At 51.5% G+C, this 43188-nt stretch carries 41 protein-coding genes, 1 other RNA gene and 1 pseudogene; 7 read left to right on the top strand and 36 right to left on the bottom strand.

The window, feature by feature from the left end:
- Nucleotides 1–105, top strand: a 105-nt coding sequence (locus tag JK211_RS16930; RefSeq protein ID WP_249213791.1) for a hypothetical protein, incomplete at its 5' end; no start/stop codon positions are given.
- Nucleotides 106–469: 364 nt separating this feature from the next.
- Here the strand turns inward: JK211_RS16930 and JK211_RS17120 are convergent.
- The 16 genes and pseudogenes from JK211_RS17120 to xerD form a co-directional block, all read right to left on the bottom strand.
- Nucleotides 470–901: an acyltransferase family protein gene (locus JK211_RS17120; RefSeq protein ID WP_212709120.1), complete on the bottom strand. Its 432-nt coding sequence runs from the start codon at nucleotides 899–901 to the stop codon at nucleotides 470–472.
- 20 nt (nucleotides 902–921) lie between these two features.
- Nucleotides 922–1977: a glycosyltransferase family 4 protein gene (locus JK211_RS13120; RefSeq protein ID WP_212709121.1), complete on the bottom strand. Its 1056-nt coding sequence runs from the start codon at nucleotides 1975–1977 to the stop codon at nucleotides 922–924.
- A complete protein-coding gene (locus tag JK211_RS13125; protein ID WP_212709122.1) occupies nucleotides 1974–3050 on the bottom strand; it encodes a glycoside hydrolase family 43 in 1077 nt (358 codons plus the stop codon). Before JK211_RS13125 ends, JK211_RS13120 begins: the two co-directional genes overlap by 4 nt.
- Nucleotides 3047–3874, bottom strand: a complete 828-nt coding sequence (locus JK211_RS13130; RefSeq protein ID WP_212709123.1) for a glycosyltransferase — start codon at nucleotides 3872–3874, stop codon at nucleotides 3047–3049. The genes JK211_RS13125 and JK211_RS13130 overlap by 4 nt, the downstream gene beginning before the upstream one ends.
- A complete protein-coding gene (locus JK211_RS13135) occupies nucleotides 3864–4724 on the bottom strand; it encodes a glycosyltransferase (RefSeq protein ID WP_212709124.1) in 861 nt (286 codons plus the stop codon). The genes JK211_RS13130 and JK211_RS13135 overlap by 11 nt, the downstream gene beginning before the upstream one ends.
- A gap of 4 nt (nucleotides 4725–4728) precedes the next feature.
- Complete coding sequence (locus JK211_RS13140) at nucleotides 4729–5598, bottom strand: EpsG family protein (RefSeq protein WP_371734640.1); 870 nt, start codon at nucleotides 5596–5598, stop codon at nucleotides 4729–4731.
- A 409-nt stretch (nucleotides 5599–6007) separates the two neighbouring features.
- Entirely contained in the window at nucleotides 6008–7438 is a 1431-nt protein-coding gene (gene wbaP, locus JK211_RS13145) for an undecaprenyl-phosphate galactose phosphotransferase WbaP (protein ID WP_212709125.1), read from the bottom strand.
- A gap of 104 nt (nucleotides 7439–7542) precedes the next feature.
- The gene (locus JK211_RS13150) at nucleotides 7543–9714 is read right to left on the bottom strand and encodes a polysaccharide biosynthesis tyrosine autokinase (protein ID WP_212709126.1); all 2172 of its coding nucleotides are present in this window, start codon (nucleotides 9712–9714) and stop codon (nucleotides 7543–7545) included.
- A gap of 15 nt (nucleotides 9715–9729) precedes the next feature.
- Nucleotides 9730–10164: a protein tyrosine phosphatase gene (locus JK211_RS13155; protein WP_212709127.1), complete on the bottom strand. Its 435-nt coding sequence runs from the start codon at nucleotides 10162–10164 to the stop codon at nucleotides 9730–9732.
- Nucleotides 10165–10166: 2 nt separating this feature from the next.
- The gene (locus JK211_RS13160) at nucleotides 10167–11303 is read right to left on the bottom strand and encodes a polysaccharide export protein (RefSeq protein ID WP_212709128.1); all 1137 of its coding nucleotides are present in this window, start codon (nucleotides 11301–11303) and stop codon (nucleotides 10167–10169) included.
- 114 nt (nucleotides 11304–11417) lie between these two features.
- Nucleotides 11418–12269 (bottom strand): annotated as a pseudogene (locus JK211_RS13165) (capsule assembly Wzi family protein); the annotation flags it as partial.
- A 60-nt stretch (nucleotides 12270–12329) separates the two neighbouring features.
- On the bottom strand, nucleotides 12330–13850 hold the full coding sequence (gene lysS / locus JK211_RS13170; protein WP_212709129.1) for a lysine--tRNA ligase: 1521 nt from the start codon (nucleotides 13848–13850) through the stop codon (nucleotides 12330–12332).
- 9 nt (nucleotides 13851–13859) lie between these two features.
- A protein-coding gene (prfB, locus tag JK211_RS13175; RefSeq protein WP_212709130.1) for a peptide chain release factor 2 occupies nucleotides 13860–14958 on the bottom strand; the annotation gives its coding sequence in 2 pieces (ribosomal slippage) (nucleotides 13860–14882 and nucleotides 14884–14958; 1098 coding nt in all).
- Between the two features lie 141 nt (nucleotides 14959–15099).
- Nucleotides 15100–16836, bottom strand: coding sequence for a single-stranded-DNA-specific exonuclease RecJ (gene recJ, locus JK211_RS13180; protein ID WP_212709131.1), 1737 nt, complete (start codon nucleotides 16834–16836; stop codon nucleotides 15100–15102).
- A gap of 3 nt (nucleotides 16837–16839) precedes the next feature.
- A complete protein-coding gene (dsbC, locus tag JK211_RS13185; protein ID WP_212709132.1) occupies nucleotides 16840–17544 on the bottom strand; it encodes a bifunctional protein-disulfide isomerase/oxidoreductase DsbC in 705 nt (234 codons plus the stop codon).
- Nucleotides 17545–17572: 28 nt separating this feature from the next.
- The gene (xerD, locus tag JK211_RS13190) at nucleotides 17573–18487 is read right to left on the bottom strand and encodes a site-specific tyrosine recombinase XerD (RefSeq protein WP_212709133.1); all 915 of its coding nucleotides are present in this window, start codon (nucleotides 18485–18487) and stop codon (nucleotides 17573–17575) included.
- A gap of 188 nt (nucleotides 18488–18675) precedes the next feature.
- Between xerD and fldB the strand changes: the two genes are divergently transcribed.
- A complete protein-coding gene (fldB, locus tag JK211_RS13195; RefSeq protein WP_212709134.1) occupies nucleotides 18676–19194 on the top strand; it encodes a flavodoxin FldB in 519 nt (172 codons plus the stop codon).
- Nucleotides 19195–19202: 8 nt separating this feature from the next.
- On the opposite strand, the gene JK211_RS13200 is transcribed toward fldB, so the two are convergent.
- Both JK211_RS13200 and sdhE read right to left on the bottom strand, forming a co-directional pair.
- Nucleotides 19203–19625, bottom strand: coding sequence for a protein YgfX (locus JK211_RS13200; protein ID WP_212709135.1), 423 nt, complete (start codon nucleotides 19623–19625; stop codon nucleotides 19203–19205).
- Entirely contained in the window at nucleotides 19597–19881 is a 285-nt protein-coding gene (sdhE, locus tag JK211_RS13205) for an FAD assembly factor SdhE (RefSeq protein WP_212709136.1), read from the bottom strand. The genes JK211_RS13200 and sdhE overlap by 29 nt, the downstream gene beginning before the upstream one ends.
- Nucleotides 19882–20188: 307 nt before the next feature.
- Here sdhE and ygfZ point away from each other — a divergent pair, with 307 nt between their 5' ends.
- The gene (ygfZ, locus tag JK211_RS13210) at nucleotides 20189–21169 is read left to right on the top strand and encodes a tRNA-modifying protein YgfZ (RefSeq protein WP_212709137.1); all 981 of its coding nucleotides are present in this window, start codon (nucleotides 20189–20191) and stop codon (nucleotides 21167–21169) included.
- 34 nt (nucleotides 21170–21203) lie between these two features.
- Here ygfZ and JK211_RS13215 read toward each other — a convergent pair whose 3' ends face one another.
- The 13 genes from JK211_RS13215 to JK211_RS13275 all read right to left on the bottom strand — a co-directional run bounded on the left by JK211_RS13215 (nucleotide 21204) and on the right by JK211_RS13275 (nucleotide 35444).
- Nucleotides 21204–21857 carry a hemolysin III family protein gene (locus JK211_RS13215; RefSeq protein WP_212709138.1) on the bottom strand — a complete coding sequence of 218 codons (654 nt, stop codon included), beginning with the start codon at nucleotides 21855–21857 and terminating at the stop codon, nucleotides 21204–21206.
- A 194-nt stretch (nucleotides 21858–22051) separates the two neighbouring features.
- Nucleotides 22052–22579 (bottom strand): GNAT family N-acetyltransferase, encoded by a 528-nt coding sequence (locus JK211_RS13220; RefSeq protein WP_371734642.1) that lies wholly within the window; start codon nucleotides 22577–22579, stop codon nucleotides 22052–22054.
- A 111-nt stretch (nucleotides 22580–22690) separates the two neighbouring features.
- Complete coding sequence (gene gcvP, locus JK211_RS13225; protein WP_212709140.1) at nucleotides 22691–25564, bottom strand: aminomethyl-transferring glycine dehydrogenase; 2874 nt, start codon at nucleotides 25562–25564, stop codon at nucleotides 22691–22693.
- Between the two features lie 104 nt (nucleotides 25565–25668).
- On the bottom strand, nucleotides 25669–26049 hold the full coding sequence (gcvH, locus tag JK211_RS13230) for a glycine cleavage system protein GcvH (RefSeq protein WP_212709141.1): 381 nt from the start codon (nucleotides 26047–26049) through the stop codon (nucleotides 25669–25671).
- Between the two features lie 24 nt (nucleotides 26050–26073).
- On the bottom strand, nucleotides 26074–27168 hold the full coding sequence (gcvT, locus tag JK211_RS13235; protein WP_212709142.1) for a glycine cleavage system aminomethyltransferase GcvT: 1095 nt from the start codon (nucleotides 27166–27168) through the stop codon (nucleotides 26074–26076).
- 311 nt (nucleotides 27169–27479) lie between these two features.
- A complete protein-coding gene (locus tag JK211_RS13240; RefSeq protein WP_212709143.1) occupies nucleotides 27480–28457 on the bottom strand; it encodes an ABC transporter substrate-binding protein in 978 nt (325 codons plus the stop codon).
- Nucleotides 28458–28506: 49 nt separating this feature from the next.
- Nucleotides 28507–29298, bottom strand: a complete 792-nt coding sequence (locus JK211_RS13245; RefSeq protein WP_212709144.1) for an ABC transporter permease — start codon at nucleotides 29296–29298, stop codon at nucleotides 28507–28509.
- Nucleotides 29291–30088, bottom strand: coding sequence for an ABC transporter ATP-binding protein (locus JK211_RS13250; protein ID WP_249213334.1), 798 nt, complete (start codon nucleotides 30086–30088; stop codon nucleotides 29291–29293). Before JK211_RS13250 ends, JK211_RS13245 begins: the two co-directional genes overlap by 8 nt.
- A 30-nt stretch (nucleotides 30089–30118) precedes the next feature.
- A complete protein-coding gene (gene pncA / locus JK211_RS13255; RefSeq protein ID WP_212709145.1) occupies nucleotides 30119–30775 on the bottom strand; it encodes a bifunctional nicotinamidase/pyrazinamidase in 657 nt (218 codons plus the stop codon).
- A gap of 299 nt (nucleotides 30776–31074) precedes the next feature.
- The gene (gene ubiI / locus JK211_RS13260; protein WP_212709146.1) at nucleotides 31075–32283 is read right to left on the bottom strand and encodes an FAD-dependent 2-octaprenylphenol hydroxylase; all 1209 of its coding nucleotides are present in this window, start codon (nucleotides 32281–32283) and stop codon (nucleotides 31075–31077) included.
- A gap of 13 nt (nucleotides 32284–32296) precedes the next feature.
- Nucleotides 32297–33475: a 2-octaprenyl-6-methoxyphenyl hydroxylase gene (gene ubiH, locus JK211_RS13265; protein ID WP_212709147.1), complete on the bottom strand. Its 1179-nt coding sequence runs from the start codon at nucleotides 33473–33475 to the stop codon at nucleotides 32297–32299.
- Between the two features lie 15 nt (nucleotides 33476–33490).
- Nucleotides 33491–34822: a Xaa-Pro aminopeptidase gene (gene pepP / locus JK211_RS13270; protein WP_212709148.1), complete on the bottom strand. Its 1332-nt coding sequence runs from the start codon at nucleotides 34820–34822 to the stop codon at nucleotides 33491–33493.
- Between the two features lie 43 nt (nucleotides 34823–34865).
- Nucleotides 34866–35444 carry a YecA family protein gene (locus JK211_RS13275; protein WP_212709149.1) on the bottom strand — a complete coding sequence of 193 codons (579 nt, stop codon included), beginning with the start codon at nucleotides 35442–35444 and terminating at the stop codon, nucleotides 34866–34868.
- Nucleotides 35445–35607: 163 nt separating this feature from the next.
- On the opposite strand from JK211_RS13275, the gene zapA reads away from it, so the two are divergent.
- The 3 genes from zapA to JK211_RS13290 all read left to right on the top strand — a co-directional run bounded on the left by zapA (nucleotide 35608) and on the right by JK211_RS13290 (nucleotide 37018).
- Nucleotides 35608–35937: a cell division protein ZapA gene (gene zapA, locus JK211_RS13280; RefSeq protein ID WP_212709150.1), complete on the top strand. Its 330-nt coding sequence runs from the start codon at nucleotides 35608–35610 to the stop codon at nucleotides 35935–35937.
- A gap of 39 nt (nucleotides 35938–35976) precedes the next feature.
- Nucleotides 35977–36161, top strand: a non-coding RNA gene (ssrS, locus tag JK211_RS13285) — 6S RNA.
- Between the two features lie 260 nt (nucleotides 36162–36421).
- On the top strand, nucleotides 36422–37018 hold the full coding sequence (locus tag JK211_RS13290) for a 5-formyltetrahydrofolate cyclo-ligase (RefSeq protein ID WP_212709151.1): 597 nt from the start codon (nucleotides 36422–36424) through the stop codon (nucleotides 37016–37018).
- Between the two features lie 56 nt (nucleotides 37019–37074).
- On the opposite strand, the gene serA is transcribed toward JK211_RS13290, so the two are convergent.
- Together serA and rpiA are read right to left on the bottom strand one after the other, a co-directional pair.
- Nucleotides 37075–38313 (bottom strand): phosphoglycerate dehydrogenase, encoded by a 1239-nt coding sequence (gene serA, locus JK211_RS13295; protein ID WP_212709152.1) that lies wholly within the window; start codon nucleotides 38311–38313, stop codon nucleotides 37075–37077.
- A gap of 237 nt (nucleotides 38314–38550) precedes the next feature.
- The gene (rpiA, locus tag JK211_RS13300; RefSeq protein WP_212709153.1) at nucleotides 38551–39216 is read right to left on the bottom strand and encodes a ribose-5-phosphate isomerase RpiA; all 666 of its coding nucleotides are present in this window, start codon (nucleotides 39214–39216) and stop codon (nucleotides 38551–38553) included.
- A gap of 191 nt (nucleotides 39217–39407) precedes the next feature.
- Between rpiA and JK211_RS13305 the strand changes: the two genes are divergently transcribed.
- Nucleotides 39408–40313, top strand: coding sequence for a LysR family transcriptional regulator ArgP (locus JK211_RS13305; protein WP_212709154.1), 906 nt, complete (start codon nucleotides 39408–39410; stop codon nucleotides 40311–40313).
- A 27-nt stretch (nucleotides 40314–40340) separates the two neighbouring features.
- Here the strand turns inward: JK211_RS13305 and JK211_RS13310 are convergent, their stop codons facing one another.
- The 3 genes from JK211_RS13310 to mscS form a co-directional block, all read right to left on the bottom strand.
- Nucleotides 40341–41078, bottom strand: coding sequence for an oxidative stress defense protein (locus JK211_RS13310; RefSeq protein ID WP_212709155.1), 738 nt, complete (start codon nucleotides 41076–41078; stop codon nucleotides 40341–40343).
- A gap of 94 nt (nucleotides 41079–41172) precedes the next feature.
- Nucleotides 41173–41802 carry a LysE family transporter gene (locus JK211_RS13315; protein WP_212709156.1) on the bottom strand — a complete coding sequence of 210 codons (630 nt, stop codon included), beginning with the start codon at nucleotides 41800–41802 and terminating at the stop codon, nucleotides 41173–41175.
- A 152-nt stretch (nucleotides 41803–41954) separates the two neighbouring features.
- Nucleotides 41955–42824: a small-conductance mechanosensitive channel MscS gene (gene mscS / locus JK211_RS13320; protein ID WP_212709157.1), complete on the bottom strand. Its 870-nt coding sequence runs from the start codon at nucleotides 42822–42824 to the stop codon at nucleotides 41955–41957.
- Nucleotides 42825–43188 lie beyond the last annotated feature (364 nt).

A 43188-nucleotide genomic window follows, 5' to 3' on the forward strand; every position in this document is an offset into this window, starting at 1 on the left:
AATCATCAGTGCCGTTCAATGTGGCAACTGTTAAAAAAAGTGCGCCATTTTATGGAAACCGTCAGCCCGTTTCCCGGTAGAAAACAGGGTCTGGCAAAAGTGTAGCGGTATTAGGCGCAGCTATTTAGCCATCTCATATAGAATCTACCATGGTTTATTTTACCCTCCATATTTAAAAAAAACAAAAACGACCCACCCAGGAGAAGAGATGATATAACATCAACATCATCTTTTTTCGTTATCAGAAAAATAGTTAAACACGAAAAAACAACAAACAAAACAGTATTGATATCACCATATAACTTACCTCTTAGATTATATACAACCATCCCTATTGCGAATATATACATATAATTAAAAAATGCTCTAAAAACTTCGATTGAGCTAAAATAAGAAACTATTGAAAGAGAGAAACAAACAAGCATAACAAATAAATATTTTTGATTGCTTTTTTTAAAAAACAATGTTGTTATAAAAAAACAAAATAAAATGTAAACTCTGGCCTTAATGTCCATCCTGGATTCAACAACATTGAAGAGTTAATCATAGGCCACAGGGTGTATGACCCAATAATTGATATATTAGGATAATGTGAATATTTAACCAAATCTGGCTTTATAATATAAATAACCAGTATTAATGTAGTGAAGAAATAATAAGGTGGGAGTATTCTTATTATCCTGTTTTTAAAAAAATCAAGAGGGTGTTTAGGTCTGACATCTTGAATATAGCACATTATGAACCCAGAAATAATGAAAAATAATGGAACACTCATTTTCCCAATTTCAAATTCAAATTCATTATAACCCAGAAGCATACCTTTACGCATAACATGATACAGAACAATACATATAGCAGCAAAAGCTCTGGCATATTGTATATTTATAATCTTATTGTTCACTTACTAACCTTCTTTTTATTTTAAATAAAAGAATTCCATTCGGATGTTATTTTATCCTCCGAATAGAAAATTCTATTCTTTAATGCATTCGTAGACATCTCATATCTAATATTTTCTGATGTCATGAGTTTAATCATTGAGTCAATATATTCACCTTCATTAAAACAATCTATTAAGAATCCATCGTCTCTTATTATTTCCTTAGGGCCTGTTTTACAGTCAAATGAAATAACAGGCAATCCAAAGTCCTTAGCCTCAATAAGAGTCATTGGAAGACCTTCATATAATGAAGTCATACACAAGAAAGATGCCTTTTTATACTCATCTATTATATCATTAACATTGCCAAGTAATATTACCTTACCTTCCAAATCATGATAACTTATCTGATTCTGTAAGTCTTCTTTCAACTCCCCATCTCCAGCTATTTTTAAAACCCAATGAGACTTTATCTCTTCGGGCAAAGAAGCCCACATTTTAATCAAAACTTTAAAGTTTTTTTGCTCAGTAAGTCTTCCAACAGCTAATACGCTTTTCTCCCTCGCATACATTAATTCAGAAATAGGTAAATTAACTTTTGAAAAAGGTGATGAATTCCTAACCGTACGTATTTCATTGACAAAAGGATTTTTTGTTTTAATATAATCTCTATCACTTTCTGTTAAAACTATAATTTTATCGGGAAAAGTATAAGAAATCATTTTCATTACCCTAAGTGGCAACGAAAATGATTCTATTGCCACATGGTCACAACTAATAATTTTTGATCTGCACCTAAAAATCTTTAGTAATGGATTAATCTCAAAGGATAGCCGCCCCATTGAAATAATAATAACACTATCGAAGTCTTCTTCTTTCAAAAAAGATATTATATTTATAATTTTAAAAAATCTATTTATTCCATTAGCGAACCTAACATTTTCAGTTTTTCTAAGATAACCATACCCCCCTCCTTCATTAATGCTGCATACTGTAATTTTATGCGTGGCAGACAATGAATCAATCAAGTTAGAAAGAACACGCTCAGTACCACCTTTATGACTTATATCATCAATTACAAAAGCTATTCTTTTCATTTTTTCACTCCGCAAACATCCCCTTTAACATACTCACTACTTTTACTGATGTATGGCTTGCTTCCATTCCATTTTATTTCAAAAAAACTATATTTACTTTCTGAAAGATCTTTATTTTTATTTTTATATTGCCAATTATCTCCTGCGTAAATTAACCTACCACTCCTATAGCATTTAAAAACAAAAGCAGGTTGTGTTCTAATTGATGTTTCAATTTCACTTTCACTACCATCAACTAGTGGACTCAAATAAGTTAGCTTCATGTTTCTCGTATCAACCTTGTATATATTTGAACGAGTAAAATTATAACCATGAATACCTGATAGTATCACATAAGCATTCTTGTTTTTATAAAATAAAACTGGGGCCTCATGTCTTTCCCCAATCAAATCCCTAACAAACCATGTTCCTTTTTTATTTAATGGATCATTTAGCTTTGCTATTTGGATGGAAAACCCTTCTTCAGAAGTATATATTATATAGTTATCATTGTTAAAATTAAAAACATTATAATCTCTTACCTCTTGCCCTGTAGGTATTGACTTTCGGTAAAGGTTATCTGCCTTTTTAATCCATTTATTATATTTGTCTACAGAATAATAATTCCCTGAGGATTCCAAATGAGCCGCAATTTGATAAAACATTAAGTTATTATAAGGACCATCAATATTTTCTGATGACGCCACACCTAAAAAACCAACTCCTTCATCAAATTTTCGGTGAGGTTGAAGATGAACAAATAAATAGTAAACATTAGACTTCCTATCAAATAGCACCTTAGGCCTTTCAACTTCAAAATCATTGGGATCTTTTGTCAAATCAATAGGATCTTTAAGTCTTTCCCATGTAACGAAGTCTGATGATTTGTAGAGTGTTATTTTTTGATTATTTTCAGTCCTTTCTTTATTATTATGTTTAGTCCTGTATTCACCAAAAAGATAATAAACACCACCACTAATAAAAATATCTCCACTATGTGAGTTTATCTCATTTAAACTAAATAATCTTTGTTCTGCTTTTCCTGTTAAAGAAAAGAAAAACAAAAATAAATACGCCTTCCAGGAAAATCTCATTTTATTTTATTTTTACCTCCCCGTTCAATTTCATAAATTTTACTCAAAATGATAATAGGTAGTAATCTCATAACGAATCTAATTACAAAATTAAAATATAAACTCCACCCTTGATCAATTCCAAGATTCTTTTTCAACTTATACAGCCCCACCTCACTTTTTAAATATTTACTGCCTTTCCTTTTTTCTATCATACTATTCCCAACTCTAACATCTAACAATGATTCATTTAAATTAGCAGTTAAAAAACCACCATGCAACAGTCTTAACCAGAGATTATAATCCTCCATATATAAATGATGCCTATACCCACCAACATTTTTAATTGATTCTTTTTTAAAAATAACACTCATATGATTAAAAGGATTTTTCATCTTTGAATAATTAATAATATCCTGATGGTACAAAGGTAATTTTTTTTCTCTTTTTAACTCACCATCAAATTCAGTAATAGAGGAACCAAGCAGAGATACATCTGGGTTTTTTAATAAAAAGCACATTTGCTTTTCAAACCTATCAGGCCTGCATATGTCATCTGTATCCATTCTTGCTACGTATGAGTATGAGCATATTTTTAAACCTAAATTCAACGCCTTCCCTAAGCCTACATTTTCCTCTAACCTTAGAATTTTTAATGGTATTTCTGTCTTTAGGTTTTCAACTATTGATTCCAGCTCAAAAGATAGGGGACCATCAAATACGATAACTATTTCATTAGGTAATAATGTCTGAGTAATTAAACTTTCCAAGCACTCATGTAAGTACTCTGGTTTTTCTTTAAAGTACAGTGATAATAGAACACTAAACTTAACATCAGCTTGCATTTTTTATATACTCTTTAATATTCCTGATAAGTAATAACACTTTGAAAAAACTAGGTTTTTTTAAAATCAAAAAAAATGATGTTATTAATATTCTTTCCCCATCCATTCCATAATTAAAAAAATGACTTCTTAAAATTGAACGTTCATAATTATTCAAATTATATTTATCTATAAATAGTGAATACGCTTTTTTTACCTTACTTTCTTTAGATAAACTTATCCTTGAATATCCATGACCTATATCTTGAATATAGTTATAGCCCTGAATCCTTATTCCTTTATTTTTCTCACTCCTTAAAATTCTATACCACAACTCCAGATCCTGCCAAGCTGGCATTCCATCATCAAAAAAATATTTCCTCATCATCTTTGTTTTACAAAAAACCTGATTACCTATAAAATTAAAATATAGTAAATCATCATCACAAACTTCATTTTTTGCAAATTTATTTATCCCTGCCGAGGTAATTTTACTACCATTTAACCATAAGCTGTCAGTATAAATAAAAGAATATTCATTTAATAACTCTTTATTTTCTAAAAAATTTTCTATCCTTCTACTCTCGAAATAATCATCATCATCACACCCTGTGATATACTCTGAGTTTGCAATTTTTATGGCATAATTTCTTGAGTAACATGCCCCCATACCTTTCCTATTCTTTATATATTTTACTCTACTATCCGTTAATAAAACACTTTCCATATACAGCGTTGTTTCATCATTTGAGTTGTCATCCACAACAATTATTTCAATATCTTTTACTGTTTGTTCCCTAATTGATTGCAAACATCTTTTTAATAACTCAATTCTATTACATGTTGTTATGTACACTGTAACTATTGGCATATTTCTACTCCGAAGCGACTCTATCTTTTATCCAATCACCATTCTCATCAATTTGATTCATTTGAATTTTAAAATCATAATCACTTTTCTCTATGTTTATTAAAAAAGGCATATAAAGCCCCTTCCACATTTCCCCGAAGAGTATAGGCCTTCTCTGCAAATAAATATTCTGAAACAAAAAATTAAACACAAGAATGAAGATAAAAATGTTAATCTGAATTTTTTTCACTCTAAAATTCATAACAATAAAGCAATTCAATAAAACAAAGAATGAACCATACGCTATTATATATCTATTGAATGCATTAAATGATATTGCAGTTAAACTGCAAATTACAAAATAAACTCCGATGAAATTTAAAAAACCAGTATCATCATTTTTTTTATTATACAGTTTATAGCACGGTATATACAAAAACAAAAGAATAAAATACCTCCAAACTGTTACTACAATGGCATTTCCCTTAGTATCTACATCAGCATTTGTACTAAAATCAATATAACCACTTTTAATATATTGTCCAAGATAACCTAATACCCCACTATTTATAATATCAAGTAATAAAAAAGAACCAAAAACAAATCCCATCAAGAAATAAAAAGGAACAAACCTATATTTCAATTTAACTATTCGGCTGGTGAATAATGCTATTATAGGTAAGGCTGCAGAAAAATGAAACATGACAGAAAGAAATAAAAAAATGACTGCGCTATTAAACCTCCCCCTAAACAGGTACAAAGTTAACCCTTTAGTAAATAAGGCAACTGCCATATAAAACCTTATCCCCAAAGCTCCGGCTAAAATATTTATAAAAAGAAATGATAACAGATAAGGGATTCTCTTCCCCCCCAAATAATATTTAGACTCTACCACATCTCTTGTACTTGATAAAAAAGATAATTAACCACACCAGCCTGAATAGCCGGAAAGAAATAAAATGGGATACTATGTTTTTTCATAAAAAGAGCAACAACATACATTAAAACATCAACATGTCCCGCAACTGCCTGTATATATGTCGTTTGAATATTGTAGGACAAATAATTCTCGATATATCTTCGATATAAATCCTGATATGGCGGTATAGTTAAAATTATAGAGAAAACAGAAATCGATATAGCCACATTCATTAACCTATAGTTTTCCCTTTTAATGTTCATGAACGAGAAAACAATAGATAATAATGGACATAGGAATGATAAAATAAGGCCAAATACACCAGATTTACTTAGCTTCACTAGCTCACCTTATAACTAATAAATTGCCAATAAGATTTAATGATTTAGTATGCCCCATCACGTTTCAGCACCACCCCGACAGTCTTAAATAAAATCGCAATATCATTCCACATTGACCAGTTTTTTACATACCAGGCATCAAAATAGACGCGGGTTTCATAATCCACATCACTGCGGCCGCTGACCTGCCAGAGTCCGGTCATACCAGGTTTACTCATCAGATAATAGTCGACCTGTTCATGATAACGCTCCAGTTCCTGCTGGATAATTGGCCGCGGCCCGACCAGGCTCATTTCGCCTTTCAGTACATTAAACAGCTGGGGTAATTCATCCATACTGGTGCGGCGCAGAATATCGCCGATACGGGTAATTCTCGGGTCGTTTTTCAGTTTAAAGGTGGCATCCCATTCGGCTTTTGCTTCAGGGTCGCTGGCCAGTAACTCTTCCAGCAGCTGTCCGGAGTTAACCGCCATAGAACGGAATTTCAGGCATTTAAACGGCTTGCCATGCTGGCCGATACGTTCATGACCATAGATTGCCGGCCCCCCGTCTTTTCTGACTTTACTGCGGATATACAGCAGTAACGGCGATAGCAGAATAATAATTGCCAGCGAGGCACAGATATCAAAACCGCGTTTCAGTGCCCGTGATGACCACTTTGCCAGGTTCTGATGGACACGGAAAATCATCACTTCATGGCTGAAAATAAATGACATATCGGTGCTGTCGAGGGGCATACCACGTAATGTCGGGATTACCGATACATAACGATAGCCTTTAATCATCATTTCCCGCAGCCAGCGATTACGCAGTTCGGCCTGTTGGCTTTCCACCGCCACAATAAACTGCTGACGCCGATCTACGCCATTGCCCAGCCAGCCGGGATTACAGTCTAATAACGGAATCCCCTGTAACTGTTGCTGCCCGGCCAGAGCCGGTTCGGTATTAATAAATCCGGTGACACGGAAACCAAGGTTTTTCTCGCTGGTAATCGCCTGGTAAGCGTCAATGGCATTTTTACCGCTGCCGATAATAATCGCGTCCCGCTGCCACAGGCCGGCTTTATCCAGCAGTTTTTTGGTCAGCATCCGCAGGGCGGGGACCAGTAGCAGCACCAGCAGCCAGGTCAGTACCCACAGGTAGCGGGAAAAATACCACTTGGCAAAAGCCACTATCGCTATTTCAAATACCGCAAAAATCAGCAGAGTGCGCAGGATCTCTTTCAGTTCAAACCAGAAGGTTTTACGGTAAAAGTAATGGCGTAACCGGACAGCAAACCAGCCAGTACAGCAGCAGGCCAGCATCCAGTGCAGACTGATCCAGCCTTCGGTCGGCACCTCAGGAATGCGGTCATGAAAATGGCTCAGGGTCAGCTGTAAAATGCCCATCGCAATATAAATCGCCAGGGTAAAGCCGATAAAATCTGACAGGATCAGCAGCCCGCTGACCCACAAATTTCGGGTTAAACGCGTCATGATTTCCTCACCATCTCCCGGTGCGGGGGGTGTTAATAAAGAGGTTGCGGAGGGAATGCCGGGGCACAGCTATGTGCCCCGCACTGAGTGTTAGAATAACGGAGTTATGATTGCTGTTTATCGTCGTAAGAATAGCCGTAGTGGCTGTAGCCGTAGCCGTAATAGCTGCTGGCTTTTTTCACCACCCCGTTCAGAATACAGCCTTTAATCGCTACCCCGCTCTGTTCAAAGCGGCGGATACTGACTTCAATCTCTTTGGCGGTGTTCTGTTCAAAACGGGCCACCAGCAGGGTGGTCCCCGCATAACGGCCAATCACTGCCGCATCGGTGACCGCCAGGACCGGCGGGGTATCCACCAGTACCAGGTCATAGTGTTCACCGGCCCAGTCCAGCAACTGCTGAAAACGCGGGTGCATTAACAGCTCCGCCGGGTTAGGCGGTATGGCGCCACGGGCAATAAAGTCAAAGCTGCCGTTAGCCACGTTTTTGACCGCCTGCGATACCGGTGATTTACCGGACAGAATATCCGATAAGCCATGGTCGGTGGTCTGGTTAAATATCTGGTGGGCATAGCCTTTACGCATATCACCGTCGATAAACAGTACCTTCTGGCCGCTCTGGGCAATGACCGCCGCCAGGTTGGTGGTAATAAAGGTTTTACCGGCATTGGGGCTGGCCCCGGAAATCATCAGCACGTTATTTCTGGCTTCCATCATGGCAAAGTGCAGACTGGTGCGCAGGCTGCGGATCGCTTCGATGGCCAGGTCTGCCGGGTTATCTTTCGCCAGGAAATGGATATTTTCTTTACGTTTATGTTTACCTTTCAGTGACCGTTTCGGCTGCTGGCGGGTCATCCACTCAGAAACCGGCACACTGGCATAGACATTAATCCCCAGCTCCTCCAGCTGCTCCGGCGATTCAATCCCGCGGCGCAAAAATACCTGTAACAACACCAGCCCGACAGAAATAAAAACACCCAGAATAATGCCGATTAAAACCACCAGAACTTTTTTCGGTTTTACCGGTTTTGGTTCGGTTACCGCATCGTCAATAATACGCACATTGCCGATAGCACTGTTTTTGGCAATATTCAGTTCCTGCTGGCGGTTAAGTAACTGCATATATACCGCCTGGCCTGATTCCACATCGCGGCTTAACTGCAGTACCTGCTGCTGGGTGGCCGGCATCGCCGAGACCTGTTTATTTAAACGGGCTTTTTCATCCTGCAGGGTTTTACGCTTTTCCAGCAGCGCCTTATAGGTCGGGTGGTCTTTGGTAAACAGCTGCGACACTTCCGCTTCACGGAAAGTCAGCTGGTTCAGCTGATTATCGACATTCACCACCTGGTCAAGGGTCGAACGGGCCTGCATGGTTAAATCAACCGAATCACTGCGTTTACGGTAGGCGCTCAGCTTATCTTCGGCCGTATCCAGCTCCGCCCGTACCTCAGGTAACTGGCGGGCCAGAAAGTCCAGGCTTTTACTGTCCTGCGCCGCCTGACGGGCAATGTTCTGTGCCAGGTAGTTATCACTGATGCTGCGTAAGGTCTGCCGGATCAGCGCCGGGTCACTGCCGCTCAGGGTCAGATTTAACATTCCCGTATCTTTACCCTGATCAACCGCCGAAAACGACTTTTGCAGATTATTTATTGCTTCCAGCCGGGTCAGATAATTAATGGTAAATTTTGTGCCCGGCGGGGCCTGCAGATCACTGATTAACAGGGATAAACCATTGGCTTCCAGCAACTGACCGATATGGCCCTGTAAATGATAGGGGCCACCGGATAACTGATAATGACCATTGTCACCCGCGGTAACCGTCAGGGCCGGTACTTTGCCGTCCTGTGCAGCCACATAAATACGGCCAACAGTCAGGGTGCCCGGCGGGTGGCCGGTTAACCGCGCCCAGCCGCGGCCAAATAGCGGAAAGTATTTTTCGCTGACCTGCGCCTGCAGGTTCAGGTCGTCGACGGTTTTACCCAGCACCATCCGTGACTGTAACAGAGCAATTTCCGGGGCTGATGCCGGCTGGCTGTCGGGCAGCATCTGGCTAAGACTGTTTAACAGGGTATTGCCCTGCTTCTGTTCCACCTGTACCAGCGCATCCGCCTGATAAACGGGGGTGGCAAACAGGGCATAGAGTATTGCCAGCACGGTAAAAACCGCAGTAATACTGATAATCAGTTTACGGTGGTCGATCAGTTCGCCAAGCAGGCGTCCCAGATCGATTTCATCAGAGTCCGGACTGGCCGGGGTATGTTTCGCTGTCGGTGACATGTTGACTTCCTAAGGTTAACCGCCCAGTTTCCCGGCCCAGCGCTGACAAGCCTGGTCCAGTAACTGATAGACAAATTCAAATGCTTCCATACTCTGCCGGTACGGATCGGGGATCTCTTTATTTTCCAGCCAGTGGCCGATTAACAGGGTTTTTCCGCGCGCTTCGGGGGCAATTCTGGTCACCTGTTCGATATGGTGTTTTTCCATTACCAGTATCAGGTCATACTGCCGCCCCAGCCGGCCGGTAAACTGGCGGGCTTTATGGCCCTGCAGCGATAACTGATGCTGTCCGGCAACAGCAATCGCTGAACTATCGGCTTCATGATCAACCAATGCGCCGACCCCCGCAGAGTCAATTGTTTTGTCCGGTAACGCCTGACGCAGCAGCCGTTCGCCAATCGGCGAACGGCAGATATTACCGGTACAGACCACCAGGATTGAATTAAACATAATTATTTCAGATTTCCGTAATAATTCGCTGTTTCGGTCATATTATAGATACCGGTAATGGTCGGTAATAACTGAGATACCACCCGGTTCCAGCGTACCAGCGGTGCGGTGGTCACATAGACAATATCGTAAGGCTGCAGCTGGAATTCGCTGGCCATGACCATCGTTGAGGCATCTTTGGCATTCAGCTGATAGATATTGGCAATCCGCCCCTGTTTATCTTTCGGGATCTTACGGATCACGAAAATCCCCGAGGCATCAGCATATTGCTGGTTAATCCCGTCAGAGCTGCCAAGGGCTTCGGCCAGGGTCATACCACTGCGGTCCATTTTCAGGGTGCTCTGTTTACCGACTTCGCCCATCACAAAGACTTTCTGGTCGTCGTTACGCGGCACAAACAAAATATCGCCCGGATAGAGTAACCGGTTTTCTAACAGATCCCCTTTCTGCATCAGGGCCTGCAGGGACAGCACAATGTCTTTACCGTTATGGGTCAGTACCACATGCCGCCAGTCCGCATCGGCCGATAATCCGCCGGCCGCATTAATCGCATCCATAATGGTTAACGGCACATTGGTAATCGCCTGCTGGCCGGAGCGGGTCACCTCACCGGTGACATAGGCTTTTTGGGAACGGAAAGCCGCCACACTGACATCCACCTGCGGGCTTTCGATATAGGTCGCCAGCCGGCGGGCAATTTCCACCCGTACCTGGTCGAGGGTTTTACCGGCCACATACACTTTACCGATATAAGGGTAGAAAATAGTGCCGTCGGCCCCGACCCAGTTACCGGTATCACTGGCACTGCGGTAGGTGCCGGCCGGGGTGGTCAGTTCCGGGTGGTCATAGACGGTGATCATTAATACATCGCCGCGGCCGATATGGTACTGGTAGCTGCTCAGCAGGCTGTCGAGCTGCGGGTTAGGCTGGGCCAGTATCGGTGCCGGACGCAGCTGGTCGATCAGGTCCGGGGTCATCGGGTAGACATTTACCAGTTTATCCCAGTCATAGTCACTGTCCGGCAGTTCCACCACATTTTTACGCAGGCTGTTCAGCCCCTGGCCGGGGATCATGGTACAACCGCTCAGCAGCCCCACCAGGGCTGCCGCGGCTGTCAGTTTCAGTACGGTTGTTTTCATCAATTTATTTCATCAGTTAAAAGTAGACACTGCTGACTGTTGCCCTTCCGCGGCGGATACTGCGGGCCTCCCTGCCCCGGCCGTCTGATACGGCCATACAACGTCAGTGATTAGTTACAGCTGAAACGGGATTTCCAGTGCCGCGCTGGCACCTAAATCGTTATTATCATTATGGCTGGCATCGGTATACCAGCTACTCAGATTCAGCCGTACCGATTTATAGACTGCGCCTCCCCAGCCCAGCTGTACCCCTTTCAGGGTATCCGCATGGGGGAAGGCACGGTTAATACGCTGATTTTCCGGGTTTACTCTGGCGTAGAACATACGCACACTCCAGCGCTGGTTATCTTCGGTGACCAGCTCGGTTTTCGCCGCCAGTAACCGGCCATCGCCCCCCAGGCTGTCGCCCAGCGGATAACCCTGCTGGTAGTAACCGTCTTTATAGATATGGTGGGTATAACTGTAGTTGGTGCGGCTCATATCAGTACGGGTATCATGGCCTTCCAGATACCAGTTAACCGCATTTTTCCCCAGGCTCTGATGCCCTTCGATCCCCAGCAGGTACATATTCGACGACGGCAGTTTACCGGCTTCGTCTTCCCCAATCAGCTGACCGTAGATACTGACCGGGATACCGAGGGTCGGTTCCAGTTTCAGCCGGGCATCAAACCCGGCCAGCTGGTTACCCGGCTCGTTAGGGTCATTGGCGGTGGTATTGTCATTACCGGCAAAACCGTCCCAGAAATTATTTAACGACTGAGGACGTCCTTCGCCGCCCCACTGCATTATCCGGCTGGCTCCCAGTTCCAGTGACTGCCACGGGGAAACACTGAGGCGCATACCGATAATCTTTGTATGGGGCACTGCCGTATACTGGGCTTCCTGGGCGGCAGAGATCTGGTACTGCCACGGGCCGACCCAGTTCAGCCACCAGATATCCGGGGCGGTCTGGCGGTCACGCTGTAAAAACGCCCGGCACTGGCCGGGCGTTAAAAGCTGACAAGATGACTGTCCGCTGACGCGGAATTATTTGCTTTCCGGACGCAGGGCCGGGAACAGGATCACATCACGGATGGTGTGGCTGTCGGTAAACAGCATTACCATCCGGTCAATACCGATACCCAGTCCGGCGGTTGGCGGCAGACCATGTTCCAGGGCGGTCACATAGTCTTCATCATAGAACATGGCTTCGTCATCACCGGCGTCTTTGGCATTAACCTGCTGCCGGAAACGTTCCGCCTGGTCTTCCGCGTCATTCAGCTCTGAGAAGCCGTTACCGATTTCCCGTCCGCCGATAAAGAACTCAAAACGGTCGGTGATTTCCGGGTTCTGGTCGTTACGGCGTGCCAGCGGCGAAACCTCGGCCGGATACTCGGTAATAAAGGCGGGCTGAATCAGCTGGCTTTCGGCGGTTTCTTCGAAAATTTCCGTCACCACACGGCCCAATCCCCAGCTTTTCTCAACCTTAATCCCCAGTGAACCGGCAATTGCCACCGCTTTATCAAAGTCATCCAGATCGCTGAGTTCGGTCTCCGGACGGTACTTTTTAATCGCTTCACGCATGGTCATGCGGGCAAACGGCTGACCAAAATCAAACACCTGATCACCGTAGGTGACTTTGGTATGGCCGAGTACTTTCTCTGCCAGGGTACGGAACAGGCTTTCGGTCAGTTCGATCAAATCGTTGTAGTCCGCATAGGCCATATAGAGTTCCATCATGGTGAACTCAGGGTTATGGCGCGGCGAAATACCTTCGTTACGGAAGTTACGGTTAATTTCGAAAACCCGATCAAAACCGCCCACCACCAGCCGTTTCAGGTACAGTTCCGGGGCAATACGCAGGTACATATCAATGTCCAGCGCATTATGATGGGTAATAAACGGACGCGCAGATGCGCCACCGGGGATCACCTGCATCATCGGGGTTTCCACTTCCATAAACTGACGATCCACCATAAACTGGCGGATCGCGGCCATGATTTTTGAACGTACCCGGAAGGTGTCCCGCGACTGCTGGTTAGCAATCAGATCCAGATAGCGCTGACGGTAACGGGTTTCCTGGTCCGCCAGGCCGTGGAATTTGTCCGGCAACGGGCGTAATGCTTTGGTCAGCAGACGCAGTTCTGTACAGTGGATCGACAGTTCGCCGGTTTTGGTTTTAAACAGTTTACCGCGCGCCCCGAGGATATCCCCGAGGTCCCACTTTTTAAACTGCTCGTTGTAGTAACCTTCCGCCAGGTCATCACGCGATACATATAACTGGATACGTCCGCCGGTATCCTGCAGGGTGACAAAGGAAGCTTTCCCCATGATACGGCGGGTCATCATTCTGCCGGCCACACTGACTTCGATTCCGGTGCTTTCCAGCTGTTCGCTGTCCTTATCATCAAACTGCTGGTGCAGCTGGTCAGACAGTGAATCACGACGGAAATCATTCGGAAATGCCACGCCGTTCTGGCGCAGGGCTGCCAGTTTCTCACGACGACTTTTCAGTTCGTTATTGAGATCCTGACTGGCATCCGTTTGCTGTGGTTGTTGTTCAGACATGGGGTTTCCTTATAAACCTGCTTTTAAACTTGCTTCAATAAACCGGTCCAGGTCGCCATCCAGCACTGCCTGGGTATTGCGTGTTTCCACGCCGGTACGCAGATCTTTAATCCGCGAATCATCCAGTACATAAGAACGGATCTGGCTGCCCCAACCGATATCGGATTTGTTATCTTCCAGCGCCTGTTTTTCGGCATTCTTTTTCTGCATTTCCAGCTCGTATAACTTGGCCTTCATCTGCTTCATTGCCTGGTCTTTGTTTTTATGCTGGGAGCGGTCATTCTGACACTGAGTGACAGTATTGGTCGGAATATGGGTAATACGCACCGCAGACTCGGTACGGTTAACGTGCTGACCACCGGCCCCGGAGGCGCGGTAAACGTCAATCCGCAGGTCGGCCGGGTTAATGTCGATATCAATATCGTCAGACACTTCCGGATAGACAAACGCCGAGCTGAAAGAGGTATGACGGCGACCGCCGGAGTCAAACGGGCTTTTACGCACCAGACGGTGCACCCCGGTTTCGGTACGCAGCCAGCCGAACGCATATTCGCCGGAGATACGGATAGTGGCTGATTTGATACCAGCCACATCGCCATCCGACTCTTCGATCACTTCAGTTTTAAAGCCTTTATCTTCGGCCCAGCGCAGGTACATCCGCAGCAGCATACTGGCCCAGTCCTGGGCTTCGGTGCCGCCGGAACCGGCCTGCAGATCGATATAACAGTCAGCGCTGTCGTGCTCGCCGGAGAACATACGGCGGAATTCCAGTTCGGCCAGCTTTTTGTCCAGATCGTCCAGTTCAGCAACCGCTTCGTTGAAGGTCTCTTCGTCGTCCGCTTCCACTGCCAGGTCCAGCAGGCCGCTGACATCTTCCAGCCCCTGTGCCAGCTGGTTCAGGGTGTTGACTATGGCTTCCAGTGAGGAACGCTCTTTACCCAGCGCCTGAGCGCGTTCAGGTTCGTTCCAGACATCGGACTGCTCTAGTTCAGCATTAACTTCTTCGAGACGCTCATTTTTAGCATCGTAGTCAAAGATACCCCCGAAGCACATTACTGCGCTCAGAGAGGTCCTGGATACGGTTTCTTACCGGATTAATCTCAAACATGGCTTAATATTTCTTTTAGTTGGTCGGTAACTGGCTCAGTTAAGGCCCCACAGTGTACCGTAAAGGTGATGTTTCGGGTATCCCCTGCACAGTAGCAACAGTGCTATTGTTGCACAGAACATTGCCGCGGGTTATGGCTAATCAGGCCACCGGCCACAGATGTTCAATTAACAGCTGCAGATTACGCTGACCGCGGAATTCGTTAATATCCAGCTTATAGGCAATTTCGGCCTGTTGTACGCTGTTGTCCGGCCACAGGGCGGTATCAATATTAAAGGCGATACCATCCAGTAACGGGCCGCCGCCCACCGGTTCCAGCATCAGTTTCAGGTGGCGTTCGCCCACCAGCCGCTGCCGGAGGATGCGGAATTGACCGTCAAACAACGGTTCCGGGAAAGCCTGCCCCCAGGGCCCCGCTTCACGCAGTATTTCCGCCGTCTGCAGGCTGAGTTGATGGCCGGATAATTCACCGTCAGACCAGACCACGCCCTGCAACTGCTGCTCATCCAGCCATTCACCGGCCAGCTCTGCAAATGCCTGGCGGAAGTGTTCAAACTGGTCTTCATTCAGTGACAGGCCCGCCGCCATGGCATGGCCGCCAAATTTCAGCATCATCCCCGGGTGCAGCGTGTCCAGCCGTTCCAGTACATCACGCAGATGCAGCCCGCTGACCGAACGGCCGGAACCTTTCAGGGTTCCGTCGCCGGCCGGGGCAAAAGCAAATACCGGCCGGTGGAAACGCTCTTTCAGACGCGAGGCGACAATGCCGACCACGCCCTGATGCCAGCCAGGATGATAAAATGCCAGCCCGCCGGGCAGTTGCTCATCAGCCTGTTCCAGCGAATCACACAGGCTTAATGCTTCGGCCTGCATCCCCTGCTCTATCTGTTTACGGGTCTGGTTCAGGGCATCTAATTCACTGGCCAGCATCCGCGCCTGTTGGGTGTCGTCGCACAGCAGCAGGGAGACCCCGACAGACATATCGTCGAGCCGCCCGGCCGCATTTAAACGCGGCCCGAGGGCAAAACCAAGATCACTGGCGACCAGCCTGGCCGGTTGCCGGTTTGCCACTTCCAGTAACGCACGGATCCCCGGACGGCATTTCCCGGCGCGGATCCGTTGCAGCCCCTGCCAGACAAGGATACGGTTATTGGCGTCGAGGGGAACCACATCCGCCACGGTACCTAGGGCCACCAGGTCGAGCAGCTCTGCGAGGTTTGGCACCGGCCGGTCACCGAACCCGCCGTGCTGACGCAGCCGCGCCCGCAGGGCCAGCATCAGGTAAAACGCCACCCCGACCCCGGCCAGCGAACGGGACAAAAAAGCACAGTCTCTGAGGTTAGGGTTAACGATAGCCGCCGCCGGCGGCAGGGTTTCCCCCGGCAGGTGATGATCGGTAATCACCACCGGAATACCGTACTGGCTGGCCAGTACCACCCCCGCATGGGAGGAAATTCCGTTATCCACCGTCAGGATCAATTCCGCGCCGCGGGCCCGTGCCTGTTCCACCACTTCCGGACTCAGGCCATAACCGTCTTCAAAGCGGTTAGGGATCAGAAAATCAAGGTTTTCTGCCCCGAGGCTGCGTAACGCCAGCAGCGACAGAGCGGTGCTGGTGGCCCCGTCTGCATCAAAGTCACCGACCACAATAATCCGCTGCCGGTCTGATATGGCCTGGTGCAGTAACGCGGCTGCCGTTTCTATCCCCGTCAGGCCCTGCCAGGGCAGTAACCCCGCGGCACTGCGATCCAGTTCGCTGGCCGAGTTGACCCCGCGCAGGGCATATAAACGGCGTAATAGTGCCGGCATTTCGGCCGGCAGTTGCGTTTCATCGGCCGGCTGGCGACGACGCAGTTGAGCAACATGTTTTCCGGCCAAAAGTTACTTCCCTGCTGACTGGCTGTCGAGATACTGTTTCAGTTCCTGAGGTCCCTGATAGCCGGGGATCAGGGTGCCGTTTTCGGTCAGTATCGCCGGTGTCCCCTGGATACCGTACATCAGGCCGAGCTGATACTGGCGGCTGAGGTCAATATTACAGCTGGCCGGTGCCGGGGCGCTGCCGTTCATCGCCGCATCAAAGGCTTTGTTGCGGTCGGCGGCACACCATACGGAAGTCATGGCTTTGGCGACCTCACCGCCCATTCCTTCACGCGGGAAGGCCAGGTAACGTACGGTGATCCCCAGGGCATTGTAATCGGCCATTTGCTGGTGCAGTTTATGGCAATAGCCGCAGGTAATATCGGTAAATACCGTCACCACGTGCTGCTGTTTCGCCGCTTTATAGATAATCATCTGCGGGACCATCTGTTCCATTTTCTGGCCCAGCTGACGGAAAGTCACATTCACCGGGTGCTGACCGCTGATATCGTACAGCGGCCCCTGGATCATCTGTTTACCGTCGTCACTGATATAAAATACGCCGCTGTCGGTGAGGACCGTTTTCATGCCCGGCAGGGTTGACGGCTGTATATCGGTCACTTTAACGCCCAGCCGTTGCAGGGTGTTCTGAATCGCTGAGTCATCGGCCTGTGCCAGACCGGAAAGAGCCGACCACAGCAGAGTTACTGCTAAAAGTGTTTTTTTCATGGAAATACTGTCCTTTTCACCCGCCGGGTCAGGCCCGGGGATGATGCTGTTGATGTAACTGTCGCAGCCGCTCGTTGGCTACATGGGTATAAATCTGGGTTGTCGACAGGTCACTGTGCCCAAGCAGCATCTGTACAACCCGTAAATCTGCGCCGTGATTCAGTAAATGAGTGGCAAACGCATGCCGCAATACATGGGGGGATAACTTTTCACTGTCGATCCCGGCCAGCAGCGCATAGTATTTTATCCGGTGCCAGAAGGTCTGACGGGTCATTTGTCTGGCACGGTTACTCGGGAACATCACGTCCAGCGACTGGCCATTGGTCAGCCACGGGCGGCCATATTCCAGGTACTGCTCCAGCCAGTAAACCGCTTCTTCACCGAGCGGCACCAGCCGCTCTTTGTCCCCTTTGCCCAGTACCCGCACCACCCCCTGCCGCAGGCTGATATCGCTAAGGGATAAGCCCACCAGCTCCGAGACCCGCAGCCCGGTGGCGTAGAGTAATTCCAGCATCGCTTTATCACGCAGTTCGAGGGGGATGTCAGTACAGGGTGCCTGCAGCAGACGTTCAATCTGCGATTCACTGAGATCTTTCGGCAGCCGCTGCGGCAGTTTCGGCGACGATAATAACGCCGCAGGGTCATCACTGCGTTGCTTTTCTCGGTACAGGTACTGGAATAACCGCCGCATGGCACTGAGCTGCCTTGCCGAACTGCTTGCTTTATAACCACCGGCAAGGCGTTCGGCAAGAAAACCCTGTAACTGTTCGGCAGTCACCTGCCGCAGAGATAACTGATGTGCCGCCAGCCAGTCCGTAAGCTGTTGCAGGTCCTGACGGTATGACGACAGGGTATTCTGTGCGAGGTTACGCTCTATCCAGACAGTGTCGAGAAACAGTTCAACAATGCTGGTATTTTCATCAGCTGGCTGTTTATCCTGCACCTTGCCTCCGTTTTTTCGCCTGTGGTAAACCTGATCTGCCGGGGGTTACCCGACGGGCTATTATGCCGAAATCGGCGGGTGATTTCTAAGGGAATCTCCCGGTGACCCTGCGCCGTGGCGTAATATCCCCGCTGCCTGCTTTCTGCTACCATACGGCAAAATTTTCGATCAACAGAGCCACTGACAGCATGAAAATCGGATTATTCTACGGTTCCAGTACCTGCTATACGGAGATTGTTGCGGAAAAAATCCGTGATTTTATCGGTGCGGATTTGGTGACATTACATAATGTCAAAGACGGGCCGATAGAAGCTACCCTGCAATATGACGTGCTGATTATGGGCATTCCGACCTGGGATTTCGGTGAATTACAGGAAGACTGGGAAGCGGTGTGGCCCCTGCTGCCGGATTTACAGCTGCGCGGTAAAATTGTCGCTTTGTACGGGATGGGGGACCAGATTGGTTACAGCGAATGGTTCCTTGATGCTCTGGGTATGCTGCACGATTTACTGCAACCGATGGGGGTGCGCTTTATCGGTTACTGGCCGACGGACGGCTTCGGGTTTATCAGCCAGAAAGCGGTTCTGCCGGACGGCAGGCATTTTGCCGGACTGGCGCTGGATGATGTTAACCAGTTTGAACTGACCGACCAGCGAATTGAGCGCTGGTGTGAGCAAATCCTCAGCCAGATGGCGGCGTTATTCTGAACAGCCTGTTATGCGACGGGGAAGCGGCGGCAATAAAACCAGTGCATCCGTAACCCCCGCCAGTCACCGGCAGGCATCGCATCCTGCATCAGCCAGAATCTCAGCTGCTGCCGGCGGCTGTTCTCCAGACATAATAATACGCCACAAGGCAGCCAGCCGGGGTTCCCCCGCGTCCGCCATTGCTGCTGTTGCCAGTACCAGATACCCTGCTCATCGACCTCTAACCGGCCGCGGCGTTCTGCCAGCCGCCGTCTTGCCTGTTTTCCTTCCCGCCACATCAGCCAGCCTGCCAGTAATTTAACCGGCAGCCACGGCAGCGGCCACGGGGAACAGAGCAGCGCCAGTAAGACCAGCCCCTGCAATACTGTCTGTATCCGCAGGGCCAGCCGTGAGGCTGTCAGCTCAGCGTGCCACCGGGCCGCGTAGTGCATTACGTTCACGGATCAGATTAACCATCCGCTTCAGCTGCGGATCGGCGGGTTCACCGTGCTGCATCATCCAGTTAAATAAGTCCGGATCATCGGCACCCAGCAGATGAATAAAACACTGTTTATCCTGGTCACTCAGGCTGTCATATTCATATTTGAAAAACGGCATAATCGCCATATCCAGTTCCAGCATACCGCGTCTGCATGCCCACTGAATGCGCGATTTATCCTCGATGCCCGGGGAAGTGTTATCCGACATAGTTCATCCTGTACTGTTGAGGGGAAGGCCGCCAGTTTACCCCGGATAATGACAGGCTGGCGACCAGGCCGACGCGGACAGATAAAAAAATGCGCGGCCGGGCGTAATATCCACAGGCCCGGGATGCAACCCCGCCCCCGCTCCCCGCAGCCCGCCGCGGAACAGAAGTCGGGGAAAGGCACTGCCTGCCCGGTCCGGCTCTTTTCAGCAGCGCAGCTTTGGTGAATAATGCCGGAAGTGTTTTTCTGTCGTACCCGGCAAGGCGGTTTGCCGGGCCGGTACGGCACTTTCAGCCACAGGATGCCTTATGCCCGCACATACTTCTTCTTCTCCGGCAGCGGCACATGCCCTGCCTCTGACCGTTATCGCTCTGGATGACTGGGCGCTGGTCACCGCTCAGGGACCGGACAGCACCAGTTACTTACAGGGGCAGCTCACCCTGGATGTGGCCGCGCTGGCAGAGAATGACCACCGGCTGGCTGCCCACTGTGATGCCAAAGGCAAAATGTGGAGCAGCCTGCGCCTGTTCCATGATTTACAGGGCTATGCCTATCTGCTGCGCCGCGAGGTTCGCGAGCATCAGCTGACCGAACTGAAAAAATATGCGGTATTTTCCAAAGTCAGCCTGGCTGCCGATGACAGTCGCCAGCTGACCGGGGTGGCCGGTAACGGCGCACGTCAAGCGCTGGCCGCCTGTTTCCCTGAGTTGCCGGATGCGGATAATCCGCGCCGGGTGGCAGGCGATACCCTGCTGCTGTGGCAAGGCCAGCCTGCGGAACGTTTTCTGGTGATTGCCGGCGAACCGCAGACCACAGCCCTGCGCCAGGCCCTGAGCCAGGCGCAGACCGCCGACAGCCAGCAGTGGCTGGCACTGGATATCGAAGCCGGACAACCGCTGATCGACAGTGCGGTCAGCGGTGAATTTATCCCTCAGGCCACCAATTTACAGGCCCTGCAGGCGATCAGTTTTAAGAAAGGCTGTTACACCGGTCAGGAAATGGTGGCGCGGGCAAAATACCGTGGTGCCAATAAACGGGCCCTTTACTGGCTGCTGGGTAACGGCGAATCGGTACCTCAGCCCGGGGCTGCGCTGGAATTACAACTGGGGGATAAATGGCGCCGTACCGGAACCGTCCTGGCGGCAGTAAAACGGAATGATGGCCAGTTGTCGGTACAGGCAGTACTGAATAATGATCTGGATGACGGGGCGATATTACGCCCCGCAGGCGATGAAGGGGCGGAACTGACACCCCGGCCGTTGCCTTATTCGCTGACCGACGAAGATTAAATACCGCCCGGCAGCCGCACTGCTGCCGGGGATTTTAACGAACGTAGAGGTAAATAGCACAGAAGTGGCAAATGGCACCACCGAGTACAAACCCGTGCCAGATGGCATGGTTGTAAGGAATTCGCCGCGAAACGTAAAAAATCACCCCCAGAGAATACACGATACCGCCAGCCGCCAGTAACCAGACACTGGCCGCCGACAGACGTGTCGCCAGCTGATAGACCACCACCAGCGATAGCCAGCCCATCAGCAGGTAGGTGATCAGCGATAATATTTTAAAACGGTGGGCAAAAAATAATTTAAAGATAATCCCTGCCAGCGCCAGTAGCCAGATAACTACCATCAGGCCGTATGCCAGCGGTGATTTCAGGCCGACCAGCAGAAACGGCGTATAGGTGCCGGCGATCAGCAGATAAATGGCACAGTGGTCAAATTTTTTCAGCCAGGGTTTGGCCTTTGACGACGGAATGGCATGGTAGAGGGTCGATGCCAGAAACAGCAGGATCATACTGCCACCGTACAGGCTGTAACTGGTGATGGTGATGGCATCCGCATGGGATGTTATGGCCCGGCTCAGCAATAATAGCAGCCCGGCGACCCCGAACAGGCAACCCAGTCCGTGGCTAAGGCTGTTAGCGATTTCTTCGCCAACGGAATATCCTTTGGGGAAAAAACGGTGTTTTGTCATCGTGTACTTCCTGATCTTCTGATAGCGGATTACTGATAAACCTCTTCCAGCCTAACCATAATTAATTTCAGTGTACAGGTGTAAGCTGAAATTAATTTGTGAATGCCTGTAACTGATTTATTTTCAGGTAACCCGGTGATTCTGTGCCGGTTTAGCCGCCGGGCCTCCGGCGCAGCAGGCCGTTGTCAGTGCCTTTATCTGCCACTGACCGGATCACTAGCCAGCCGCGAAAACAGCAGATCATCCTGCCACTGCCGGTGCAGAAAAAAACATTGCCTTAACCGGCCTTCCTGCTGAAAACCACAGCGCTGCATCAGACTTATGCAGGCATGATTTTCTGCGCTGACGCGGGTGAATATCCGGTGACCGTAACCGCGATTAAAATACTCAGCCGTCAGGGCATTCAGTGATTCACTGGCATAACCTTTTCCCTGAGCCTCAGGGCTGAACATAAAGCCCGCTTCGGCGATGCCCGGCTCCCTGAGACAAAATCCCGTCAGACCGACGGGCTGAGCGCTGGTGCGTTCGGTCAGCAGCAGGCACAGCCAGTGTCTGCTGTCGGTGTTCCATGGTTTCAGGCGCTGCCGGAACCTGGTCAGAATCTGCTGTTCGGTGAGAGGATCGGCAATAAACGCCATCACCTGCGGGTGCTGATGCAGTTGCAGAAAAAAGGCCAGTCCCGGCCGGTTAACCGGCGGCCGGTCAGCCGCGGAGTAGTTAATAAGTGCATATTGTTACCTGACGGGTTACAGGTTCGTCTATGCTGGTCAGCCTGAGTCAGTCACCGCAGCCCTGCCCGTACCGGTGCAGGGCGCGTCACCTGTCAGCGGCGATTACTGATAATCACTGAGGGCAGGACAGGCACAGAACAGATGGCGGTCACCGTAAACATCATCCGGGCGTTTTACGGCAGGCCAGTATTTGTCTGCGCTGCCGGCAGGGAATACCGCCAGGCTGCGTGAGTAACAGTGCTGCCAGTCACCGGTGATTTCCTGCTGAGTATGGGGCGCATTGACCAGCGGGTTATCATCTGCCGGCCATTCTCCGGCAGCCACACGCTCAATTTCAGCGCGGATAGCCAGCATGGCGTCAATAAAACGGTCCAGTTCCGTCAGGCTTTCTGACTCTGTCGGTTCCACCATCAGGGTACCGGTGACCGGAAATGACATGGTTGGCGCATGAAATCCATAGTCGATCAGTCGTTTGGCAATATCCATTTCGCTGATACCGGTCTGTTCTTTGAGTGGCCGGATATCGAGGATACATTCATGGGCCACATACCCCTGTTCCCCCGTGTACAGCACAGGATAAGCCGCTGCCAGCCGGGCGGCAATATAGTTGGCATTCAGGATCGCGATTTCACTGGCCTGCCGCAGCCCTGCGGCCCCCATCATGCGGATATACATCCAGCTGACCGGCAGAATAGACGCACTGCCAAAAGGTGCTGCCGCTACAGCCCCCTGACGGGTTAATACCCCTTCGGCCTGCACTACACTGTGGCCCGGCACAAAGGGTGCCAGATGGGCTTTTACCCCGACAGGCCCCATCCCCGGCCCGCCGCCACCGTGGGGAATACAGAACGTTTTGTGCAGATTGAGGTGCGATACATCCGCCCCGATAATGCCGGGTGACGTCAGGCCGACCTGAGCATTCATATTCGCTCCGTCCAGGTAGACCTGCCCGCCGTGCTGATGCACCACCCGGCAGACTTCACTGATCGTCGCTTCATACACCCCATGGGTTGAAGGATAGGTCACCATAATGCAGGACAGCTGATCCCCCGCCTGCGCCGCTTTGTGCCGCAGATCCTGCAGATCAATATTGCCCCTTGGATCACAGGCCACCACCTGCACCGACATACCTGCCATCTGCGCCGACGCCGGGTTGGTGCCGTGGGCCGATGCAGGGATCAGGCAAATATGGCGCTGTGACTGATGACGGCTTTCATGGTAACGACGAATTGCCAGCAAACCGGCATATTCTCCCTGGGCCCCGGAATTCGGCTGCATACACAGAGCATCATAGCCGGTCAGCTGTACCAGCCAGCGCGAAAGCATTGCTATCATCTGCTGATACCCTGCGGCCTGTGACAGGGGGCAGAACGGGTGCAGCGCAGTAAATTCCGGCCAGCTGACCGGCAGCATTTCTGCCGTGGCGGTCAGTTTCATGGTACAGGAGCCGAGCGGAATCATCGCCTGGTTAAGGGCAAGGTCTTTTTTTTCCAGCCGGTGCAGGTAACGCAGCATCTCTGTTTCGCTGTGATAACGGTTAAAGACCGGATGGCTGAGAATAGTCCCGCTACGGCACAACGCCGGTGGCAGTGACTGGCTGTCAGTGGCAACCTGACGGTCAAGCGCCTCAATATCAGCCTGTGCCGGCCCGCCATCAAGGATTGCCAGTAAGGTCAGCAGATCATCGCGGGTTGTGGTTTCATCGAGGGTGATCCCTACTGCCCGGTGAAGATCGGTGCGCAGATTCACCTGTTGCTGTGCCGCGCGTTTCAGTACCGCCGCTTTATCGCTGACTTCGACCATCAGGGTATCAAACCACTGATGATGGCAAAGTGTCAGCCCGCGCTGTTGCAGGCCCGCCGCCAGGATATCCGTCAGCCGGTGGATACGTCCGGCGATCCGTTTCAGCCCCTGCGGCCCGTGGTATACGGCATACATCCCGGCAATATTGGCCAGCAATACCTGCGATGTACAGATATTCGAGTTGGCTTTCTCGCGGCGGATATGCTGCTCACGGGTCTGCATCGCCATACGTAAAGCCGTGTTACCGCTGGCATCACGCGAGACGCCGATGATCCGGCCGGGCATCGCCCGTTTAAAGGCCTCACGGCAGGCAAAGAAAGCCGCAGAGGGGCCGCCGTACCCCATCGGCACGCCGAAACGCTGGGAAGATCCAAACACAATGTCTGCCCCCTGGCTGCCCGGTGAGGCCAGCAATACCAGCGCCATAAATTCGGCGGCAACACTGACAATAACGTCGCGCTGTTTCAGCTGTGCAATCAGCGCACGGTGATCATGCAGCTGACCGCGGGTGCCGCAATACTGGAGCAATACCCCGAAAATCTGCGGATGTTCGACGGCACGTTCCGGCAGATCAATAATCAGTTCAATACCGAGAGTACCGGCCCGGGTGCGCAGCACATCAAGGGTTTGCGGGTGGACATCTTCGGCGACAAAAAATTTACCGGCGGTTTTCAGTTTACTGACCCGTTTTGCCATCGCCATCGCTTCGGCAGCGGCGGTGGCTTCATCCAGTAACGAGGCCGAGGCAATCTCCATCCCCGTCAGGTCAAGGGTCAGTTGCTGGAAGTTAAGCAGCGCTTCCAGCCGCCCCTGAGATACCTCGGGCTGATAAGGCGTGTAGGCCGTGTACCAGCCGGGGTTTTCCAGTAAATTACGCTGGATCACCGGCGGAGTAATGACCGCGCTATAACCCATACCAATCCAGGATTTAAAAATTTTGTTTTGTCCGGCAATCTCTTTCAGTTCCGCCAGCGCCTGCTGCTCTGTTACCGCCTGGCCTGTGGCGGGCAGTTCCGGCAGACGAATGGCCTGCGGGATAATATCTGCGATCAGCGCCGGTAACGATTCAGCGCCGATCACCTGCAACATCTGTTGCTGTTGCCGGCGATCGGGGCCGATATGGCGGGCGATAAATTCATTGTGGTTTTCCAGCTGGCTTAAGGTCCGTGTCATATGCTGTGCATCCTGAATCTGGCGGGAAAGATAACGGCAGGACAGAGTGCCCTGCCGCGTCGGACAGCGCCGCTCAGCGGCGCAGGGGCCTGGGATGGCCGCGATTACTCGTCAACCGAAGCCTGATAGGCGGCCGCATCCAGCAGGCCTTGCTCTCCGCCGGACGGGGTGAGCTTAAATAACCAGCCTTCCCCGTAAGGATCGCTGTTCACCAGCTCCGGGTGTTCTGCCAGCGCCTGGTTAACGGCAATCACTTCGCCATCCAGCGGGGCATAAATATCAGAGGCGGCTTTTACGGATTCAGCAACCGCACACTCCTGCCCGCAGGTGAGTTGCGCGCCCGTTGCTGGCAGGTCAACAAATACCATATCACCGAGTAATTGCTGGGCGTGTTCGGTGATGCCCACGGTTACACTGCCATCGTCTGCATAACGCAGCCATTCGTGGCTGGCACGGTATTTTAGTTCTGCCGGGATATTGCTCATAAAAATGCTCTCCTGAAAATAATGTTAGTTCAGCGGCTGACCGGCACGGACAAACACCGGCTGAGTGACCATCACCGGAACTTCACGCTGACGGATTTGCACCACCGCCTGATGGCCGATGGATGCGGGTACCCGCGCGAGGGCGATACTGCAGCCGAGGGTCGGTGAAAATGAACCGCTGGTAATGATCCCCTGCCGGTGCACCCCCTGACTGTCGGTAAACAATACCGGCTGCGCCGGGCGTAATATGCCTTTCTGTTTCAGTATCAGTCCGACCAGTTTTTCTGTGCCGTGCTGACGCTGATCCTGCAGTGCTTCACGGCCGATAAACTGACGTTCTTCCGGCTGCCAGGCAATGGTCCAGCCCATATTAGCTGCCAGAGGTGAGATGCTTTCGTCCATCTCCTGACCATAGAGGTTCATACCGGCTTCCAGCCGCAGGGTATCGCGGGCCCCCAGCCCTGCCGGTTTTACCCCGGCACTGAGTAATTGCTGCCATAACCCGGCCGCCTGCTCAGCAGGCAACGCAATTTCGTAACCCGGTTCCCCCGTGTAACCGGTGGTGGCGATAAACAGATCACCGCTTTGTACAGCAAAAAAAGCAGCCATTTGCCGGGTATCACTGCGCTGGCTGTCGGTAAGCAGGCTGCGGACTTTTTGCTGTGCCTGCGGCCCCTGCACGGCAATCAGCGCCAGATCAGGCCGCGCCTGTACACTGACCGCAAAAGGGGCTGCATGCCGGGAGATCCAGGCCAGATCTTTTTCGCGGGTCGCCGAGTTAACCACCAGCCGGAAATGGTCACCGGCCAGGTAATAGACAATCAGGTCGTCCATCACGCCCGCGGAGGCGGTCAGCATTGCGCTGTACAGGGCTTTGCCGGGGCGGGTCAGCTTTGCCACATCGTTAGCCAGCAGATAACGCAGAAATTCACGGCTGCGGGGGCCTTTCAGGTCAATAATCGTCATATGAGAGACATCAAACATCCCTGCCGAATGACGTACCGCCAGGTGTTCTTCAATCTGCGAGCCGTAGTGCAGTGGCATCATCCAGCCATGGAAGTCGACCAGCCTGGCACCGCAGGCCTGATGCTGTTCAAACAAAGGTGTGTGCTGAGTCATAACCCATCCTGTCCGTAAGTAAGAGGTTTACCCTGAAGAGCGCGCCGGTATCTGCCGTCATACAAATACTGCCCTGCTTAAAAAACTTACCACCGAAAGATAAAATTAACCACAGGCTGAATAATGGTAAGCAGCAGTGTGCACTGTCAGAAGAGCGCGGGTGACCGGGAAAAAAGTAGCGGGTTTGAAGAGAAAAAACTGATATAACCGCGGCAGAACCATAAAATAATGCTGGTTATTCTGTGATACCTGCACACAAGCACAGGGGCCGTCTCCGGCCCCTGTGCTTCCGGCATCTGCGGGGACGGCGGTTATTCCAGTAGCTGACGGGTGTAGTATTTGTCTGCCGGCAGGACAGTTTTGATTTGTCCTGTTGCCTGTAAGGCGCGGGCAATCGGCAGCCAGCTGCTGTCACTCTGCGTCATATAGCCCTGCTCACCTTTCATGTCCGGCGAAATAATTTTCCAGGCTTTACTGATCAGTGCCACTGAACCACTGTCCGGATAGGCATTATGCAGCATAGTCGCAGCCTCATCCGGATGAGCCGCGGCCCACTCGGTGGCTTTAATCGTCGCCTGCATCCATTTTTTTGCCACATCGCCGTGCTGTTGCAGATAACGGGTCGACGCCGTATAAGCCCAGACCGGCACATCCGGCACCCCGGCGGCTTTGCCGGTCAGTTCTCCCGGCGATTTTCCGACCGCCAGTTCCACATCCGGCACCAGGAAGTTATTGGTATTTGTGGCAATATCCACTTTGCCGGACAGCAGCAGAGGAATATCACTGTCCTGAGCAATAATAAATCTGACATCACTTTCCTGCAGACCGGCGGCTTTAAGCACAAAAGGCAGCATCGCCCGGCTCCAGGAGTCGGTAAAGATGGCGATGGATTTTCCTTTCAGATCCTGCAGGGACAGAGGTACCCCGGGACGGGTAAACAGCCCCCAGTTGTTATGCTGGGCATACAGGCCAACAGCGATCACCGGCAGCCCCTGGTCGGCAGCAAAGACCACATCAGTGGTGGCATTCAGCCCGACATCGGCCTGACCGAGGGCCAGCATACGTGCGGTTGTCTGGGAGTCCGGCGGGAAGATCACTTTGACATCCAGCCCGGCCTGCTGATAGAAGCCTTTCTGCTGCCCGACGACCAGCGGGATCAACTGATGGTCGGCCGCAGACCAGTCATAAACAAAACGGACAGGGGTCAGTGCAGCAGCATAAACACTGCCGGCAGAAAGACCGGCGAGTAATGCACTGATAATGGCGCTACCGGTTATGGTTTTTTTCACTGTGTATATCTCCAGTCAGTCAGCATAGTGACGGTAATTTTCAGCGGGCTTAACGCAAATAACGGGGGGCTTTGTTGCTGCTGCGCCACGGGGTGGCGATTTTTTCCAGCCCGAGGACCAGCAGGAAAGATCCTACCCCGATCGCGGTCAGCAGGATCATCGCGGCATATACTCCTGCCGTATCCATCCGCGCGTTAGCGCTGAGTAAGTAAGTCCCCAGCCCCTGTTGTGCCGAGGCCGTCCATTCACCGATCACCGCCCCGGTGACCGCATAGGTGGCACCGATTTTCAGGCCGGAAAATAACGGTCCGACACAGGCCGGAAGTTTAACCCGCAGAAAAACCCGCAGCGGTGTGCCGCCCATCAGTCTGGCAAGATTCAGCATATCCCGGTCAATCGCCGCCAGCCCGTCAAGTACATTCACCAGTACCGGGAAGAAGACGATCCACGCCACGATAATCAGTTTCGGTAACATACCAAAACCAAAAATAATCACCAGCGGTGCAGCAATCGCCACTATCGGTACCGCCTGGGAGACAATCAGCGCCGGCATCACCAGCCGCTGAATGATGCGGATCTGCCCCATCATCAGTGCAAGGATAAACCCGGCACAGGCACCCAGCAGATAGCCGATGGCAGTTTCGGTAACGGTTTGCAGGGTCAGCAGTTTCAGGCGCTGGCCATTTTCCAGCAGGGTAGTCAATGCTGTCAGGGGGGAAGGAATAACATAGCCCGGCAGCCCGGAAACCCAGACCACCAGCTGCCAGAATACCAGGATCATCACCAGCGATAACAGCCACACCAGTACCGCGCGAACAGGACGTTGCTGACCATTATTCATGGCGGCCTCCGTTATTTTTCTCGTCGTGATACAGCCTGCTCATGATTTGTCGTTTCAGTTGTATAAAGGAGTCACCGGTCAGATCATCCAGTCGCCGTGGCCGTGGCAGAGTGACCGGCAGAATTTCGGCAATCCGGCCCGGTCGTGGTGTCATCACCACGATCCGGTCCGCCAGAAAGATAGCTTCATCAACATCATGGGTCACAAACAGGATAGTTCGCCTGAGATCGCGCCAGATTTGCAGTAACCATTCCTGCATACTGAACCGGGTCTGGGCATCCAGTGCGCCAAAAGGCTCATCCAGCAGCATCAGCTCTTTTCCCGCCGCCAGGGTACGCATCATCGCCACCCGCTGGCGCATCCCCCCCGAGAGGGCGTGGGGATAATAGTCCAGAAATTCACCCAGTCCGTAGCGGGTCGCCAGCTGGCGGGCCTGCTGGCGATCTTCGGGACGAACACCCCGTGTCAGGGCCGCCGACAGGGTGATATTCCCCAGAACGGTACGCCACGGCAGCAGCAGGTCTTTTTGCAGCATATAGCCAACCTGGCCGGGCTTATGAGTGACGTCCTTTCCCTGCAACAAGATATGGCCTTCACTGGCCGGCAGCAGTCCGGAGACGACATTGAATAAGGTGCTTTTCCCGCAGCCCGATGCGCCGAGGATGCAGATAAACTCTCCTTCAGCGACCTGCAGGCTGACATTATTTAAGGCTGTGACATCACCATAACGCACCGTCAGATTATTAATTTCCAGCCGGGGTGGTGGCAGATCAGTGGTCAGTTCCGGCATAGTTTTTTCCTGTAACTGAGAGGGGGATTGTCAGACAATCGCAGCAGAGCCGATAAGGCTGACGCCATGGGCGAGCATCTGCTGCCGGGCTGCGTCGAGAGATCCACGGATATCAATGGCTTTACAGGCATCGGTGATCACCCGGGTGTCGAATCCGGCCTGGCTGGCATCAATGGCGGTCATAGCCACACAAAAATCAGTCGCCAGCCCCGCAATCCACAGAGTACGGATATCCCGGGCCCTGAGGTAAGCCGCCAGCCCGGTGGTGGTCTGGCGATCGGCTTCCGTAAAGGCCGAGTAGCTGTCGATATGCGGATGGCAGCCTTTACGGATAATCAGCTGCGCGTGATCGACCTGTAATTCCGGATGCAGGGCCGCATCCTCTGTTCCCTGCACCGCGTGTACCGGCCAGAGGATTTGCGGACCATAAGTGGTGTCGATAAATTCTCCGGGCTGTTTGCCGGGATGTTGTGCGGCGAACGAAATATGCTGCGCCGGATGCCAGTCCTGGGTGAGGATCAGGTTGCTGAACCGCGCTGCCAGCCGGTTAATCAGCGGGATGATGGTTTCGCCGCCGTCCACCGCCAGGCTTCCGCCGGTGACAAAGCAGTTCTGAACATCCACAATAATCAATGCGCTGTGCTGATCCACACCGGCTGCGGGTGCTGAAGTCGCTGATAACGGCATAACAGAGTCCCCTTATAACAAATACACTGCCGTCACTGGCCGCCGGAGATCCGGCAAACGGCGGACAGACAGTGACCTCCCGGGCGGGAGTCGTCTGATTATAGGTTCCGGTTTCAGAGACTTAAAGCACTATATTCGGTGGCCTGTGGCGCGGCGTGTCTCTCCTTCTGCGATGCCGTGACTGCCGGACAATCAGCCAGCGTGCGGTGCTTCCGGCAAAACACCCCTGCCACCAGACAATAATGGCCGGGGATCTCTCCCCGGCCATCGGTCACCCGCCACCCACCCAGCCCGCTTATTCAGCGGTCTTGCAGCCAGTCCGGCAGATCATGTAACCCCATGGCCTGTTTCAGCAGTTGCGGTTTCACTCCCGGCAGTGTGTCTGCCAGTTTCAGCCCGATGTCACGCAACAGTTTGCGGGCCGGATTATTACCGGCAAACAGATCGCGGAACCCCTGCATTGAGGCCAGCATCAGCGCTGCACTGTGTTTACGGTTGCGTTCATAGCGGCGCAGATAGAGGTGCTGACCAATATCTTTCCCCTGCTGATGCAGACGGCGGATTTCGCCGATCAGTTCTGCCGCATCCATAAAACCGAGGTTAACTCCCTGTCCGGCCAGCGGATGGATGGTATGGGCGGCGTCTCCCACCAGGGCCAGCCGGTGAGCAGCAAACTGCCGGGCATAGCGTGCCACCAGCGGGAAGGTTTTACGGTCACTTTCCAGCTGACAAAGGCCGAGTTTCATATCAAAGGCCACCGCCAGCTGCTGGTTAAATTCCTGTTCAGACATGCCCTGCAGGCGGCTGGCTTGTTGCGGATCGCAGGACCAGACAATCGAGCTGAGGTGCGGATCGGCCAATGGCAGAAACGCCAGAATGCCGTCACCATAAAATACCTGTCGTGCCACAGACTGATGGGGCTGTACGCTGCGGATATTCGCCACCAGTGCATGGTGCTGATAATCGCGGAAGACCAGCGGGATATCGGCTTTCTCGCGCAGTGCGGACTGCGCTCCATCAGCGGCAACCAGCAACCTGGCGGTCAGCATACTGCCGTCCTGCAAGGTGACAAAGGCTTCGTTATCGCCGAAGGCAACCTGTTGCAGGGCGGACGGGGCAATCAGCTGTATATCGCTGCACTGGCTGGCACGCTGCCAGAGGGCATGGTGGATCACCTGGTTTTCGATAATATAGCCGAGGCTGGAGATGCCCTGTGGCTGATCGTCAAAACGGATCTGGCCGAAGCTGTCTTTCTCCCAGACTTCCATACCGTGATAGGCACTGGCCCGCATGGCCAGAATGTCCTGCCAGACCCCGAGATGGCTGAGCAGCCGTTCGCTGGCGAGGTTAATTGCCGAGACGCGGACCGCCGGGGCTGCCTGTAAATCCGGGGCCTGCGGCGGATGCTGTTCCAGTACCGCGACCCGCATACCGCTGCCCTGTAACCCACAGGCTACAGCCAGCCCGACCATTCCGCCACCGGCGATGACAACATCAAAGCTCTGCATCAGTACTCTCTCATTAACGTTTTACCCAGCCCAGGGTACGCCCGGCCAGTTGATTTTTCAGCCACGGTAGTTTTTCCATGACGCTTAACCCCAGGTTGCGGCTGACGACCAGCGGCAGATCCTCACAGGAAAACAGCCTGACCAGTCCGTCGGTAATGGCAATGGTTTTCTGACGATCCGGCAGACGTCGCTGGCGGTACTGGCTGAGTACCCGGTGACTGCCCGTATCTTCTCCGGCTGCCGCCGCCTGTGCCACCGTTTCAGCCAGGGTCATAACATCCCGTAATCCGAGGTTAAACCCTTGTCCGGCAATCGGATGCAGTGTCTGGGCTGCATTACCGATCAGCGCCAGCCGGTGATGAGTGATATCAACCGCCTGTTGCAGGGCCAGCGGATAATAATCACGTTTACCGCAATGAATAAAACGTCCCTGACGCCAGCCAAATGCCTGCTGAAGTTGTTCCAGAAACTGCCGGTCAGTCCACTGGCTGATTTGCTGCCGCATGTCAGCCGGTAACGACCACACCAGTGAGAAGCGATGGCCGGACATCGGCAACAGTGCCAGCGGGCCATAAGGGGTGAAACGTTCATAAGCACGGCCGGCCGGCAGTTGGCTGGTGGTGACATTAGCGATCACCGCCAGTTGCCGGTAGTCCTCTTTCTGCCAGCGGATACCGCAACCGGCGGCCAGAGACGAACCGGAGCCGTTCGCAGCCACCAGCAGGCTGCCGGTCAGGGTTTCACCGTTGTCCAGGCTGACCGTGACCTGCTGCGCGGTACGCTGTACCTGTGTGACCTGTGCAGGGCACACCACCCGCACCCCGGCAGCATTGTTCAGCCGTGAAAACAGCCGGAGTCCAGCATCATAGAGTTCCAGCACATTTCCCAACGCCGGCAGATGATACTGGCGATGGCTGATCCGCACCATGCCCGGGTGGCCGCGGTCACTGACATGAATATCGGTGATCGGCGTCGCACAATCGGCAAGCGATGACCAGACACCGATATTATCCAGTTGCTGACAGGTTCCAGCCGCAAGGGCAATCGCCCGGCCGTCAAATCCGGGATGCCCGCGCTCGCCGGGGGCTGTGGCTTCAATCAGGGTGACAGGGAGTTTCCCTTCCGTCAGGTGAGAGATTGCCAGCGCCAGTGTGGCCCCGGTCATCCCTCCCCCCGCAATTATTATGCTCATGGCGAAGTATTTAGCCTATGGGTGATGTGACTGACTGGCCGCAGCCATCAGTGCCTCAATATCGTCTGCATTTTTTACTACAGTATCGGTCAGGTTTTCATGACCGTGCTCAGTAATCAGGATATCGTCTTCAATTCTTATACCAATACCGCGATATTGTGCCGGAACATCCGCGTCCGGCGCAATGTACAGCCCCGGTTCAACGGTTAATACCATGCCGGGTTCCAGTAACCGTTCGCGTGAAGCAGAACCGTAATCACCGACATCATGCACATCCAGCCCCATCCAGTGGCCCAGACCATGCATATAGAACTGGCGATGGGCATTCTCCGCGATCAGAACCTCCACTTCCCCCTGCATGATGCCCAGCGCCACCAGGCCGCTGACCATAATGCGGATAACTTCGTCATTGACCTGACGGATGCTGACGCCCGGCCGGTACAGGGACAGGGCTTTTTCCAGAGAGGCCAGCACAATGTCATAGATCTGTCGCTGCGCCGGGCTGAAACGGCCATTCACCGGGAACGTTCGCGTAATATCCCCGGCATAGCCGTAGAGTTCGCAGCCGGCATCAATCAGTACCAGCTCGCCGTCACGCAGTTCACTTTCATTTTCGGTGTAATGCAGAATACAGGCATTCGCCCCGCCACCAACGATGGTGTTATAAGCCGGTACCCGCGAGCCATGACGGCTGAATTCGTAGTGAATTTCACCTTCCAGCTGATATTCATATTTTCCCGGACGGCAGCTTTGCATCGCCCGTTGATGGGCAAGGGCTGAGATTTTTCCGGTCTGCCGCAGAATATTAATTTCTTCCGCGTCTTTAAACAGTCGCATTTCGTGTACCCGCGGCCGCCAGTCCGTGACGGTAGAGGGTGCCTGAAGATTCTGTCGACTGCCGTTACGTAATTTTTCCAGTGCTTCAGCGACTTTCCGGTCGGCAAACCAGTATTCGCCACTGGCATGATAGATGACGTCCAGACCGTTCAGCAGCTGGTATAACTGCTGGTCCAGTTCATCCCACGGCAGGGCTTTATCCACCGCCAGAGCCTGCGGGGCAACCTCCTGACCGAGACGCCGGCCAAACCAGGTTTCGGCACTCAGATCCCGGACCCGGTTAAACAGAACACTGTGACTATGATTTTCATCACTTTTTATCAGTACCAGCAAAGCGTCCGGCTCATTAAATCCGGTGAAGTACCAGAAGTCACTGTTCTGCCGGTACAGATATTCAGTATCACGACTGCGGGTGACTTCCGGGGCGGCAAAAAATAAAGCCGCACTGCCCGGTGCCATTGTCGCCAGCAGTTTACGGCGACGCTGTTGATAGTTTTCCAGAGTAATCATAATCAGGCTCCCTGTTACCGCGTGGCTTACGCCCGGGATTTCATTAATGCAAAGTGGGTTTCTGTATTTCAGGCACAGATGGCTGCGGTCGATTAAATGTTTCGTAGCACAGTACCGCGGCAACCCGCACATACTCCACCACTTCTTCGAGTGACTGCTCCAGTTCCTGCTGGTCTTCCTCTTCATCGTAGCCCAGCTGAGCGATAGTACGCAGATCATCGATGGCTTCGCCCGTTTCGCCGGTCACTTTGTCCAGTTTGGGCTGGGTAACACCGAGGCCAAGCAGGAAATGATTTACCCAGCCGGCCAGCGCATCCGCACGTTCAAAAACAGTGGAATTGCTGTCATCCGGCATTAACAGGCGGAACATAAAGCCGTCATCTTCGAGGGTTTGCTGAACCGAGTCATGTAACTGCTGTAACGGCTGCGACAGGGGCTGTGAAAAGGCCATGCCGTCGTTCGCCAGGTCATGAACCAGCGTTTTCCAGCTGTGATCCTGATTGCCACCACAGATAATGCCGCTGATTAAACCGTGCATTTCTGCGGCGGTCATACCTACGCCCTGTGACGATAATGTCGCAGATAAGGCGTCGAAAGAAGGTAGTGCGTTCTGTAAGGACATAGTTATTCATCAATGTTGGAAAGTTAAGTTCATGGTATGCTACCACTAGCAGCCTGAAGGATTCCAGAAAAGGGGTTGTAAGTTATAATTCAGGTCTATATAGTGGCCCCCGTTCCCCGATAAAGCATCGGATGCGGGTAATGTAATCAGTCAGGAAGGTGGCATGTCTGCGCAACCAGTAGATATACAAATATTTGGTCGTTCGTTAAGAGTTAACTGTCCGCCGGAACAGCAGGAAGCACTCACTGCGGCAGCAACTGACCTTGACCAGCGCTTACAGGACCTGAAGGTCCGCACCCGGGTGAACAATACTGAGCAATTAGTATTTATTGCTGCGCTAAACATCTGTCATGAGTTAGCACAGGAAAAAAATAAAACCCGTGATTACGCGTCGAATATGGAACAACGTATTCGCATGCTGCAGCAGACTATTGAACAGGCACTAGTCGAGCAGGGCCGGATTACCGACCATCAGGGACCGAAATTCGAATAACACTTTATGAATCCTGTGCTAGACTATTCATGAAGTAAATTTTCTCTGGGATGTTTGCGAGCGGGCCAGTCCCCTGAGCCGATATTTCATACCAAACAGAATGTGGCGCCTCATTAACTGTGAGCATGCCCGGTCCGTCCGGGAAGCCTGATGATAATGACGACATGTTCACCTTGAACCAAGGGTTCAAGGGTTACAGCCTGCAGCGGCATCCCGGAGATCTCCCCTTTTAACACAATGCGACACAGTTTTTTTCACCTGTTCCGGCATTGTTTTTTTCCTGCTTAATTAATCGGCAGTATTTTATCTGTCCGGTATTATCCCCTGTTATTTATCCGGTTATATTTTATTGCCGGTTATTTTATTGCCGGTTATTTCTAATCTGTAGTAGTCTGTTTACAGATAACCGCTGCACTGTCATGGTTATTTCCCACCGCCAGCCCTGTGCTGGATTAACGTTTCCATAATTACTACGGACAGTCACGTGAGTTCTTTTTCCCCGGTTGCTGCACGGCAACAGATCCGTGCCGAAATTCGCCGTTTACGTCAGGCCCTGAGCAGCGAACAGCAGCAACAGGCTGCACAGGCGGCTGCCCGCCGGGCAATGGCTTTCCCGCCGATACAACAGGCGCAGAAAGTTGCCCTGTTTCTGTCATTTGATGGTGAACTGGATACCGGGCCATTAATCAGGCAGCTCTGGCAGCAGGGACAACAGGTTTATCTGCCGGTACTGCACCCTTTTTCTGCCGGACAGCTGTTATTTCTCCGCTACCTGCCGGAGACCCCGCTGCTAAAGAACCGGCTGGGAATTGATGAGCCCCCTTTAGATATCCGCCAGCTGGCGACCCTCGATCAGCTGGACGTGATGCTGGTTCCGCTGGTCGCCTTTGATGCGACAGGACAGCGGCTGGGGATGGGCGGTGGTTTTTATGACCGGACGCTGCAGCGCTGGCAACAGCATGGCTGTTTACCGGTGGGGATTGCTCACAGCTGCCAGCAGGTTACCGCTCTGCCGGCGGAACACTGGGATATCCCGCTACCGGCGCTGATAACCCCGGACAATATCTGGCAATGGTCGTGATTAAGGGCGGAAAAAGCAGGATTCCGGGGGGCTAAACGTCCCCCGGATTTAGCGGATCAGTACAGCAGGCGGGCACGCAGAGTACCCTGAATGTTTTTCATTAATTCGAGTGCTTTGTCGGCCACATCCTGCGGCGCGTCAATATCAATCACCACATATCCCATATACGGGGTGGTTTGCAGATACTGCCCGACAATATTGATACCCTGTTCGGCAAAAATCTGGTTGATGGCTGTCAGTACACCAGGCCGGTTTTCATGGATATGCAGCAAACGGCTGGCGCTGGCCGCGTGGGCCGGCAGTGACACTTCCGGGAAGTTAACCGCTGACAGTGTTGATCCGTTATCAGAATATTTGATCAGTTTACCGGAAACTTCGACACCGATATTTTCCTGAGCTTCTTCTGTAGAGCCACCGATATGCGGAGTCAGGATAACGTTGTCGAATTCACATAATGGTGACACAAAAGGATCGCTGTTGGTGGCCGGTTCAACAGGATAGACATCAATCGCTGCCCCGCCAACATGCTTGCTGGCCAGCGCATCACATAAGGCCGGAATATCGATCACCGTTCCCCGTGAGGCGTTGATTAGCAGGCCACCTTTTTTCATCGCCGCCAGTTCAGCTGCCGCAATCATATTCTGAGTTGCCGGCGTTTCAGGCACATGCAGGCTGACCACATCGCTCATATTCAGTAAGTCATGCAGTTTCTTCACCTGGGTGGCGTTACCTAATGGCAGTTTATCTTCCACGTCATAGAAGAACACATTCATCCCGAGGCTTTCGGCCAGCACGCCCAATTGCATACCGATATGACCGTAACCGACGATCCCCAGCTTTTTACCGCGCGCTTCAAAGGAACCTTTGGCATTTTTGTTCCAGATACCCCGGTGGGCTTTGGCATTGGCTTCCGGAATACCGCGCAGTAATAACAGCAATTCACCGATCACCAGTTCAGCAACCGAACGGGTGTTAGAGAACGGTGCATTAAAGACCGGAATACCCCGTTTAGCGGCAGCATCCAAATCAACCTGGTTAGTTCCGATACAGAAACATCCCACGGCAATCAGCTTCTCGGCAGCCGCGAACACTTCTTCAGTGAGCTGTGAACGCGAACGGATCCCGATAAAGTGCGCGTCACGAATCGAATCTTTCAGGGATTCCGTGTCCAGTGCGCCCTTATGAAATTCGATATTGGTATAACCGGCTGCCCGTAAATTATCCAGTGCTGTCTGATGGACACCTTCCACCAGCAGGAACTTAATTTTGTCTTTCTCGAGTGATACCTTTGCCATTGCCCGACCTTATGGTTAATGATGTTGATACGAATATAAGAATTTCTTCTGTCAAAATAACAAATATTACGCTGCGGGCAACAGAAAACGATTGCGTCGGTTTATTGTCTGCCCGCAACAGGCAGCAGATCAGAGTAACAACGGTCTCTGTTCTGGCTGTCAGAAAGCATATTTAATCTGGTAATAACAGAAATGTGATATAAATCACTGAAAAGCAGCAACAAAAAAAGACGACGTTCAGTCGTCTTTATTCAGGGTGATCACTCCGGCGTCGGTACCAATCAGCGCCACATCGGCACCTCTGGCAGCAAACAGGCCGGTGGTCACCACCCCCGCCAGGGCGTTGATCTTAATCTCCAGTTCACGCGGATTGACAATACTCAGGTTGTGAACGTCGAGAATAATATTGCCATTATCGGTGACCACATTTGGCCGGTACTCTGGTAACCCGCCCAGTTTCACCAGCTGCCGTGCGGCATAGGATCTGGCCATCGGGATCACTTCGACGGGCAGCGGAAAGTGCCCCAGTACATCCACCTGTTTGGAGCTGTCAGCAATACAGATAAATTTATCCGCCACTGCCGCTATGATCTTTTCACGGGTCAGGGCTGCACCGCCGCCCTTGATCATCTGCATCTGCGGGTTAATTTCGTCGGCTCCGTCAACGTAGATCGATAACTGGTCAACCGTATTCAGATCCAGTACCGGGATACCATAAGCCAGTAGTTTTTTGGTCGATGCTTCTGAGCTGGAAACCGTACCTTCGATGTCATGTTTAATGGTGGCCAATGCATCAATAAAATGGGCTGCCGTACTGCCGGTGCCAACACCGACAATGCTGCCCGGCCGCACATATTTCAACGCTGCCCAGCCTACCGCTTTTTTTAGTTCATCCTGGCTCATGATATGTTTAACCCTGTACGCTCTGTTGGTTAACGTAGTATAAAACAAGCTACAGGAAAATAATTAGTGTTACTGACAGATTTCGTGCTTTGCAGACCAGCTGGCTGATTTTTCAGGCATTACGGCTGACTGACCATGGCAAACATAATAATACAGGGTGCATTTTCCCTGCAGCAGAGAGCAAAATAACCATGAAACGCCCCGATTACCGAACACTTCAGGCACTGGATGCCGTTATCCGCGAACGGGGCTTCGAGCGTGCCGCACAAAAGCTTTGCATTACCCAGTCGGCGGTGTCACAGCGCATTAAACAGCTGGAAAACCTGTTTGGTCAGCCGCTGCTGGTCAGAACTGTCCCGCCCCGTCCGACAGAACAAGGCCAGAAATTACTGGCCCTGCTGCATCAGGTAGAAATGCTGGAAGAACAATGGCTGGCAGACGAAAGCGGCAGCAGTACTCCGTTATTACTGTCGATTGCGGTTAACGCTGACAGCCTGGCGACCTGGTTGCTGCCGGCACTGAAAGACGTACTGGCCGATTCACCGGTCCGGCTGAATTTACAGGTGGAAGATGAAAGCCGTACCCAGGAACGTTTGCGGCGCGGCGAGGTGGTCGGTGCTGTCAGTATCCAGCCACAGGCACTGCCGAGTTGCCTGGTTGACCAACTGGGGGCACTGGATTATCTGTTTGTTGCTTCACCTGAATTTGCCAGACGCTATTTCCCGAACGGGGTTACCCGCCCGGCCCTGTTAAAAGCACCGGCGGTGGCCTTTGATCATCTGGATGATATGCATCAGGCGTTTTTGCAGCAATATTTCGACCTGCCTCCCGGCAGTGTGCCCTGCCATATTGTCAATTCATCAGAGGCTTTTGTTCAGCTGGCCAGGCAGGGCTCGGTGTGCTGTATGATCCCGCATTTACAGATCGGCGGCGAGCTGGCGCGCGGTGAACTGGTGGATTTAACCCCCGGCCTGTTCCAGCGGCGGATGCTGTACTGGCACCGTTTCGCTCCGGAAAGCCGTTTAATGCGCCGGGTGACGGATGCATTACTGGAACACGGCCATGGCGTACTACGCCAGGGCGAATTTGCTGACTGAGCAGCCCCGGCCACCGGAGAGGCTCAGTCAGGGAACCGCAGGCTGCTGCGGTTTCAGTTCGAAGACGACACTTAACTGGTCATCAAAACTGACACTCTGCTGCTGATAGGTTTCTTCCGGGCTAGTCTCTGCACTGGCTTTTGCCAGTCCGTAGAAGCGCATTACCGGCTGTGGCTGAGGTTGCTGAGCATGATAGCGGATACTCCAGACCGGTCCCAGTTGTGCATTAAAACCTTTGGCTACCGCCTGTGCCTGACTGATAGCATCTTTTATCGCCTCATCCCGTGCCTGCTGCTGATAACGTGCCGCGTCGCTGACTGCCGGGGTGACAGCACGGATTTCATCTAACCCTGAATTCAGGGCCCCTTCCAGCAGCGTATTCAGCCTGTCTATATGACGCACCGTTACGCTTACCTGACGTTCTGCCTGGTAACCGGTCAACTGTGCTGTTCCCTGTTTGCTGTAATCATATTGCGCGCGGGTGGAGATATTGGCGGCATCAATGTCCTTACTATCAATACCGTTTTTCTTCAGAAAATCGAAATAGAGCGCCACCCGCTGGTCGGCCTGTTTTTTCGCCTGTGCGGCCTGTTTGTCGGTCACCCGGACATCAATACTGAGGGTAGCCATATCAGGTTTGACCTTTACCAGCGCCTGACCGGTCACCGCAATATGGGGTGAATCGGGCGATTCGGCCGCAATAACCGGCAGGGATGATACCCCTGCAGCGAAGATAGCCGGGATAACCAGCGACTGTAATTTCACAATACGGCTCCTGTCTGTGGATGTCAGCCCGTGAATACAGGCAGTGATAACTGATTGGAGTCACGGGAATACGGAAAGTTCTGCGGCACTGCTGTTATCTGTCTGCCCGCAGCATTAGCAAACCTTCGGCAGCCAGGCGGAGTGCCAGATAAAACATCATCCCGGCCACCAGCAAATTAATCACCTGCCGGGGGCGGCCACGCTTCAGTAACGGTGACAATCCGCTGGCCAGTAATGCCAGAGCATAAAACCAGACGACCGATGCCGTCACTGCCCCCAGCGCAAACCAGATACGTGACGGGGCCGGAACCTGACTGCCCAGGCTCCCGAGCACTACAAAGGTATCCAGATAGACATGGGGATTCAGCCAGGTGACGGCAATTAAGGTTAAGAGTATTTTAACGCGTTGCTGTGCCAGCGGGGGCTGTCCGGCGCTTTCAGCCACAGGCCGCCACACCTGACGAAGTGTACCGGCGGCATACCACAGCAGGAAAGCACAGCCTGCCCAGGTAATACACTGCAATGCCAGCGGCGATTGCTGCAGAATTGTACTGCCACCAAAAATACCGGCACAGATAAGCAGCACATCACTGAGGATACAGAAGCTGGCAGCCATCAGTGCATAACGGCGTAAAATTCCCTGATTAAGGATTAAGGTATTCTGCGGGCCCAGTGGCAGAATAAGTGCCAGCCCGAGGGTAATTCCCTGTAAATAGAATAACATAGACAAACTCCGATTAATGAATAGGCAGAGTCTGGCGATTTCCGGGCAGAAAAGGAAATGGAAAGAACTTATCGATAATTAGAAAAAATAATAATCCGGGGGGAGTTGGCGGGCCTGTCCGCCAGAAAACTGGCGGCAGGCCATCATCATAATTACTGTTTGCCGTCGATAGCCGGCGCAGAATTATTCACGATATGTACATCCATTTGCGGGTAAGGGATACCAATATTATTTGCATCCAGTGCCCGTTTGAAACCGGCCATCAGATCCCAGTAAGTCTGGGTCTGATCGTTATAGGTGGTCCAGCAACGAACAACGATATTCAGCGTTGACGCCCCCATTTCGTTCAGGGCAACCACAATCGGTTTATCCTGAATTACACGCGGCTCAGCTTCCACCACTTTGCGCAGTACCGAAAACACTTCGTCGATATCTGCATCATAAGAGACACCGATAATAAACTGGCTGCGGCTCATTGGCTCACGGCTGTAGTTGATAATTTTGCCGGAAATAATGCTGCCGTTCGGCACCACAATAATCTTCCCGTCACTGCTTTTAAGGGTCGTAGAGAAGATTTGTACACTCAGTACGGTACCGGCAGCGCCGTTGATGTCCACGTATTCACCGACACGGAACGGACGCAGGGTAACCAGCAATACACCTGCCGCAAGGTTCGACAGAGAACCTTGTAATGACAGGCCCACCGCCAGACCAACGGCACCCAGTACAGCGATTACCGAGGCGGTCTGTACACCGACACGGCTAAGGGCGGCGATTAAGGTAAAGGCGATAACACCGTAACGTACCAGTACCGCCAGAAAGTCGGCCACCGTCTGATCGATACTGCGGGCCAGCAGAACTTTGTTCAGGGCGTTTGATACCACGCGGGCAACCAGAAAACCAAAAAAGAGGATGGCAATGGCAGCCGCAATATTGACGACATAACCCAGCAACAGTTCCTGGTTACGTGCCAGCCAGCTGCCGGCATTATGAATGCTATCTACGACGTTTATGTCTTGCATCAAATAATCCTGTAATAAAAATTCCTGAGTGAATCAAGGGTAGCTGATTTACCAGCTGCTCAGCGCAAAGGGTAAACAATAAATGGCTGAATGCCAAATCCGGTAACCGCTGAACGGTGATTTTTAAGACACTGTTACCTGATATTACCGGTCCGACGGCCGTGGCCGCCAGGCTGATAATCCGCGGTTTTACCGGCCGGAGGCAGGCGGCGGAAGTACAACAATACAGTCCGCCCCGTTGGCCCCGGGATAAGGTGAGCTCCTGCTGCCGCGCGGATGACAGAAATAAAAAAGGTTCATCGCGTTTTACCGGGGAACGCTGCTTTTATCTTCAGGAAGAAGTATTCATTATCCCGGTATCCAT

The sequence above is a fragment of the Tatumella sp. JGM130 genome (assembly GCF_018257525.1).
GTDB classification, from domain to species: domain Bacteria; phylum Pseudomonadota; class Gammaproteobacteria; order Enterobacterales; family Enterobacteriaceae; genus Tatumella; species Tatumella punctata.

Excerpts from the sequence above, each read along its gene's own strand:
- JK211_RS13120 (WP_212709121.1), bottom strand. The coding sequence starts at position 1,977 with ATGAAAAGAATAGCTTTTGTAATTGATGATATAAGTCATAAAGGTGGT.
- JK211_RS13125 (WP_212709122.1), bottom strand. The coding sequence starts at position 3,050 with ATGAGATTTTCCTGGAAGGCGTATTTATTTTTGTTTTTCTTTTCTTTA.
- JK211_RS13130 (WP_212709123.1), bottom strand. The coding sequence starts at position 3,874 with ATGCAAGCTGATGTTAAGTTTAGTGTTCTATTATCACTGTACTTTAAA.
- JK211_RS13135 (WP_212709124.1), bottom strand. The coding sequence starts at position 4,724 with ATGCCAATAGTTACAGTGTACATAACAACATGTAATAGAATTGAGTTA.
- wbaP (WP_212709125.1), bottom strand. The coding sequence starts at position 7,438 with ATGACGCGTTTAACCCGAAATTTGTGGGTCAGCGGGCTGCTGATCCTG.
- JK211_RS13150 (WP_212709126.1), bottom strand. The coding sequence starts at position 9,714 with ATGTCACCGACAGCGAAACATACCCCGGCCAGTCCGGACTCTGATGAA.
- JK211_RS13155 (WP_212709127.1), bottom strand. The coding sequence starts at position 10,164 with ATGTTTAATTCAATCCTGGTGGTCTGTACCGGTAATATCTGCCGTTCG.
- JK211_RS13160 (WP_212709128.1), bottom strand. The coding sequence starts at position 11,303 with ATGAAAACAACCGTACTGAAACTGACAGCCGCGGCAGCCCTGGTGGGG.
- lysS (WP_212709129.1), bottom strand. The coding sequence starts at position 13,850 with ATGTCTGAACAACAACCACAGCAAACGGATGCCAGTCAGGATCTCAAT.
- dsbC (WP_212709132.1), bottom strand. The coding sequence starts at position 17,544 with ATGAAAAAAACACTTTTAGCAGTAACTCTGCTGTGGTCGGCTCTTTCC.
- fldB (WP_212709134.1), top strand. The coding sequence starts at position 18,676 with ATGAAAATCGGATTATTCTACGGTTCCAGTACCTGCTATACGGAGATT.
- JK211_RS13200 (WP_212709135.1), bottom strand. The coding sequence starts at position 19,625 with ATGCACTACGCGGCCCGGTGGCACGCTGAGCTGACAGCCTCACGGCTG.
- sdhE (WP_212709136.1), bottom strand. The coding sequence starts at position 19,881 with ATGTCGGATAACACTTCCCCGGGCATCGAGGATAAATCGCGCATTCAG.
- ygfZ (WP_212709137.1), top strand. The coding sequence starts at position 20,189 with ATGCCCGCACATACTTCTTCTTCTCCGGCAGCGGCACATGCCCTGCCT.
- JK211_RS13215 (WP_212709138.1), bottom strand. The coding sequence starts at position 21,857 with ATGACAAAACACCGTTTTTTCCCCAAAGGATATTCCGTTGGCGAAGAA.
- gcvP (WP_212709140.1), bottom strand. The coding sequence starts at position 25,564 with ATGACACGGACCTTAAGCCAGCTGGAAAACCACAATGAATTTATCGCC.
- gcvH (WP_212709141.1), bottom strand. The coding sequence starts at position 26,049 with ATGAGCAATATCCCGGCAGAACTAAAATACCGTGCCAGCCACGAATGG.
- gcvT (WP_212709142.1), bottom strand. The coding sequence starts at position 27,168 with ATGACTCAGCACACACCTTTGTTTGAACAGCATCAGGCCTGCGGTGCC.
- JK211_RS13245 (WP_212709144.1), bottom strand. The coding sequence starts at position 29,298 with ATGAATAATGGTCAGCAACGTCCTGTTCGCGCGGTACTGGTGTGGCTG.
- JK211_RS13250 (WP_249213334.1), bottom strand. The coding sequence starts at position 30,088 with ATGCCGGAACTGACCACTGATCTGCCACCACCCCGGCTGGAAATTAAT.
- pncA (WP_212709145.1), bottom strand. The coding sequence starts at position 30,775 with ATGCCGTTATCAGCGACTTCAGCACCCGCAGCCGGTGTGGATCAGCAC.
- ubiI (WP_212709146.1), bottom strand. The coding sequence starts at position 32,283 with ATGCAGAGCTTTGATGTTGTCATCGCCGGTGGCGGAATGGTCGGGCTG.
- ubiH (WP_212709147.1), bottom strand. The coding sequence starts at position 33,475 with ATGAGCATAATAATTGCGGGGGGAGGGATGACCGGGGCCACACTGGCG.
- pepP (WP_212709148.1), bottom strand. The coding sequence starts at position 34,822 with ATGATTACTCTGGAAAACTATCAACAGCGTCGCCGTAAACTGCTGGCG.
- JK211_RS13275 (WP_212709149.1), bottom strand. The coding sequence starts at position 35,444 with ATGTCCTTACAGAACGCACTACCTTCTTTCGACGCCTTATCTGCGACA.
- zapA (WP_212709150.1), top strand. The coding sequence starts at position 35,608 with ATGTCTGCGCAACCAGTAGATATACAAATATTTGGTCGTTCGTTAAGA.
- serA (WP_212709152.1), bottom strand. The coding sequence starts at position 38,313 with ATGGCAAAGGTATCACTCGAGAAAGACAAAATTAAGTTCCTGCTGGTG.
- rpiA (WP_212709153.1), bottom strand. The coding sequence starts at position 39,216 with ATGAGCCAGGATGAACTAAAAAAAGCGGTAGGCTGGGCAGCGTTGAAA.
- JK211_RS13305 (WP_212709154.1), top strand. The coding sequence starts at position 39,408 with ATGAAACGCCCCGATTACCGAACACTTCAGGCACTGGATGCCGTTATC.
- JK211_RS13315 (WP_212709156.1), bottom strand. The coding sequence starts at position 41,802 with ATGTTATTCTATTTACAGGGAATTACCCTCGGGCTGGCACTTATTCTG.
- mscS (WP_212709157.1), bottom strand. The coding sequence starts at position 42,824 with ATGCAAGACATAAACGTCGTAGATAGCATTCATAATGCCGGCAGCTGG.